Here is a 55774-nt window from a genome sequence, read left to right as displayed (position 1 = left end):
GCCCGATGATATGATCGTCGATCTGGGCATGGCAGGGGATGTTTTCAAGGCGATTGCGGAGGCATCCAGGATCTCCCCCAAGACGAAGATCATCGTGTTCACGGCCTCGGCCAGCACGGATGATGCGATCGGGGCCCTTGATGCCGGGGCGAAGGGCTATGTCCTGAAAGGCGGCCCGGGAGACGACCTCATTCAGGCCCTTCAATGCGCGCAGCGGAACGATGTCTATGTCAGTCCCTCGTTCGCGACCAAGCTGATCTGCGCCTTGAAGGACAAGGCGCTCGAACGACAGAAGCCGGCCTGCAACAGGCTCAGCGTCCGCGAGGAGCAGATCGTCAGGCTCCTGCTTTGCGGGATGATGAACAGCGAGATCGCGCGCGAGCTTTCGCTCAGCAACAAGACCGTAAAGAGCCACATGACCACGCTGATGGCCAAGCTGAACGCCCATAATCGCCTGGAGGCGCTCATCGCCGCGCAGAAGCTGGTTGCTGCGTCGAGCATCCCGGCCAGCCGATTCCGCCTGTGAAGGACGTCGGGTCCGACCGGCTTTACCAAGGCTGACCGGGTTGGGGCGTCGCGGAAACCCATACCTACCCATCGGTGGCCGATGTGAAGCCTGATGCCCTGCTGCCGATCCGAGGCGGCAGCGCATGGCGCAGGGCGGAGCGACGATTTCGGATCGGAATTCTGGCGACGCGGTTCGACCTGATCCCCGATCTGCCAGGGGCGGGCAATCACAGGCTGGCGCCTGATGAGACGTCAGCTTGCGAACCGGAATCGAAGAGGCAGGATCGCCCGTTGCGGGCCTGGCTCGTCGCCTTCATCATGCGCTCCGACAACGGGAGCAGCACTGAACATGGTCGATCGAGCGCTCTACGATGATCCTCTGGTCAGCGTTGCCTATGGCAAACTGCGATCCCGACCAGGGCGTCCCAATGAGGTTATCGAGCAGCCCGCGCTCCTATCGCTGATGCCTCCGCTTCAAGGAAAGGATGTCGTTGACCTGGGTTGCGGTACCGGCGGCTTGGCACGATTGGCTCTCGAACAAGACGTGCGTTCGGTGAAGGCCTTCGACGCTTCGGAGCAGATGATCCGAGAGGCGATCAAGCTCGGTGGCGACGCTCGTGCGTATTATGAGATACGCCGGATCGAGGATGTCGAGCTTCCCGATCGCAGCGCTGATGTCGTCGTTAGCGGACTTGCTCTGCACTACATCCATGATTCGTGACACTGTCGAGACGTGTCAGAGGGTGGTTGAGAGAAGGAGGAAGCTTCATTCTCTCTGTTGAGCACCCGATTATGACGTGCGCCTCCCGGCAATGGGCCGAGGCGGCTGACGGCACCCGGCAGCATTGCCGGTGGATTGCTATCTTGATGAGGGACCACGGCTTGTACGCTGGCTCGGTGCCGACACACCAAGGGAACATCGTACCGTCGCCAGCTACGTAAATGCCCTGATCGACGCTGGCTTGATCATCCACCGGCTCCTCAAACCCGGGCCCGATCCTGCTTCATTGCAGCAATGGCCGAAACTGGCTGACCATGCCCGGCGTCCATCGTTTCTGATCATTCGAGCTGATCATCCGGTGGCCTGACGCGGTCCGGCCTGCCGCAAAAATACCCTCTGCTGGTGCGGCCGAACCCGGGTTCAGGCGGGCCTGCGAGGAGCCGGTCGCTCCAGGAAGCAATGGGTCTCGGAACGCCCTGTCTCCGCAAAGCCATGCCTGAGATAGAGCGAGCGAACCGGGTTCCAGTGGAGGTGTTCCAGGCGCACGGGCAGGGCAAGCGCGTCCGCGAGCGCAAGGCAATGACGCAGAATGGCCGTGCCCGAGCCCTGTCCGTGGAGGGCCGGCAGGAGATAGAATTCGCCGAACCGGACATGGTCCGGCATCACCATCAGGGATAGCGTCCCGATCGACTGGCCGGCGCGCGTGATCAGGAAGAACGGCTTGTCCTCGACGCGGCGCTGGTGAAGGCCCCGTTGGAATGCCTCGTCCCAGGGCCAGCGGCGACGGATATGAGGCCCCATCGCTTCGCGCTTGGCCTCGAAGGCGAAGTCGCTGGCCTCCTGGGTCCGGGGCAGGCGCGGAAAGGCGTAGTCAGGCGGAAGATCGGGCAGGTCCATGAGGCTGAAGCCTAGCGCTATTTCAGGGTTGTCTGGAGTGGGTGATCCTGCCTTTTGCCGGGCGTCAGGGAGATCCATACTGACGCGTTGGTGGCCGATGTGAAGCCCGACGCCGTGTTGCCGATCCGAGGCGGCAGCGCATGATGCAGGGGTGAGCGACGGTTTCAGATCGGAATTCTGCCGCGAAGCTTTGCCTGAGGACGCTGCTCATCTGATCCTGGCGTAACTGAAACAGTCCCGTGGCTCGTCGCTGATGTTCGGATGAACGGTCCAAAGTCGGAGAAGGGCTTCGCGCTTGAGCCCTGCCTTCTCCATCACCCGGGCCGAGCCAAGGTTGGCGGCGCGCTCCCGGAAGCCAGGGGTCGACGCCGCGTCTAACGCTCCGGCTTGCGTTCCGGCGATCGCCATTCGCGACCGATGGTCCGCCGCCGTGTCGCAGAATTCGCCCAGTATTCGACACCCCGTCAGCTGGTGCGGACCTATAACATGGTATGGTTCACCCTATCCTCAGACCCAATCGACCGCTTGGACAGCTCAACCTAGCGTCGTCGATACCGTGAATGGAACGGTGGTCAGTAGGAGACAGACATGAGCCTGGACATCGCCTCACGCCCTGCCAAGCCGGGGCCCGAAGAGTTGGTGCCGTCGCGCTACGCCGTACGGATCGGCGAGATTGACGTGCTGGTGGTCAGCGACGGGGTGCTGCCGCTTCCCACCAAGATGCTGGGACACAACGCCGAGCCGGCCGCGCGGGCAGCCTGGCTGAACGACATGTTCCTGCCGCCCGACGCTTTCGACTGGTCGCTGAACGTGGTCGTGGTCCGCAGTGGCAGCCAGACTATCCTCATCGACGCCGGGCTGGGCCTGGACCCGAACCTGAACCTGCCGCGGGCCGGGCAGCTGGTCAGGCGACTGGAGGCGGCCGGCATCGATCTCGCGTCGGTCACCGACGTGGTGCTGACCCATATGCACATGGACCATATCGGCGGGCTCCTCGTCGACGGGGTGAAGGACCGGCTGCGTCCGGACCTGCGGATCCATGTGGCGGCCGCCGAGGTGAAGTTTTGGGAGGCGCCCGACTTCACACACGTCAACATGCCGGCGGGTTTCCCGGATGCGCTTCGGTCGGCCGCCAAGCGGTTCGCGGAAGATTACCGTGAGCAGTTGCGGCCGTTCGATGAGAAGCACGAGGTGGCGCCAGGCGTAGTCGTCCATCGCACCGGCGGCCACACGCCCGGGCACAGCGTCGTCCGCCTGGCATCCGGCGCAGATCGCCTGACATTCGCCGGAGATGCCGTTTTCGCGGTCGGGTTCGACCACCCCGACTGGCACAACGGTTTCGAACACGACCCCGAGGAGGCGGCCCGCGTTCGTGTCCGCCTTTTGACGGAGCTCGCCGCGACCGGCGAGCAGCTGGTGGCCACTCACCTGCCGTTCCCCTCTGTCGGCCGCGTGGCGGTCGAGGGCGATGCCTTCCGCTTCGTCCCGGTCTTCTGGGACTACTGACCACCTTTTGGGGTGGGGCCGAACCAGGGTGTGCAGCCTTCAAGCCCATGCCCGGTTTGGCCGACGAGCCCGGCCTCGATGAGGCCGTTCGCACTCAGGGTCTATCGAACGGCGTGCCGCATGGACGGCCGCGAAAGGAGACATCTCATGAAAATCATCATTATCGGTGGCACCGGACTGATCGGATCGAAGACCGCGGAGCGCCTGCGCAAGCAGGGGCATGAGGTCATTGCGGCTGCCCCCAATACCGGCGTCAATACGATCACCGGGGAAGGTCTGGCAGAGGCCCTCAAGGCGGCCGAGGTCGTGATCGACCTCGCGAACTCACCGTCCTTCGAGGACAAGGCCGTGCTCGAATTCTTCCAGGTTTCGGGCCGGAACCTGATGGCTGCGGCAAGGCAAGCCGGCGTGAAGCACCATGTCGCGCTTTCCATCGTCGGCGCCGACCGGCTGCCCGATAGCGGCTATCTCCGCGCCAAGGTCGCGCAGGAAAAGATCGTCAGGGAATCCGGCATTCCCTACACGATCCTGCGGTCCACGCAGTTCCTGGAATTCCTCGGCGGCATCGCCCAGGCCGGCACGGTCGGCGACACGACCCGTCTGTCGACGGGCAATCTGCAGCCGATCGCGTCCGACGATGTCGCCGATTTCGTGGCGGAGGCCGCTCTGGCCGCCCCAGCCAATGGCATCATCGAAATCGCCGGCCCGGAGCGCGCGCGGCTTTGCGATTTCGTCGCGCGCTACCTCAAGGCGATCGGAGACAGCCGCGCCGTCGTTGCAGATCCGGAAGCCCAGTATTTCGGGACCAGATTGGAGGACGGCTCACTCGTCTCCGACGATAAGCCCCGCCTCGGCCGCATCGAGTTCGATCGCTGGTTCGCGACAGCGCCGCGAAAGTAACCACCTGTGCATGGGCCGCATCTGAGACGGCCCGGTGCCTGAACCATGAAAGGACTCTGGATATGATCAAGCTGTTAGGGTCTGCGGTCGTGTTGACGGCCCTCCTGTCGGGGCCGGCCCTTGCGCATGACACGCCCGGTGGCGGAAAGGGCGCAAAGGTCACGTTGGTCTATGACCACGTCCTGCCGAACGTGCCCGGCAAGAGCATGAGGGGCGTTCTCGTGGAATACGCTCCGGGCGGCTTTTCGGAGGGCCACACCCATCCGACCTCCGCCTTCATCTACGCGACCGTCCTCGAAGGGGTGATCCGCAGTCAGGTCAATGATGGCCCCGTCAAAGACTATCGGGCCGGCGAAAGCTTTTCGGAGCTGCCGGGAGACCGCCACGGCGTCAGCGAGAATGCCAGCAAGACGCAACCCGCAAAGCTCCTCGCGGTCTTCGTGGTCGATACCGCCCAGCAGGAGCTGACATTCCCGCTCAAGAAATAGAGGGACAGGCCAGGTGGACGATCCGGTTTCCCGATCCGGTTGCACGATCCGGGCGCCCGATCCGGTGCCTGGCCGTCCTTCGACATGACCAACCGCTATCGGTGAATCCCCCATGTTCGGTGATGACCACTTCCTGTCGCTTGTCCTGATCAACGTGCTCGGTGCTGCCGGCATCGTCGTGTGGCACGTTCAGGGCTGCAACCGACCGACCGGTCGCCTGATCGTCCAGATCCTGTTCTTCACCGGCATGAGCCTGATGCTCGGCATTGGAGGCATCGCTCCACATCAGCCCGATCGCATCTACACCGAGGGTTTTGCCGCGTTGCTCGCCAAATCGGCGCTGATCCTCTGGTGGACCCATCTCGCTTGGACGATCATCGGCTTCATCCACATCTATGTCAGGCTCAATCGCAAGCCGCGGGAAGCCCACCTCATCTTGGACATGGCCATTGCCGTCATCTATCTCGGCGTGGCGCTGTCGGTCATGGGTTTCGTCTTCGGCATGCCGATCGCCACCCTGGCGACAACCTCGGGTGTCGTCGCCGTCATCCTGGGCCTGGCGTTGCAGAACACGCTCGGGGATGTCTTTTCCGGCATCGCCCTGACGCTCGGCAAGGCCTATGCGATCGGCGACTGGGTCCAGTTGAGCGACGGCACTGCGGGCCGTGTCACCGCAACCAACTGGCGCTCCACCAACCTGCTGACCGGGGTGAACAATGTCGTCGTGCTGCCGAACAGCGTGCTCGCCAAACAGAGCCTGACCAGCTTGAGCCGCCCTGACGAGTCGCATCTCATCACCTTGAGCCTGCGCTTTGCCGCGGGGCAAAGGCCACGCGTCGTCGAGGACGTCATGCGCTCCGTGCTCGAAACCAGCACCCGGATCGTCAAGGACCCGGCGCCGGCCGTTGTCCTGAAGGCCATCGATGCGGCTGCAATCGAGGTGGAGTTGCAGTTCCGTGTCGCGAGCCTCGCCATGGGGATATCCGCCAGGAACGAGATCATCGACCTGATCCATGACCAATGCGGTGCAAGCGGTCTTTCGCTGGCCATGCCCGCCTAGGCCACAACGGGCCCAGGCGGAAAGCGGCGGCGGGTATCCTGCGCCGGGTGCTGGCGCGCGCTCATCCCCGCCCGGTCCCGGACCCCTGCCTGGACCGGCACGCCCCGGTGGCGTTGCAACGGCAGGAGAGGCGGCTACCCGCTGCGACCGGCCGCTTGCACGGCGACGTGCAAGTCATGGATTTCCATAAGTGCGGCGCAGCCGTCCCAGCGTTAGGTTTCGCTGAGTTTGCCAGCCGTGTCTTCGAGGACTGGTGCTAGTGAAGCTGTGACGGTTTCCAGGCATTCCGTCTCCGGAGGGAGCAGCCGACCATGATCGCAGCGCTTCATCGAACGCCGTCGGCCCTGATCGTCGGGACGCTGGCTCTGGGTCTGTTAGCATGCTGGCTGACCGGCACTCCTTTCGGCCTCCTGGCTCCGCTCGGTGCAGTCTTTCTCCATGCGCGCGGCTATCTGCTTGTGGCGCTCTGGGCCGCGCTGCTCACCGCCTTTGCCGGTGCGACCGTCGCCGCCCTGCTATACCCGGGCGCCATACGGGAGGCCGCGCTGTCGCTCGGGGCATTCCTCCTGGTTGCCGCTTGCATCGCCGCCCTCGTCTTCCCCGAGCCCACCAGCCGCAGCGCTCGGATCGGGACAGCACCGCGGCAGGTGCCTGGCCGTCCGGACGGGATCGGAACCGCTCCGGGCGAGGCGATCGAGAGCGCCGTCCACCCGGAGGACAGGGCTGCGATCGCACAGGCGGCGGCCTACGCATTCTGGACCGGCGTGCCCCAGGTGACGAGCTATCGGCTGCGCCAGCTGGACGGCAGCTATCGCTGGACTGAGCTCCGTGCCGAGCCGGGCTATGGCGTCAGCGTGAATGTCGACGCCATGGTCTCCAGGCCGGGCGACCGCTGGACCATCGCGCAATCCCTCGGCGAGACCGTGGACGCGGTCAGCGCAGCCAAGGTGATCGAGAGCCTGCACGGCAAGGCCTGGGCTTTCGACGCGATGGGCAAGTTCACCTATGTGACCCCCGCCGCCCAGATCGCCATCGACATGGCCCTGGAGGATCTCAACCGCCGCCTCGGCGAGCGCGAATTCATCGATGGCGGCGAGGCTGGCTGGATGCGCGGTGTCCATCCCGAGGATGTCGACAGGGCCGCCTCGACCCTGCGCCATTGTCTGAAGACGGGAGAGCCGTGGAACATCGAGTACCGGATGCTGCGCGCGACCGGACATTATGTCTGGCACCGCATCTCGGCGCGGCCGACGCGGGATGGCGAGGGGCGCATCACGGGCTGGTTCGGCACCTCGATCGACATCGACGTCTACAAGAAGACCGAGGCCGCCCTGCGCGAGAGGGAGCAGCATCTCGCGCAGTTGATCGACACGGTCCCGGCCATGATCTGGAGCATGACGGCGGAAGGCCGGCCCGCCTATCTCAACAAGCGGATGATGGAGGTGACTGGCGCCACGCTCGAGACGGTCACGGCGCCGGATGGGGCCCTCTCGTTGAGGAAGATGATCCACCCCAATTTTCTGGAACTGGCAGAACAGACCTTCATCAAATCCGTCACGACGGCGACGCCCTACAATATCAAATACCTTCAGCATCGAGCCGACGGCAGCTATCGATGGACTGAAACGCGTGCGGAAGCCCTGCGTGACGACGCAGGCAAGATCGTCCGCTGGTACGGCGTATCCGTCGATATCCATGACCTGATCACCACGCAGACGGAGCTGCACCTCCGGAAGCAGGAACTGACGCGGCTGGTCGATCTGGTGCCGAGCTTCCTCTGGCGGTTGACGCCCGCCGGGGAGCCGAATTTCTTCAACCGCCGCTTCCTCGATTTCCTGGGTCTTGACGAAGGCGGTCTTGAACAGCCCCAGACGGAGCCTTACGCGGCAGCCCTGAAGGCCGCCATCCATCCCGACGACGCCGAGCGTCTATGGGCCGAACTGAAGCAATGCCTGCTCTGCGGCCAACCTTTCTCGATGCGCTACCGCCTGCGCCGCCATGACGGCGTCTATCGCTGGATGGACGGACGCGCGGAGCCGCTGTGCGATGAAGGCGGCAGCATCATCCAGTGGCACGGCCTGTCCCACGACATCGACGATCAGCTTCGGGTGGAGGAGGCGCTCAGGGAGAGCGAACGTTCGCTGCGTCAGTTGGTCGAGACGCTGCCGGCCCTCATCTACTGCGCCGCACCGAACGGCGAGCCGATCTATCGAAGCGAGAAGCTGCGCGAGTTTCTCGGCTTCGGGCTCGGGGACAAGGATGAGGAGGGCAAGACACGACTGGCCGGTACCCTGGAGACGATCATCCATCCCGACGACCTCCCCGACGTCAAAGAGAAATATGGGTTCTCGCTGGCGACGGGCTCCTCCTATGCGATGAAACACCGCCTCCGCCGGGCTGATGGCGCGTATCGCTGGGTCGAGACGCGAACCGCGGCGATGCGAAATGTCGAGGGGGAGATCGTCCAGTGGAACGGCATCTGCTTCGAGATCGAAGATCAGGTGCGCGCACAGGAAGCGCTGACATTCACGCAGGAACGCCTGGCGCGCGCAGCCCAGGCCGCAAGCCTTGCGGAGCTCTCCGCCTCGATTGCCCATGAGGTCAACCAGCCGCTCGCCGCCGTGGTCGCCAATTCCCATGCCTGCCAGCGCTGGCTCACCTCGGACCCGCCCAATCTGGAGCGGGCGCAGAAGACCGTCGAGCGCATCATCCGCGATGCGAATTCCGCGTCCGACGTCGTCGGTCGGGTCCGCGCCCTGTTCAGGCAGACGGGCGAGGCGCGAAACCCCTGCCAGCTCGGCACCATTCTCGAAGAGGCCCGGGGTTTGATGACGGAAGAGGCGGCCCGGCGCCGCATCCGCATCGAGATCGACGTCGAGGCCGGGCTTCCGCCGCTGGACCTGGACCGGGTCCAGATCCAGCAGGTTCTCGTCAACCTGATCCGCAACGGCCTGGAGGCGATGGAGCCAGCGCAGCGCGGGGTGCTTCGCATCCGCTGCCTGCGCGCCGACGATCTCATCCGCACCGAAGTCCGGGACACGGGCGAGGGCATCGGAGCGCCTGAAAAGGTGTTCGAGCCGTTCTTCTCAACGAAACCCAATGGAATGGGCATGGGCTTGGCCATCTCTAGAACAATCATCGAAACCCATGGCGGACGTCTCTGGGCCGAGAACAATCAGCCCGGCGGGGCGACGTTCATCTTCACGCTGCCCGTTGAAACGAAGGCGGATCATGACCGCTGACGATATAATCGTGTTCATCGTCGACGACGACGCCGCTCTCCGGGAGGCGCTGGGCGAGCTGCTGGCGGCAAACGGCGTCCCGTCCATCCCGTTCGAGACGGCTGGCGACTATATCGGTGCGGACAAGCCTGATCTCCCGGCCTGCCTGATCCTCGACGTCGAGCTTCCCGATATCAACGGGCTCGCGCTGCAAAGGCAGATCGCACAGGGAAATCATCCGCCGATCGTGTTCATCACGGGGCATGGCGACATTCCGTCCTCGGTCGCCGCCATCAAGCATGGCGCCGTCGATTTCCTGACCAAGCCCTTCAGCGATGTGGCGCTCATGAGCGCGATCCGCGCGGCGATCGCGCAGGATCTGGAAACCAGGGCGAAGCGCGGCGAACTCGCACTGCTGAGGCAGCGCTATCGCGAGCTCTCCCCTCGGGAGCGCGAAGTCCTGCCTCTCGTGGTGAGCGGGCTCCTCAACAAGCAGGCGGCGGCCGCGCTCGGCATCAGCGAAGTCACCCTTCAGATCCACAGAAGGAACGTCATGCAGAAAATGTCGGCGTCATCGCTCGCCGACCTGGTGCGAATTGCGGAGCGGTTGGAAATCCCGATCCAGCATTCGCGCCGGATGGGAGGAGCCTGAGCGTGAGCAAGCAGAGACATGTCGTGGCCGTGGTCGATGACGATCCGAGATTGCTCGAGTCGCTCGAGGACCTGCTCGAGTCGGCCGGCTATGCGGTTCGCAGCTTCCCCTCCGCGGCAGGGCTGATCGGGGCGGGCCTCTCCGGGTTGGATCTCCTCATCACGGATATCGGAATGCCGGGGATGGACGGCTTCGAGCTGCGTGACCTCGTAAACCGGGAACGCCCGAACCTGCCGGTCTTTCTCATCACCGGGCGCCACGAGATTGCCGGGCAGATCAGGGCGCGCGCCGTGGAGAGCTTCTTCTGCAAGCCCTTCGACGGCCAGGCCCTGCTCACGGCGATCGCCAGAGCCTTGCGTCAATAGAGAGGTGGAAGGTGGACATGATCGTTGACCGCTCGCTTGCCCGAAATTCCGTGCCGCGCTCGGCTCAGCGCCAGGCCGAGGCGGAGCAGCCCCTCGTCATCATCGTCGATGACGACGCTTCGGTGCGAGAAGCGTTGTCCGAGCTGATGCTGTCGGCCGGCTTCCAGGCGGTGTCGTTTGGATCGACACAGGCCTTGCTGGAGACCGGCGCACTCGACAAGCCGGGGTGCCTGATCCTCGACGTGCGCATGCCCGGCTCCAGCGGGCTCGACCTCCAGCGCCAGCTGACAGCGAATGGACATCCCAAGCCGATCATCTTCCTGACCGCGCATGGCGACATCCCCATGACCGTTCAGGCCATGAAGGCCGGCGCGGTCGACTTCCTGACGAAGCCGGTCCGCGACCAGACGCTACTGGACGCCGTCAGCGCCGCGATTGCGCTGGATGCGGCGCGACGGGCGGAAGCGGCGAGGGTCAAGGGCCATGCCGAGCGCCTGCGGACCCTGACGCCGCGGGAGCGCGAGATCATTCAGGAGGTCGCGCGCGGCCGTCTCAACAAGCAGATCGCCTTCGACCTCGGCATCAGCGAGGTAACGGTCAAGCTGCACAGGGGCAACCTGATGCGGAAGATGGAGGTCGCCTCCATCGGCGAACTGATCCGGGCCTGGGAGGCCTTGCCCGTCGGACTGCGCGAGGCGCAGGCGGCCTAGGTGACGCGGAGTTGGAGCGCCGCTCCCGGGGGAAAGGCGGGGATGCTCCAGCCTTGACGAAGGCGAGGGCGCGGCAATCCCGCCGCCGCGCCGCGATCCTCGGGATTTTCGGCGCGGGGGAGGGCGTAGGGCCTCTGCGGCGATCAGGTCAGCGAGATGCCGCCATCGACGGCGAGGTTGACGCCCGTGACGAATGCGCCCTCGGCGGAGCAGAGAAAGAGGGCTGCCTGCGCGAGTTCTTCGGCCTTGCCCATCCGGCCGAATGGGATCATCCGTGCGGCCTGCGCTTCGACCTGCGGCTGCGCTTGGGGAGCGACGCCGAGCTTTGCGAGGATCGGTGTGTCGGTCGGGCCGGGGCTGAGCACATTCACGCGGATGCGCCGATCCTTGAACTCCAGCGCCCAGTTGCGGGCGAACGCCTCGATCGCGGCCTTGCTGCCAGCGTAAACCGCGTGGCCCTCCAGCACCTTGCGGCTCGCGACCGAGCTCGTCAGCAGGATCGCGCCGCCATCACGCAGCAAGGGGGCCATCGTCTGCACACCGAAGAAGGTGCCGCGCGCGTTGGTGAAGAATTGCGCGTCATAGTCAGCCATCGTCACGGCGGAACTGGGCTGAATGCGGATGCCGCCCGCATTCGCCACATAGATATCGGCCTTTCCGAACCGCTCCGCGACCAGCGCGGCGACACGCTCATGCGTGACGACATCGGCAAGGCCGATGACCTGACGCCCCAGTGCCGTGACCGCTTCGTTGACTGCGGTTTCGCGCCGTCCGACGATCACGACCTTCGCGCCTTCGGCTGCGAAGAGACGCGCTGTCGCGAAGCCGATGCCGCTATTGCCGCCGGTGATCACGGCGATCTTGCTCGACAGTTTTCCCATGTGGACCTCCATTTGGATGATCCGAAGCTGGGCCGGTCTGCGCTGAAATCAAATCATGCGAAAGGTATTATATCCTATACCTCTGTATAGAGTGGATCGACCTGGGGCGTATTGATCGAAAACGACAATAATTTCAGGATCGAATTGCCTCGAAAACCGCTTGTTGCGTGAGTGTTTCTGCGGTTTCGGGGTCGACGGTTCGGGGCGTCTGCGATGAATTCGTCTTCCTGAAGTCTTCAGGCCGTCGCTGAATATTTTAGCCTTGGAGGCGTCGATGCCGAACAAAGCCTTTTCCTGCCCGCCCGACCTCACTCGGCGGGATCTCCTGCGCGGCACGGCCGGCATGGCGGCGGCCGGAGCGCTTCCGTTCCCTGCTTTCGCACAACCCGCCATCGCGCCCCCTCACAACAGCAGAAGGAGCCAACGCATGAACTACGTGACGACCAAGGATGGCGTCGAGATCTTCTACAAGGACTGGGGCCCGAAATCGGCCCAGCCGCTTGTCTTTCACCATGGCTGGCCGCTCAGTTCGGACGACTGGGACGCCCAGATGCTCTTCTTCCTGGCGCAGGGCTTCCGGGTCGTCGCTCACGACCGGCGTGGACATGGCCGCTCCAGCCAGGTCAGCGAGGGCCATGACATGGACCATTACGCCGCCGACGCCGCGGCCGTCATCGAGCATCTCGACCTGCGCAACGCCGTTCATATCGGCCACTCCACGGGTGGGGGCGAGGCGACGCGCTATGTCGCGCGCCATGGCCGGAGCCGCACCGCAAAGCTCGTCCTCATCGGCGCGGTCCCGCCGATCATGGTCAAGACGGACCGCAATCCCGGCGGCCTGCCGCTCGAGGTCTTCGACGGCTTTCGGCGGAGCCTCGCCGCCAATCGCAGCGCGTTCTACACCGATCTCGCGGCGGGTCCGTTCTACGGCTTCAATCGGGCCGGGGTCGAGGCGGATCCCAGCCTCGTCCAGAACTGGTGGCGCCAGGGCATGATGGGCGCTGCCAAGGCGCAGCATGACGGCATCAAGGCCTTTTCCGAAACCGATTTCACCGAGGACCTCAAGGTGATCGAGGCGCCGGCTCTTGTCATGCATGGCGATGACGATCAGGTCGTCCCGATCGGCGCCAGCGCACCGCTTTCGGCCAAGCTGCTGAAGCGGGCGACGTTGAATATCTACAACAAGTTGCCGCACGGCATGGCGACCACCCACGCCGATATTGTCAACAAGGACATCCTCGCATTCATCCGAGGTTGACGATCGAGGACGAGGCGGCGAACGAAACCGCCTCGTCCTCATTGCAGTCCCCGGGCGTCAGGCGTGGCTCTCCGAAGCCGGGCGCGACCTCGCTCGGAGGTCAGGCAGAGGAACGTGCCGGTGTGACCGCGGCCCCGCCGGCTGGCTCCTGGGACCGGGCCGGCGTCTCTGTTGCGGGAGCCTCTGCGTCGCCGTCCTCCTGCTGGTCGCCCGGCCGCCTGGTCCTGAGCAGCCTGAGCACGAACACGAAGAAGACCGGTACGAAGAATATCGCGAGCACGGTCGCCGAGATCATGCCGCCCAGCACGCCGGTGCCGAGCGCGTTCTGGCTGGCGGCGCTCGGGCCGGTCGCGATCGCCAGCGGCACGACACCGAGGGCGAAGGCAAGCGAGGTCATGATGATCGGCCTGAAGCGCACTTTCGCCGCATCCGCCGCCGAATCCAGCAGCGACCGGCCCTCGGCATAGTAGTCCTTGGCGAACTCGACGATCAGGATCGCGTTCTTGGCGGAGAGGCCGATGATCGCGATCAGCCCGACCTTGAAGTAGATGTCGTTGGGCATCCCCCTCAGCATGACGGCGAGCACGCAACCAATGATGCCCAGCGGCACGACCAGCATCACCGAGAGCGGGATCGACCAGCTTTCGTAGAGACCGGCGAGCAGCAGGAACACGAAGAGGATGCTGAGCGCAAACAGCATGGGCGCTTGCGAGCCGGACTTGATCTCCTCCAGCGATTGCCCGGTCCATTCGAACCCGAACCCGCCCGGCACTTCGGCAACGAGCCGCTCCATCTCGGCGATGGCCGCGCCCGAGGACTGGCCGGGAGCCGGCTCGCCGGTGATCCGGACGGTGGGATAGCCATTATAGCCCACGATCTGCGGAGCGCCCTTCTGCCACTGCGCGATCGCGAAGGACGACAGCGGAACCATCCCGCCTTGCGCGTTGCGAACGTTGAGCTTGAGCAGGTCCTCAGCCTGGAGACGGTCGCGGTCGCGCCCCTGGACGATCACCCGCTGCATGCGTCCGGCGTTGGGGTGGTCATTGACATAGGACGAGCCGAGATTGGCGGTGATCGTGGTGTTGATGTCGGTGAAGGTGACGCCGAACGTGTTGGCCTTCTCGCGGTCGATGACGAGCAGAAGCTGCGCGGCGTCCGGCATGCCCTCGATCCGCAGGCCCGTGACCACGTTGCTCTTGGCGGCGCGGGCCAGCAGGTCCGCGGCCGCTGTGGCGAGCGCCCGCTGGCCGGCGCCGGCGCGGTCCTGGAGGCGGAAGGCAAAGCCGTTCGTCGTGCCAAAACCCTCGATCGGCGGCGGCGACAGGGCAAAGGTCGTCGCGTCCTTCAGGCCAAACAGCTGGGCATTGGCGCGGTCCGCCACGGCCTGGGCCGTGCTGTCGGCGCCACGCTCGCTCCAGTCCTTCAGCGTCACGAAGGCAAGCGCGGCGTTCGCCCCGTTGCCGGAGAAGCTGAAGCCCTGGATCGCCACGACATTTGCGACGGCGGGGTCGGCCTGGAAGATGCCTTCGATCTGCTTGATCGAGGCGAGCGTGCGGTTGGCGCTGGCTTCCGGCGGGCCCTGGATATCGACGATGACATAGCCCTGGTCCTCGTTCGGCACGAAGGCGCTCGGCAGCTTGACGAACAGGTAGCCGAGCCCGACGACCAGCGCGAGATAGACCACCATGACCCGACCGGCCCGCTTCGCCAGGCTAACGACGCTGCGGGAATATCCCGCGGTCACCCGGTCGAAGCAGCGGTCGAACCAGCCGCCGAGCCCCTTCTTCTCGTGATGTCCCTTGGCGATCGGCTTCAGGAACGTCGCGCACAAAGCCGGCGTCAGCGACAAGGCGAGGAAGGCCGAGAACAGGATCGAGACGACCATGGTCAGGCTGAACTGGCGGTAGATGATGCCGGTCGATCCGGGGAAGAAGGCCATCGGGATGAAGACGCTGGCGAGCACGAGCGTGATGCCGAGGATCGCGCCGGTGATCTGGCCCATGGCCTTCTGCGTCGCCGCGCGCGGGGACAGGCCTTCCTCGGCCATGATGCGCTCGACATTCTCGACGACGACGATGGCGTCGTCGACGAGGATACCGATGGCGAGCACCATCGCAAACATCGTCAGCACGTTGATCGAGAACCCGGTCGCGAACATGACCGCGCAGGTGCCCAGCAGCGCGACCGGCACGACCAGTGTCGGGATCACGGTGTAGCGGATGTTCTGAAGGAAGATCAGCATCACGATGAAGACGAGCCCGACTGCTTCCAGCAGCGTGAAGAGCACCTTCTTGATCGAGGCCGAGACGAAGGGACTGGTATCGTAGGGAATCGACTGCTCGACGCCCTTGGGGAAGAACCGCGAAAGCTCGGCGAGCTTGTCGCGGATCGCCTGCGAGGTCGCGACCGCGTTGCCGGTGGACGAGAGCTGGATGCCGACCGCCGCGCTCGGCTTGCCGTTGAGACGGCTGCTGAAATTGTAGTTCTCCGCGCCGAGCTCGATGCGCGCGACGTCGCGCAGCCGAACGGTGCTGCCGTCGGCATTGGCGCGCAGTACGATCTCGCCGAACTCGGCCGTGTTTGCGAGCTGACCCTTGACGAGCACCGTCGCGGTCAGGTCCTGACCGACCGGGTTCGGCGCGGCGCCGATCTGGCCGGCCGCCACCTGGGCGTTCTGCGCGCTGATCGCGGCCGTGATGTCGTCGGCGGTCAGCTTCAGGCCGACCATCTTCACCGGGTCGATCCAGACGCGCATGGCGCGCTGGGCTGCGAAGAGCTGCGCCCGGCCGACACCCTCGATGCGCCGAAGCTCGCCGAGCACATTGCGGTTGAGGTAGTCGCCGAGCGCGACCTCGTCCATTTGTCCGTCCAGCGAGGTCAGCGAGACGATCATCAGGAAGCCCGCGGATGCCTCCTCGACGGAAACGCCCTGCGTGGTGACCGCCCGCGGAAGCCGGGACTCGACCCGCTTGATCGCGTTCTGGACCTTGACCGAAGCCTGATCGATATCGGTGCCGGGCTGGAAGGTCGCGTTGATCGAGACCGAACCGGAGGTATCCGAGGTCGACTCGAAATAGATCAGACCGGCGACGCCGTTCAGCTCCTCCTCGATCAGGCGGGTCACGCCCTGGTAGATCTCCTGGGGCGAGGCGCCGGGATAGGCGGTCGAGATCGTCAGCTGTGGCGGCGCGACCTTGGGGTACTGCGCGATCGGCAGGAAGGGCAGGGCCAGCGCGCCGGCGATGCAGATGAACAGCGCGAAGACCCAGGCGAGGATCGGCCGCCGAATGAAGAACTGTGCCATGTCAGGACCTATCGGCTCTTCGAGCCATCGGCATCGGTCGCAGACGACCAGGGCTCCGGCGCCAGCTTCGCGCCGGGCTGGAGTTTCTGGACGCCGTCGACGGCGACCTTATCGCCGGCCTTGAGGCCGGACAGGACGAGCCAGTCGGAGTCGATCGCCTCCCCGAGCTCGACGTCGCGCGCCTCGGCGGTATTCTCAGGCGTGATCACGTAGACTTGGGCTCGCCCCTCCTGCGTGCGGACGACGGCGCGCTGCGGCACGGTGATCGCGCCCTCCCGGACCGCCTGCTCGAGACGGACGCGGACATACATGCCGGGCAGCAGATCGCCCTTCGCGTTCGGGAACTCGGCACGCAGCGTCACCTGGCCGGTCGTCGCGTCGACGCTGGCACTGGCGAACAGCAGGGAACCGGCCTGCGCATAGGTCGCGCCATCGTCGAATACCAGCTCGACGCGGGCTTTGCCCGGCTCCGGGCTGGCGAGCTTGCCCGCGTCGACCGATCGCTTCAGCGCCAGGAGTTCCTGGGCCGACTGCGTGAAATCCGCGTAGACAGGGTCGATCTGCTGGATCAAGGCCAGGTGTTGGGTGGCGTCGGCGGTGACGAGCGCGCCCTCGGTGACCAGGGCTGCCCCGATGATGCCGGTGATGGGGGCCCGGACCTGGGTGTAATCCAGGTTGATCTTCGCCTCGGCCAGCGCGGCTTCGGCCAGCCCGACATCCGCGTTGGCCTGGGCGAGCGCCAGTTCCGCGTTCTCGAAATTGATCCCGCTCGCCACTTCGCGCTCGCGCAGCGTCTTCTGGCGCGCGAGCTGCTGCTCGGAATTGGCCTTGAGGGCCTTGGCCTTCTGAAGGGCGGCCTGCGCGCTCGCGACCCTGACCTCGAAGAGCTTGGGATCGATCCGGTAGAGCACGTCCCCCTGCCTGACGAGGGTGCCCTGCTGGAAGACGCGCTCCAGCAGAATGCCCGAGACCCGGGCGCGGACCTCGGCGACGCGCGTCGCGGCGATGCGGCCGGGCAGGTCGCGGACGACCGGAACCGCGCGCGGCTCGACCTGAAGGACKGCAACGGCAGGCGGCGGCATCTGGGACGGGTCCTGGGCGTTCGCTGCCGCCACCGTCATGGACAGGATGACCGCGACGGCGCCAAACCGGCGCAATAGGGATTGCTCCCCGACCTTCGACAGGCGGGAAGGACGCAAAACAGATTGGGAATTCATGGGGAAGCCGGAGTTTCTGGGATGAGTTCAAAAATGCTTTTGATGCCGTTCAGGATGGCGGCGCGTTCGGACGGATCGAACTCGCGGAACCCCTGATATTCGATGGAGGAAAGCCCAAAGAGGGCGAGATAGGCCATCAGGGACGCGAAGGGCTTGTCGGTCCCGGCCTGGATCGCATCGAGGTCGCGGGAGAGCCAATCGCGCATGCTGCGCTGAAAGGCATCTTGGTGGGACGCCGCCGCGCTGACCGCCATCGCAATGGCGCGTTCGTCCTCGGAGGGCTGCCCCGCGGCGGTGGCCTCGATCCTGCCGAAAAGTTCGGGATTAGGGGTCGCGACGGCTGCCGCTACGGCGGCGGCCACCTTCTTGTCGTCGGCCTTGATGATCCGCCCGATGAGGGCCTCGAGCACGGCGCCTTTGGACTTGTAGTCATAGAGGACGCTGGATTTTGCGATCCCAGCCTCCTTGGCGACGGCATCGATCGAGAGGCCAGCCGCGCCGCGGCTGAGCACGACCCGCTCCGCCGCGTTCAGGACCTCTTCTGGATCGTGCTTTCTGTGTCTGCCCATATCGATTTCCTGGCCAAGGCGGGAAACCGCCCGGCCTCATTGTGATATTTATATACGAACGTTCGTACGGAAAAACAATCCTTCTCCGCCGAGGAGGCGAGGGGCGGGAATAGGGTATCGCGCGGCCCGTTTTGACGCGCGAGAGGGACTGGTCCGTCCATCGCCCCTGCGGCGGGCCAGTCCCATTGATCAGAACACTTGGATTGCCCGATCGTTGCCGATTGGCTCGCGTGTCAGTTTGATCGCTGAATGGCACTGATCATCAGCGGCCAGTGGCCCGTGCCGATGGCTGCACGAAAGGTGGTTTCCGCCAACCCGCTTGCCGACCCGCCTGAGCGGCACCGAGTTGGAAAATCAACCCTTGTCGATTTCCGCCGCGGCGATCTCCGCGACGCGAAGGGTGGGCGCGATATGTTCGGTTTCCCCATCCTCGATGAGCCAGACCGCCGAAAGCCCCGCCCAGGCGAGAATCCAGCGAAGCAAGCGGCCGCGTTCCAGCTGTGCGGCATGAGCGACGACGTCCACCTGTCGGGCGAGGCGACCACGCGCCGTGGCGACCGGATGATCCGGATTGCAGAAGAGATTGGCGTAATCGAAGCCGCGTTCGCCTCGCAGGCCCTTGGGATCGATTGCGAGCCAGCCTCGTTCTGCGAAATCAAGGATGTTCGCGTGATGAATGTCGCCATGCAGCGGGACGACATCGCGCGGATCGGCCAGAAGCATGCGTGCGGCCTCGGCGCATCGGACGAAGATCCCGCCCTGAGGTGCAGCATGGAGCGCCCGAAACCAGTCGGAGAGCGGGACAAGATTCGATGGAGGCGCTGCACGCGGCTTGTGAAGCTCGGCAACGGCCCTGCAGAGCACGACGCTCGCTTCATCATCCCTTCCATGCTCCGCCATCGCAGCGAGCGAGCGGTTGCCGGTCGCGCGTTCGAGCAGGATCGCATCATCGTGGTGTTCAATGACGCGAGCAGCCCCGATCCCATTCCACCAGATCAGGAGGCCCGCACCCCGCTTTTCCTCAGGCACCGTCGCGATCTTCAGCATGGGCCGGCTCGCCGTTCCAACGAACCGGGAGGAGGCGGCTGGTCCGTGTCAGGATCGGCTCGCCGTCTTCAGCCAGCGCCCAACGACGAATGTAAGGGGTGAAGTCGCTCTCGATCGCCATGATCTTCTTCAGTGTCAAACGGAGGGTTGCGGGTGATGCAAGGCAGCCGCCTGGCCTGGAATGTCCTCGTTCAGGCAAGCGCATGATGTGACAAATCCCTGAAGCGGGGAACTTGTCTGCCGGGCCGTTCGTTGCCCCCCGTCCAGGCGTCGACAAGGTCCCTTCCGTGAGCAGCATCTTCCTCCCGCTTCTCAGGCGGATCAGGCCAAGCGAGACGTCGGCCCCGGCGATCGCGTCCGACCAGACGCTGAGCAGTTTTGTCTGGCGCGCCAGCGGCGCCCATCAGTTCTATGTCGGCCTGATCGCGATGGCGGTGGCGCTGCTCAACTTCGCGCCGATCGATCTCCAACGGCGGATCGTGGATGTGGCGATCGCCAACCGGGACGTCCGGACCTTGCTTTTCCTGGGGGCGCTCTATCTCGCCATCGTCCTGCTCCAGGCGGCGTTGAAATATGCGCTTCTGGTCTATCAGGGCTGGGTCAGCGAAAGCGTCGTGAAAAAGTCGCGCGACCACTTGACGGTCGTTGCCACCGAGAGGGCATCGTCCGACGGGAACACGAGCGGGCAGACGGTCAATGTCATCGGCCGGGAAATCGACGGTGTCGGCGGCTTCGTCGGGGTCGGCATCTCGGAATTCGTCGTCAACCTGACCTTCCTTTGCGTGATCCTCGGCTACATGCTGTACATCCAGCCGCTGATCGCGCTGATCAGCATGGTCTTCCTGTTGCCGCAGGTCTTCCTCGCACTTTACATGCAGGCCGACCTCAACACGCTCGTCGAGCGGCAGGTCGGGCTGGTGCGCAAGCTCGGCGACGAAACCGTCGCCCAGAGCGGGAGCGGGGCCCGGAGCGGTCCAGAATCCAAGCCGACTCCGACGGAGTCCGCCACGATCCATGCGATCTTCCGCAACCGAATCCGGTTCTATGTCCTCAAATACGGGCTGAAGACCTTGCTGAACGTCGCGAATGCCATCGGTCCGCTGATGGTTCTCATCGTCGGGGGCTGGATGGTGATCCAGGGGCAGACGACGATCGGCACCGTCGTCGCCTTCATCTCGGGCCTGGAGCGCCTTTCCAGTCCCTTGCGCGACCTGCTCAACTTCTACCGCGAGTACCAGCAGGCGAAAGTCCAGTACCAGATGATCGGACGCTGGGTCGAAGGCAAGACCTGAGCCGGATCGAGGCCGGGTTTTCCGCGCGGGGCAGGGGCGCTGCCACGGCTTCACCCGTTTCCCGGATCAGCGCCAGGGCTGTCGAATGGTCCGGCCTCAGTGTTGCAGGCGGGATCATCGCCGAAGCTTTTTTGGGAATGCTACGGTCGGGACCGAAGCATTTATCCGCCCGATGCTGCCATAAGCGCCTGAGCCGCGTCAGGAGCTTCATCATGTCCTCTCTTTCAGCGAAGCCACCGTTCTTCGGCTGGCATATCGTCGCTGCGACCTTTGTTCTGGCGGCATTCGGGTGGGGCGTCGGTTTCTACGGGCCGCCGATCTACCTGCAAACCGTCGTCGAACGGACCGGCTGGTCGGTGGCCTTGGTCTCAGCGGCTGTCACCCTGCACTTTCTGGTCGGAGCGGTCGTCATCGCCAATCTGCCGCGCCTCTATCGAAGCCTGAGTGTTCCCGTGGTGACGGCTCTCGGGGCGGCCTTGCTTGCTGCCGGGGTCGTCGGCTGGGCGATGGCCAGCGAGCCGTGGCAACTCTTCTGCGCAGCTCTGTTGAGCGGCGTGGGCTGGGTTGCGATGGGCGCCGCAGCCGTCAATGCGATCATCTCCCCCTGGTTCGTGAGTTCTCGCCCTGCGGCTCTCTCGATGGCCTATAACGGAGCCAGTATCGGCGGCGTGATTTTCTCACCTCTATGGGTCGCTCTCATCCTCGCCATCGGTTTTCTCAAGGCGGCGATCGTGGTCGGCGTGACGATGATCGCCGCTATTCTCTCCCTGTCGATTTTTGTGTTTTCAAAGACTCCCGAGCGACTGAGCCAGTTTCCTGACGGCATTCGGCCAGACGCAGGTCCGGCTGCGGTCAGCGCTTCGGCTGCGGCGGCCATGCCAAAGGGATCGCTGTGGCGGGACCGTCGTTTCCTGACGCTGGCGGCAGGGATGGCGTTGGGTCTGTTCGCCCAGATCGGCCTTCTCGCCCATCTGTTCTCCCTGCTCGTCCCGGCGATCGGGCCTCAAAATGCCGGGCTGGCCATGGGCGGCGCAACGATCGCCGCGATCGCAGGCAGGACGGTGGTCGGCCTCGTCATGCCTGCCTCGGCGGACCGCCGCCTCGTCGCCTGCGCGAGCTATGCGGTCCAGATCGGCGGGTCATTGACCTTCCTGATCGCGGGCGATGCCAACGCAACGCTGATGATCATGGGCGTCATTCTGTTCGGTGCGGGGATTGGCAATGCCACATCCCTGCCACCGCTCATCGCACAGGTCGAATTCGGCAAGGCAGACGTTGCCCGCGTCGTTCCACTGATCGTTGCCATCGGACAGGCAAGTTATTCCTTTGCKCCGGCCGTGTTCGGCGCTCTGCGGACGCTGTCGCCAACCGGACTGTCGAGCTTCGATGGGGCAGCGCTGTCTGCGGTCGCTGCCGTGGTGCAAGCAGCCGCCATTGCCTGTTTCCTATGGGGGCGCCAAAGGCGCTCGCTGCCAGGCGCGACCGCATGACGGAGACAGGCCCCTTGGACCTGGCAGGGGCGAACCCTGTGCGGCTAGCCCTCGCCACCTGCGTCGGACAGCACCCTTGCCGGCACGGGGAGGACGGTCGCCCTCTGGCCGTTTTGCGTGGCCAGCCATTTCAGATAGCGCAGGCGTGCCGCCACCGTGTTGCTGCGATGGGTGTTTTGCAGCCACTCAAGATACTCGGCGAGGCGAACGGTGATGATCTGGACGGTCTTGCCCTTGGCCAGAAGCAGCTCCGTCGCGGCAGCGAACTGGCGCTTCCATTCGGGATAGGAGCGGGGGATCCTGGGGTCCTTGCCGACCATGTCCAGCAAGGCAGGAAAGTCATCTTCCGAATACCACGGTACCAGCACGGTGTCGTAGTAATCGAACTTCCGCATGGCTGTGTCCGCCCAGCAATCGGAAAGCGTCGCCCACCTGCGATCCTACCAGTTCTCCAGCTGGTTTACGAGTTGCGCGCAGTGCCTCACCGGTTTGCGCGCGGGCGAGTTGCAGATCTCGGGATATCCGGTCGGCGCCATCACGAAGGATGCAAGCCCTCCGTCGGGCACGGAAAGCCCGTTTCAAGCCCGTTTCCTGGGCTCTGCCCCGATCCCGCCCCGGCGCGGGGATCGGCCGTTTCCTTCGCGCCCATTCGGTCAGGCGCGCCTAGGCGCTGGCCGGCAAGGATTTCAGCGTCCTGATGATCTCGCTCTCGGTATAGGGTTTTCGAAAGAACCGGGCCCGCTCAGGCAATTTCTGAGGGTCGACCCGGACATGGCCCGAGGTCACCATCAGCCCGATCGGCGGCCATTTCTCGCGCACGACCTCGACCAGCTGCAGGCCGTTCAGCGAGCCCGGCATCTCGACATCGGTGAAGAGGATGCGGACATCGTCGCGTTGCTCGAGAATGGCCAGGGCCTCGTCGGCGGTCGCTGCCTCGACGGCGAGGTAACCGGCCTCCTCGACGAGCAAGGCCGCATACATCCTGATGATCGGCTCGTCGTCGACAACGAGAACAACCGGCTTTTCCGCGTCTGTAGGCACTGGGCTTCTCCTGAACCGCCTTCTTGTCGCGGCGGTAGAGGTCCAACGGCTCATGGACCGCAACGTTCCGCCGTCGCGCCTGCTTTGGGCGCTACGGACAATGCAGGCTGTTGGCATGGCCGGCGGAGCGCTCCCTCGTGAAGCTGCCCGCCTGGCCGCGCGTGCCGGCAGCGGAAGCGGAGCGCGGGTGAATGGCGGCAGGCGAGGTGCCTCAGCAGCGCCTTGGACCGGCGAAGATTCCCGGCCCCTGGCCCGCCAGCCGGGGTCCTCCCGGCGTTCGTGTCTGATTGGCCTTGACCTCGCTGCCGCCCCGGCTCCAGACTGCGCGGATCCAAGGAGATCCCCGGCAAGGGGCTGAGAAACCGCTGGCAGACCGGGTGTTCCCCGGAGAGGCGCGCGGAAATCCTTCGAACCTGATCCGGCTCATACCGGCGGAGGGATGGAGCGTCGCGGCACTTGCCGGCAGCCGAAGGGCTGCCAGATCTCCTTCCCCGAGCGGGCGAGGAGTTTGCCTATGCGAGGCCCGCCACACACCACCCTTCGCCGATCTGGCGACGCTTCCGGGCCCGTCGCCTGCGAGGCGCCGGCCGCCACCGATATCGCCATCATTGGCGGCGGCCTGATCGGTTTGTCCATCGGCTGGCGGCTGGCCCGGCGCGGGCTCGATGTGACCGTTTTCGAGCGTGGCACGATCGGGCAAGGGGCAAGCCTTGCCGCGACCGGCATGCTGGCCGCGGCCGCCGAGCTGGAGCCGGGCGGCGAGGAGCAGCTGCCACTGGCGCTCGAAAGCCAAAGGCTCTGGCCGGGTTTTGCGCGCGAGCTCGAAGCCGAGAGCGGGCTCGGCGTCGACTATCGCCGGGACGGTGTCCTGCTGGTCGCGCTGGGGCGTGAGGAGGTCGAGCGCCTGCGTTTCCGCCATGACATGCAGCGGCGCGCCGAGGTCGAGGCTGCATGGCTTAGCGGGGCGCAATGCCGCGAACGCGAGCCCGGGCTGAGGCCCTCGGTCGTTGCCGGCATTCTCTGCCCGGCCGACCATCAGGTCGATCCGCCGCGCGTCATGGCGGCGCTACGACGCTCCTGTCTCGCGGCCGGAGGGCACCTGGTCGAAGCCTGCGAGGCCGAGCCGGAGCTGGCCGGCGGCCGCGCTCTCGGCGTCTCGACGCCGCGCGGGCTCTGCAAGGCCCCGATCGTGATTGCGGCCGCCGGCGCCTGGACCCGATTTCAGGGGCTCGACATCCCCGTCCGCCCGCTCAAGGGTCAGTCACTCGCCCTGCGCAGCACGCCCGAGACCGGCACGCTCGCGCGTGTCGTCTGGACCGAGCAGGTGCATCTCGCTCCCAAGAGCGACGGCACTCTCCTCGTCGGCGCCACCATGGAAGAACGCGGCTTCGACGACAGCGTGACCGCTGGCGGCGTCTATGCCCTGCTCGACGGCGCCCGGCGCGCACTGCCCTCGATCGAGGAGATGCCGGTCGAGGCGATCTGGTCCGGCTTCCGCCCGACCTCGATCGACGATGCGCCGATCCTTGGTGAGACGGGGATAGCGGGCCTGCTCGTTGCGACCGGCCATCACCGCAACGGCTATCTGCTCGCCCCCGTCACGGCAGCCGCGATCGAGCAACTCCTCGTCGAGAATCGCATCACGGGTCCGGCCGCGTCATTCGGCCAGGCGCGCTTCACCCCCTGTCTGGAGGCAACCTCATGAAACTCATCATCAATGGCAAGGACCGCGATAGCGCAGCGGAGAATTTGGCGGCGCTTTGGCAGGAGGAGACGGCCGAGATGGACTTGCCGGGTCCGCAGGGCTTCGCGATCGCGCTCAATGGCACCGTGGTCCGGCAGGTCGACTGGGCGCAGACGCCTCTGTCGCGCAACGACCGCGTCGAAATCATCCGTGCCTTCGCAGGGGGCTGACATGAGCACTCCGATCGAGGCCCTCACCATGGCGGGCACGGCATTGTCGTCGCGGCTCCTCATTGGCACGGCCGGCTATCCGAGCCAGCGCATCATGGTCGATGCCATCGAGGCCAGCGGTTCGGATCTTGTCACGCTCTCCCTGCGTCGCATTTCGCTGCAGGGCCATGGCTCCGACACGGTGCGCCTGCTTGCCGGCCGCCGCTTCCTGCCCAACACGGCAGGCTGCGAAACCGCGCGCGACGCCATCCTCACCGCCGAGCTTGCACGCGAGGCGCTTGGCACCAACTGGATCAAGCTCGAGGTGATCGGCGATCGCGAGACGCTCTATCCCGATGTCGGTGAGCTGCTGGAGGCGACGCGCCAGCTCGTCGACAAGGGCTTCGTCGTCCTGCCCTGTTGCAACGACGATCCGGTGATTTGCGCTCGCCTGGCTGATCTCGGGGCCGCCGCCGTGATGCCGATGGGGTCGCTGATCGGCTCGGGCATGGGCGTCGCCAATCCGGCCAATCTCGAGCTGATCTGTGCCCGCTCGCCCGTGCCCGTGATCGTTGATGCCGGCATCGGCACGGCCTCCGACGCGGTGATCGCCATGGAATGCGGCGCGAGCGGGGTTCTGCTCAACACCGCCGTCGCCAAGGCCGATGATCCGGTGCGAATGGCACTCGCCATGCGTCACGCCGTCGAGGCCGGCTGGAACGCCCGCTTGGCGGGGCGCATTCCGCGGCGTGGGCGGGCTCAGCCGTCCAGCCCGCAGCTCGGGCTTGTGGGGTCGTGAACAGGCTGCCCGACCGGCTGCTCGTCGTCACCGACCGGCATCAGGCCGTGAAGCCTTTGCCGCAGCTTGTCTCTGCGGCGCTCGCCGGCGGGGCACGCTGGATCTGGCTGCGCGATCGCGATCTCGATCAGCCGGAACGCCGCAGCCTGGCGCAGCAGCTGCATGAGCTCGTGAGCATGGCGGATGCGGTTCTGACGATCGGCGGTGATGTTGATCTCGCCGCCCGGGTCGGGGCACGGGGCGTCCATCTGCAATCGGCTGGGGCGATCTCCGCGGCCCGCGCCGTGCTCGGCGTCTCCGCGCTGATCGGCGTTTCCGCGCATGACGAGGCCGATGTCCGGGCGGCACCAGCGGCAGGCGCCGATTATGTCACGGTAAGCCCGATCTTCACGACGGCGAGCAAGCCCGGCTATGGCCCGGCCCTGGGCCTGACCGTGCTGCGGCGCTGGGCAGCGATCGGGCTGCCGGTCGTGGCCCTTGGCGGCATCACCTGCGACCGCGCGCCACTCTGCATCGAGGCTGGTGCTGTGGGCGTTGCAGTGATGGGGGAGGTGATGCGAGCCGTGGATACGGCCACGACCATTCGCAGCCTTCGCGCCTGCGCGCTGATGAGTCCACGCGCTGGTGTATGAGCAGGTCGAAACGAGAGGAATGGCCTGCGCCGATGCGACGGATCGTGATCCTGGGGAATGCCGGCAGCGGCAAGTCGACGCTCGCGCGAGCACTGGGCAAGCGCCTTGCGCTGCCGGTCGTGCATCTCGACCGCCTGTTCTGGGAAGCCGGCTGGACAAAGGCCGAGCCCGGGCTCTTTCGGGATCGCGTGCGGGACGCCGTGTCCGGCGATGCCTGGATCTGCGAGGGCAACTACTCCCGCCAGACCTTCGAACTGAGGCTGCCGCGCGCCGATATCGTCATCTGGCTCGACACCCCGCGGACGACCTGCCTGGCCCGCGTCCTCTGGCGCTGCATCCTGAACCGGCCGCGGCCGGATCTCCCCGATGGCTGCACCGAAAAGCTGGATGCGGAATTCCTCGGCTTCCTCCGATATGTCTGGGCCTTCGATAGGGACAAGCGACCGCATATCGAGCGCGAGCGGGTCGCGACGGCCGCCAATGTCCCGGTGGTCTATCTCCGCGACGCCGGACAGATCTCGGCATTCGTGAATGCGACATCGGTCGGGCAGGGCGGCGCGGGGAGGGCACGGTGAAACAGGATCTCGACCTGATCAGGGGGCTGGAGGAAGAGCTGTTCAAGCCGTCGGTTCGAACCTCTCCGGAAGCCCTTGATCGGCTTCTGGCGGATGGTTTTGTCGAATTCTGCCGCTCCGGCGGCGTCCATGACAAGACCGAGGTGATCCGAAGTCTTGCCGAGGGCAATGCCCAGACGGTCGAGGTGCCGGCAGCCAGGGATTTCGTTCTCCGATCCCTGGCCGACGACGTGGTCCTGCTGACCTATCTGAGCTTTCGTGTCGCCCATGGCCGGGAAGAGCGGCACACGCTGCGAAGCTCGATCTGGCGGTTCATCGACGGCCGCTGGCAGATGGTCTTTCACCAGGGAACGCCTGCTGGCCAGCCGTCCTGACGGGGGCTTCGTGGGGGGCTTGAGCCGCCCCGGCGGTGTTGACCCAGATCCGCGATCGTCCCTCCCGCTGCGCCCGGGCGGGACAATCGCAATCGCCATCACCACGCCGAGCCCGGCCTCAAGCCCGGCGCCGTTCGAGTGCGTGCTCGATCCGGGCCGTCATCCGGCGCAAGGCACGGTGCAGATGGTCGCGCATGAAACCCCGGCAGTTTCGCCGCGCCGAGGACCGTCGTAGCAACGCTGACGAAGTCCAATGTGGGACATTTCGGTGTACTTGACGCCGCGTCTGCAATCTCTTGATACTGCGTGCGGCGAAGCAGATCCGGCGACGCAAAAAGCGGGCAAGGGCGGCTGATGACTGTCGATGAGGCGGCCGCGTTCGTCGCGCAGAGCGAGGAGATGCTTGCGGGTGCGGAAGCGGTACGCCGGCTGCAGCGTTGCTACGAGGCGATCAACGGCGACGATCGCGCCGGCGAGACGCTGGGCGCCATCGCATTTTCCTTCGGCTTCCGCAGCGAGGCGCAGTTCAGCCGCACCTTCAAGGAGCGTTTCGGCATGGCGCCGCGCGAGTTGAGATCAGTCGCCCGCGAGCGCGGCGTCAACATGCTGCCGCCGACCACGGTCGGCGTCGCCCCGGATTTGGTGCAACGACTTGAGCGCTGACATCCTGCCGCAATATAGGCCCGTGCCGATCCCGTCCGGCCGGGGCGAAGCGCTGTCGGTGCCGGAGGCAATCGCCTACACAACGCGATGGATCGACATCCGCCTTTCGCCCGGGGAGGACTTCGACGCGCATCAGATGCGCTGGCTCATGACACAGCTCGCCATCCGGCGCTTGCCGAAACGATCAAGACAGGCGGCGACGGCTCGGCATACTCGGACCGTCTCCATCAGTCATACACAGTCCTCAGGAGGGCGCAGGCGGCGCTGAGCGACGGCAAACATCAGTGGTGGGGCAGCCCGGCTGAACACCAGGCCCGGAAGGCTGCCGAGCGTGTGATGTGGCAGCGGCGCGATCCGGGCCGCGGATACGTGGAGGGCTACGAAAGCCGCTATCAGACCTGGCTCCGCGAGGACCAGTTCAACAGCTGCGTCGCAGACTATCTGGCGCAACCGTGGATGCGGCACCCTGTCCTCGATTGGATGCTCGTCGATGCGATCGTGACGCACGAACTGTCTAGGTTCGGGGAAGCGGTGAAGAAAGCAGAAGAACCGGGGGATCCATGGCGCCGGGGTCGCTATTTGAGGGCCCGCGGCAACCTCGAGAAGCTCCGGAAGCTCGAATGGAAGGCCGACTTCCAGCTGCAATTGGCGTCTGCCGCCTTTTTTATCGTTGTGCCTCTGTTGGGGATAGGGGCGGCCTTCCACTTTGATTGGACAACAACCGGCATATGGCTGTTGGGCATCTACACCCTCGTCGTGATCAACGAACTATGGTCGCTGGTGGTCAAGCTGATCCGTCGCAGCGTACCAGGTCCCGAGAGCAGTTCTCAAACGCTGTGGCGCGAGATGTACGAGGTCTGGCGACTGCTTGAAGGGCCGGTCGTCAACCCGATGCTCGTGGGCGCCGAGTTGGCCAGAACGACGAGGAGGGGAGCTGGATGGAACAGCGCTGCCTGGTCGATCGTCGTGCGCGCGATGGAGCATGATCCACTGGAGTGAGTCGTCGTGCCGGCCGAGCGGGACGCGGCACGCAGCGATGCCGGTCGCCAGGACGGAGCCAGATCGGCGCCGTCTCAATCGTTGAATCCCACATCGTCCGCTTCGGCATCGTAAGGCAGCTTGATGCCGCGCTGCTGGCGCTCTTCTTGGATGGCGCTGTGACGGCTTCGTCTGCTGGCCGATCGGCTGGCGCGGGTTCGGAAGGGGAGAGACCCGCCGCCGAACCCGTCTCTCGCTGATCGCTCAGAGGCCGAGCACCTTGCGCAGCTCCGCCTTGGCGGCGGCGAACTCGGTCTGGAAGTCCTGCTGCTCCATGATGCGCGCAGCGATAACCGAGCCTGCGATGCGGCCGGCGTCGATATCGGAGCGATAATGGATTCCGCCGATCACGCGGTTCCAGCCATAGATCCAGGCCCTGGCCATGATCTCGGTGCGCTTTTCCGGAACCATGTTCGACAGCACGATGCCCATCAAGGTCCCGACGGTGGTGTGGCCGGAGGGATAGGCGCCGGAATTCGAGACCTTCACCACAGGCTTGACCAGCGGGCTCGCCTGATGCGGCCGCGGCCGCTTCCAGCTGTCCTTGGCCGGATCGACCACCGCGCCCTCGGTCGCGACGATCCGATCGAAGAAGGCCGAAAAGACGGGCAGCGCCTCAGTCTTGAAGGCCGGGCCCATCACGTCGGCGAAGCGCCAGACATCCTCGACGGCATCGGCCTGGGCCAGCGCTTCCATCTGCGGCGTGCGCGTAACCTGAATGGTGAGGACCTCGCCGATCTCGGCCTTCGTCTGGACGGAGTCCGGCGCCGGGGGCGGCTTCAGGACGGCTGTGAGGTCGATCGTCTTGCCGGTCGCGAAGGGTTTCGCATCCTCGGCATGGGCGGGAGAGAAAGCCAGCGTGGCGGCTGTCAGAAGAGCGAATGCTATATGGCGCATGGTTGTGGTCCCTGTTGGCCAGGGATCGACGCTCCCCACATATGACAGTGTGATGTAGGTCAATCTCCCGCCGCGCGGTCCTTCTCGCCTTCGGTCGGCGCCCCGGCGGCGACGTCTCGAGCGATTCGCGCCAGGGACATGCCGCGCGCGCCCAGGGAGGTATTTCGCCTCCAGCGTCCTTAGCGTCTCAATTGTAGGATTCCACCTCGTCCGCTTCGTCATCGTAAAGCAGCTTCATCAGCATGACGTAGCGATTGAGCGAGGCCATGCTGAGATCGCGCAGGCATCTCTCGCGAAGCTTGAGGGCTTCTGCGCGAATGCTCAGGCGCAGTTCAGGCGTGTGGATGCTGAACGCCTCGCTCCAGTCGAGCAGATGATGCAGGTCCTTGTCCCAGACCGGGCAGGTCCGCGATTGAAATGTCCTGTGCTGCGGGGCGTCCGCCGCGATCGCAGAGGTCGCCGCCACCAAGGCGACGCATGCAAACGAGAACAAGGGCAAGAGCAGAGGCCTTTGGAGCGACCGGCCTGACATTGCAATCTCTCCCGCTCGAGGATGTAGCCAGGATTCCAGGCAGGCTCAGCCGCTCAGTCTCACCCGTCCGTGTCACCTGAAAAACCCGAGCTCGTATGTGATCTTCATCACATACGAGCTCGGACAGTTCGACAATGGTGCTGGGCGGCAATTTCAAATGGGGGGGGCAAAACGGGGGCAGAAAGAATAGATCTTCATATAGTACATATTACTTACAGCCTATATTGATAGAAACATAAACTATTGTGATTATATTATCATATTGTTGATATTCAACGTGATTCAGTAGAGTGTATTTCGTCGCCCGATATCGATCATTCATTTCCAATTTCGATTTGATCATGCCCCGATCGTTCCGGGGCCATCCAGAAGGCGCGCGCGGCTGCCACCAGCGGCCTCGCGCGCCAGTTTTCAGCGTGACCCGGTTCGGACGCGGAGGCTGTGGTTTCCGTCCGCGCGGCGTGAAGACGGTCGATCCGGGGTAGGATGGTGTCGCGCCAGTCCCGCGCCTCGCTGGGATCGCCGACGGCCTGGGCCATGCGCCGCATCCCGAAGCGTCCGAGGCCGATGATCGCGAACCGGTCGGTTTCAGCACAGGGCTCCTCCGCCGTGCAATGAGGGGAGAGGTCAGTGAACTGCCGGTCCAGGAGGGCACTCCGACCACTGGAAGGACGCTATGTCCGCGCCCCACGGATTTTGCATGGCAGCCGGCCGGTCATTGCCATGGCCAGTTGCGCTTCGCATGGCTCAATATCATGACGGCCTGTTGACAATCCCCGACGGCCGATCTCATCATTCCGGTATAGTGGAATCTTGGGAGGGATTCGATGGGGACTCGGTGGATGGCAGCGGTCCCTGGATCACGGCTTAGCCGTGCATCCGCGGCATGAATTACCGCTGGAACTGGTCCATCCTCCTGCAGGAGCCCTATTGGGAGTGGCTGTGGAGCGGCGTGCAATGGACGCTGGCCATCAGCTTGGTCAGCTGGGTCCTGGCGCTGACGATCGGTCTTGGCGTTGGCATTGCGCGCAGCCTGCCGGCTCGTGGCGCTCGCCTGGTCGCGGGCATCTATATCGATGTCTTCCGCAATATCCCGCCGCTGGTCCAGCTCTTCCTCTGGTTCTTCGTTCTGCCCGAGATCGTGCCCGAAACCATCGGGCTCTGGCTGAAGCGCGATCTGCCTTACCCTGAGTTCGTCACGGCGGTCGTCGCGATCGCCCTGTTCGCCGGATCGCGCGTCGCCGAGCAGGTCCGGGCCGGGATCGAGGCGGTCGGAAATCCGCTGCTGCCGGCCGCGCTGGCAACGGGGCTTCGTCCTGTCCAGGCCTTCCGGCTGGTCGTGCTGCCGCTCGGTCTTCGCGCCATCGTCGGGCCGCTGACCTCCGAATTCCTGATCACGATCAAGCTGTCATCGCTGAGCTTGACGATCGGTGTCCTCGAACTGACGGCGCAGAGCCGCCATGTCGAGAACTATACCTTCCAGGGGCTCGAGGCCTTCACCTTCGCCACTGTCGGCTATCTCGTCATCGGCTTGTGCGTGACGGCGCTGATGCGCCTCATCGACGACCGCATCGGCGGCTCGGCCCTGCGGAAGGCCGCGACATGAACGATTTCGACTGGGGCGTCATCGCCCGCTCCTGGAGCTTTCTCGCCGAGGGCATGGCGCTGAGCGCGCTGCTCGTGCTGGTCGCGACCGTGGGCGGGCTGGTGCTCGGCTTCGGCCTCGCCCTGATGCGGCTGTCGACCCATCGCTTCATCGCGGTGCCGGCTGCGGCCTATGTCACCGTCATGCGCTCCCTGCCGCTCGTGCTGGTGCTGTTCTGGTTCTATTTCCTGATCCCGCTGGCGATCGGACGGCCGATCGGCTCGCTGATGTCGGCGCTGATCGCCTTCGTGATGTTCGAGGCCGCCTTCTACTGCGAGATCATCCGCGCGGGCATCGCCAATGTCCGCAAGGGGCAGGCTGAAGCCGGCCTCGCCACCGGCCTGCGTCGCAGCCAGGTGATGCGCCATATCGTCATGCCGCAGGCGCTGCGGGCGATGATGCCGCTGGTCCTGAACCAGATCGTCATCGTCTTCCAGGACACGTCCCTGGTCTATGTCGTGGCGCTGCATGATTTCCTGACGACAGCCAGCATCGTCGCCTCGCGCGATGGGCGGCCGACCGAAATGTATACGCTGGTCGCCGTCGTCTATCTCATCATCTGCCTGTCGGCGACGAAGGCGGTCGAGTTCTACAGGAAGGGCCGCACGACATGATCGCCGTCGAGGACGTGCACAAATCCTATGGCAAGCTGCAGATCCTGCGCGGCTGCTCGGCAACCGTTCGCCAGGGCGAGGTCGTGGTGATCTGCGGCCCGTCGGGCTCGGGCAAGAGCACGCTGATCAAATGCGTCAATGGCCTCGTGCCGTTCGAGCGCGGCACGATCACCGTCAACGGCGTCTCGGTGTCCGATCCCAGGACCGACCTGCCGGCCCTGCGCTCGCGCATCGGCATGGTCTTCCAGAGCTTCGAGCTCTATCCGCACATGACCGCGCTGGAGAATGTCAGCCTGGCGCAGATCCATGTCCTGAAGCGCTCCCGGGCCGAAGCCGATGAGCGCTCGGAGAAGATCCTGATGCGGGTCGGGCTCGGCAACAAGCTGACGAGCCGACCGAGCCAGCTCTCCGGAGGCCAGCAGCAGCGCGTCGGCATCGCACGCGCGCTCGCCATGGACCCGGCCGCCATGCTGTTCGACGAGCCGACCTCGGCGCTCGATCCCGAAATGATCAACGAGGTGCTGGAGGTGATGCAGGAACTGGCGCTAGAAGGCATGACCATGATGGTCGTGACGCATGAGATGGGCTTCGCGCAGCGCGTGGCCGACCGGGTGCTGTTCATGGATGGCGGCGAGATCCTCGAGGACACGCCCAAGGCGCAGTTCTTCACCGCCCCTGCGACAGAGCGCGCCAAGCAGTTCCTGACCAAGGTCCTGACACACTAGGCCGCCGGCATGACAGAGCTGAGCGCCCCCCAGATCGGACCGATCCTCCAGCGCCAGCGCAAGGCGCGGGGGTTGACGTTGCAGCAGCTCGCAGCCGTCTCCGGCGTGTCGAAATCGATGCTGTCGCAGATCGAGCGGGGCGAGGCCAATCCAACCTTCGCGGTGCTCTGGAGCCTGACGCGTGGGCTGCAGATCGAGATTTCCGCACTCCTCCAAGGCAGCGAATCCTCGCCCGGCGGCAGCGCGATCGAGATCGTCCCGCCGGAGCATACGCCGGAGATCCGCAGTGCCGACGGTTCCTGCCAGCTGCGCATCCTCAGCCCGCCGAGCCTGGCCGGCACGGTCGAATGGTATGATGTCGAGATCGCCGGCCATGGCCKGCTCGACAGCGCCGCGCATGCGCCGGGCGCGGTCGAGCATTTCACGGTCCTGTCGGGCCAGTTCGTCATTGCGAGCGGGTCCTCGCGCTATCCGGTCAAGGCCGGCGAGACGGCGCGCTATCCCGTGGATGTGCCCCACTCGATCTGCAACGAGCTTGATCAGCCGGCCCGCGGCCTGATGGTTCTGCTCTACCAGAAGGTCCGGCAGGAGCGAGGTTCTACTTGAGCGTGTTCCGTTATAGTGGATTCAACCGGGCCGCCGTGAGGCCTGGACCCCCGCAGGTCCCGGCTCCCGCGCCGGCTCGCCGCCGCCCCTTATCGTCCCCCGATCCAAAGGCCCAAATCCCATGCGCGTGAGTATCCTTGGAGCAGGCGCCGCCGCCTATGGCGCTGCCGCCCAGCTTTCGGTCAGTGGGCATGATCCCATGCTCTGGTCGCCCTCCGGCCAGGGCACGACCGAGCTGGCGGCGGGGGCCCCCTTGCGGGCCAGCGGCGCGATCGAGGCGAGTTTCCATCCCCGCATCGCCCATGGCGCGAAGGAGGCCGTGACCGGTTCCGACGTGGTGATGCTGGCCATGCCGGGCAACGCGCACAAGATGGCGCTGGAGGCGACCGCCGAGCATCTGCGCGAGGGGCAGCCGGTCATCATCAGCTCGCACGCCTCCTTCGGGGCGCTCTATCTCTCGCGGCTCCTGGCCGCGCGCGGCATCCGCGCGCCGATCATCGCCTGGGGCACGACGCTGACGACCGGGCGCAAGGCCTCGCCGACCGAGGCCGCGGTCAATTCGCTGCGCTCGAAGATCGACATCGCGACCGTGCCGGAAACCGGGCTCGACGAGGGCCACGCGCTCTGTACCGCCCTGTTCGGCGATCGCTTCGTCAAGCGCGACGGGCTGCTCGCGATCGCGCTCAGCAATCTCAACCCGCAGAACCATCTTGCGATCGCGTTGTTCAACCTCACGCGGATGGAGCGCGGCGAGCGTTGGGGGCAGGCGGAGAACGTCACGCCGGCGGTTGGGCGTGTCATGGAGCTGCTCGACGCGGAGCGCCTGGCGATCGCGCAGGCTTTTGACGTCTCGGTGCGGACGATCAAGGAGCACTACGCCTTTTCCTACCAGCTGCCGGTCGCAAGCATCGCCGAGATGAATGCGGAGCTGCACCAGCGCGGCAATGGCGGCTTCGGCCCGGCGACCTTGACCAGTCGCTATGTGCTCGAGGACGCGCCCTTCGGCCTGCTGCCGACGGTCCTGCTCGGGCGGCTCGCCGGGCAGCCCGCGACGCTGCACGAGGCTGGACTGACCATGCTGTCTGCCGCCTATGGTCGCGACTTTGTCGGGGATAACGACCTGCTGCCCGCGCTCGGCTTCGAGCAGATGAGCAGCGCACAGCTGCGGGAACGGGCCCGCACTGGATTCTAGAACTCCCGAGCACCGGCCGGTGCTCGGGCAATCGCTACAAAGGGGAGAAGAACATGAGACGGAACCTTGTCGCTGCGATCGGCGGCCTCTTGGCCTTCGGCCTGGCCGCCACGGCCCAGGCCCAGGAGGTGGACGCGATCGTCAAGAAATTGCGCGACACCAACACCATCACCATGGGGATTCGCGAAACGCTCTACCCCTATGGCTTCCTCGACAACGACAAGAAGCCGTCCGGCTACTCCGTCGAGTTCTGCCAGCGCATCATCGAGGACATCAAGGCGGAGCTGAAGCTGCCCGACCTCAAGGTCAAATACGTGCCGGTCAGCATCCAGAACCGCCAGGCGCTCGTCGCCAACGGCACGGTCGATCTCGAATGCGGCGGTACGGTCAACACCTTCGGCCGCAACAAGCAGGTTGATTTCTCCTCGGTCTCCTATGTCTCGTCGAGCCAGCTGCTCGTCCTGAAGAATTCGGGCATCACCAAATACGAGGATCTGAACGGCAAGATCGTCGCAGTCGCCACCGGCGGCAGCAGCGAGCCTGACCTGAAGAAGCTCATCGCCGAGAAGGGCCTCAACATCCGCATCCAGAATGTCGACGACCACGCTGCCGCGCTGATCTCTGTCGAGACGCGGCGTGCCGACGCCTATTTCAGTGACAACGGCGCCTTCTACAGCTTGATCCGGCAGTCGAAGAACCCGGACGCCCTGACCATCGTCGGTACCGAATACGGCTATGCGCCGCAGGGCTTCATGGTGCCCAAGCTCAACCCGACGGTTCTCTGGATCGTCAATCACGCCATGGCGAAGATGTTCAAGTCGGGCGAGGCCGAAACCCTGTTCAACAAGTGGTTCGGCCCCTTCGGCGCCCAGGTCTCACCGAAGCTCAAGGCCGCCTGGGCGACGCAATCCTACGCGGAGTAAGCAGCCTCAGGCGTTCCGTTCGGCCTCTTCAGGAAGCCGGACGGAACATCTGCGCGGCCGGGGAGCCGTCTCTTGAACGGGGGCAGCCGCTGGAATGACAGGCTCGTCCCCGGCAAGCTCGGGGCAGTGGATGATCGCGGCGCGCCGGCAGGCTCTCCAGGGCGCTGCACAGCACTGAACAGCGACGTCCCGGCCTTGAACGATCCGGGAAGCCGGAGACAGGTCGGGGACCGCAGCGCAATTTAAACCAACTCCGCCTGCCGTGCTGGTGTCGCGCCCGGCGGTCCACTAGCATCGGCCGGGATCACTCCGCGAGGGCGGGGCAATCCCTGGGGGCGGCCGTGAACCATTTTGGCGTGGAGATCGGCCAGCAGCCCCTCGAAAAATCCTGGTTCAACCTCGCGTTGAAGCTGAAACTCACCGCGCTCGCCCTGGGTTGCCCAACCAACAAGGAACTCTGCGCGCGCTTTGCGGCGGTCAATCCGGCCACCCTGTTCGTCACCCAGAACGCCTACAAATGGCTCTCGGGCAAGGCGATGCCGCGCACCTCCAGCGTCTATGAGGATTGGGCGAGGGTGCTCGGCGGTGCGCTGACGGCGCCCTTCCTGGCCTCGTCCTCGTTCGAGGAGTTCCAGCACGCGATCTGCGCCCGCTTCGGCGTGCCGGAAACCGTGCTTGCGACGCTCCGGGGCGAGGCCGGTCTGCGGCCGGTGCCGGCGCCGGGCCCGGTCACCCCATCTCCCACCCGGGCGGGGGCACGACAGCCCGGCGAGCATTGGCTGGCCGGAACCTATCTCGCGATTTCGCCGGCCTGGTCGCGTGTCGAGGCGGGCCGGCTGATCATCGGCGCGATGCGGGTCTACGCCGATGCGATGCAGCAATTGCAGATCAGCTACTGCGAAAGCCTGTTCAACCGCCCGGTCGCGATGGAGGGGCAGCTGCTCAGCGACGGGCGAACCGCGCAAAGCGCCCTGACATGTTCCTATACGCACCGCCTGTTTTTCCTGGCGCTGAACGTGCCCACTCCGCCCGCCAATCTGATCGGCGGCATTCTCAGCGGCGCGGCAGTCCATGATCCCAATGCCCGCGCTGTCGCCTGCCGCATCCTGTTCGTGCGGGCGCATGGCCGCAGCATCGAAGATCTGGCCGCGCGCATGGGCTATCTCGATGCGGACGCGGACGGAATCGAGCAGGAGCTGGCCGGCCTGGGTTACCGCGCCGATGCCGCCAGGCGGGACCTCGCGGCGAGCATCCTCACCGCGCTCGGCATGCATTCGACCTCCGCGCTTTGCGAAGCCGCCCCCAGGGATTTCACCGATATCGAGCTGACGCTCGACCGGTTGGCGCCCGCCTGAGCCCCCGAAATCCGCAACAGGACGCTGCCATGTACCCATTGACCGGAATGATGCGTCTTGCGGCAATCGCTGCCGTGGTCCCGCTGTCCTTGTCGGGCACGGCCCGGGCGCAATCCGCGGCCCCCCCGCAGCAGGGCGTGACGTTGACGGGGCTCATCGGCAAGGTCCTGTTCGCGCCGCAGCCCGTGCTCGGCTCCGATGGTCGTCAGCATATCGTCTACGAGTTGCAGCTCTCGAATGTGACCGGCGAGCGCGTCGTGATGAAGCGGTTCACGCTCTATGGCGACGACGACAAGGAGCCGCTCTCGACGCTAGACGAGGCCGAGATCGCGCGGCGTTTCTCCCCCGGTGGCCGGCGCGGCAATGAGTCGGCGGAGCTGGGCGGCTATCAATACGGGGTCGCCTTTCTCCACATCGCGCTGCCGCAGGGGCGCGCGGCACCGCAGCGGCTGACGCATAAGGTCGATGCCTGGTTCGATCAGTTCAAGGCGGATGCCGCGATCCAGCTTGGCGCGACCGCAGTCACGACAGCGGCGCCCCCGGTTCTGGGGCCGCCGCTTCGGGGCGAAAACTATATCGCGGGCGACGGCTGCTGCGATTCCACCCGGCATGTCCGGGCCCTTTTGCCGCTGAACGGCGCCTTTCGTCTCGCCCAGCGCTTTGCCATCGATTGGGAGAAGCTTGGCGGGGATGGCCGACTCTTCGCGGGCGATAGGAAGCAGGTCGCGAGCTATCACATCTATGGCCAGCCTATCCTGGCGGTGAGCGACGGCACCATCGTCGATATGCGTGCCGATCTTGCCGATCAGGTCCCCGGAGCGCTTCCCGACGGGCTGCCGATCGGCGAGGCCGACGGCAATTTCGCAGTGCTGGATATCGGCGGTGGCGCCTTCGTGCTATACGCCCATATGCAACCCGGCAGCGTCCGCGTCAGGACCGGCGACAGGGTGCGCCGCGGCGATGTCATCGGCGCAGTCGGCAATACCGGCAACAGTTCGGAGCCGCATCTGCACCTGCATGTCATGGACGGGCCCTCGCCACTTCTCGCCAATGGCCTGCCCTATGTCTTCGAGGCCGCCACGGTGAAGGCGGTCGATCTGGCGGGCACTGCGGATTTCGACCGGGCGGCGGAAACCGGCTCGCCTGTCAGCCTGACGCCGCTCGTGCCCCCTCTGGCGATCCGGCGCGCGCTTCCGCTTGATCTCACTATTGTCGACTGGGGCAACTGAAAGGCCGCGGCGAGGGGATAGCGGGCTCCGGTCGGGCGCCTGGCAGTCCCTCTCGGCTGTCACGCCACTCGGCGCAACGGAGGAGACAAACCTGCGCCGGCTGGGGCGACCGGATGATCGCGGCAGACCGGCATGCTATCCAAGGCGCCAAAGAGATCATCGCGATTCCGGAGTGAGGTGTTCACATGGCTGAGACGAGCAAAGCGCCTCCCGTTGAAGTCCTGTTCGCCAGCGATTTTTCGGCCAGGGCCGATCGCCCGCTCGAACGCGCCTTGCGCCTTGCCGAGGCATGGCGGGCGAGGCTCGCCATCGCCCATGTCCTCGAGGACGCGGTTCCGAACCTGGCGGAAACGACGGCGCGGCTGCGCGCCGAGCTGCCGCCGACGGCGGCGCAGGCTGAGTTCGTCGTCCGGGTCGGCTCGGCTCCGAGCGTGCTGGCAAATCTGGCGGTGGAGCGCGGCAGCGGCGTCATCATCACCGGTGTCGCGCGCTTCAACAGCCTCGGCGACTATGTCACCGGGACGGCGGTCGACCATATCGTGCGCCATGCCTCCGTGCCGGTGCTGGTCGTCCGCAAGCGGGCGGAGCGCCCCTATGACCGCATCCTCGTCGCCACCGATTTCTCCGAGTGCTCGCGCGCGGCCTTGCTGACCGCCGCCGCGCTCTTTCCGACGGCACGTCTCGTGCTGCTCCACGTCAACCCGCAGGCGACGACCGGTCGCTACAAGGTCGAAGGTGCGGCGGAACATCTGCACTCCGAGGCTGCCGAGGACATGGCGGAGTTCCTGGCGGCGGCAGAGCTTCCGCAGGCCGTGCGGGATCGCATCGAGCTGGTCCTGGACGATGGGGCCGTGGTCAATGTGATCAAGCGGCAGGTGCAGGAGACCGGCGTCAGTCTCGTCGTCGTCGGCGCGCATCGCAGTCGGGGGCTGGTGCAGGATGCGATCGGCAGCCATGCCGAAGGCGTGCTCCGGGGCGTCGATGCGGACGTGCTCCTGGTCCGGGAGGCCTGATCCGCGCACCCGCGCCCAGGCCGGAACCGCCGCCGCCAGCCAATCTACAGCCGGCCTCAGCCCGACTGGAGATTGCGTGCGAGCATCACCGCTGCAGCATCGCGGGAACCACCCCGCGTTGTCGGCATGAGGCTCCCTGCTTTGAGCATGAATTCGGTCATGACGCGTAGAATCTGCTCGTCCGATTGGGCCACGCCTGCGGCGTCAAAGTCCTTGCGGATCTTGCTGAACACGTCACTGCGCTCGGGATCGACCGTGCTTCTGGCGAGGTCATCCGAATAGGCATCGGCGTCCCGGCCCGTGAGTGCCAATTTCTCGGCGGCCCACCTGCCGAGGAGCTTGTTGCGGATGATTGTCCTCTGCACATCGTTGGAACTGGTCATTCGAAATTCTCCGATTGCGGGCCGTTGAATGCGCCTTCCTCAGTATGCTCGTGGCCCGATGGATTGCATCGCTGGAGCAGATGCAGGCTCGGGATCGTATGTCGACAAAGCCGATTGGACATCGGCCTCTCACGCTTTTGGGTCAGGAACCAATCCGGCAGCGTTTGCCGATAGCGCGTTCAACGCCGTGTAGCGTTCGATGGCGGCGCGTGCGTTGAAGAGCAACCGGTCCGGGCCGAGCAGCGTGTCCAAACCTGCACGGCGAATGACCTCAAGCGCGCCAGGATTGAGGCCCACGAACCAGACGATGACACCCCGTTCCGTCATGCCCTTCTCGCCTTCCTGCAGCATCTGGAGGGCCGAGTACTCGATGTCAGGAACGCGGCTGAAGTCGAGCGCGAGGACCCGCGGCTTATGCTGACCAACAAGAGCGGTGATTTGGTCAGCCACATCCTGGGCATTGATGAAGAAGAGCCGCCCTTCCGGCCGCAGGATCAACAACCCCTCGAAGGTTTCGTCATCAGGGTTTTCAGGATCGAGAGGGCGGAGCACGTCGGCTCCGCGCTTGCGGCCGATGACCGTAATCCGGGGATGGAATGTCTGGCTGGCCAGGCCGATCAGCGAAAGGATGACCGCGATGACGATACCCTGAAGGGTTCCAAAGATCAGGACGCCAATGGTTGCGACGATCGCCCAGCCGAACTCCATCCTGCGCACCTTGCGAATGGCGTTGAACTCCGCCGGCTGGATAAGCGGAATTGAGTAGACGATGACGATGGCTGCCAGCGTGGCATTCGGAAGGAGCCCGAGCAAAGGTGCGAACAGGAGCATGGTTGCAAGGGCCGCCGCCGCTGTCACCAGCGAGGCAGCCTGGGTTCGCCCGCCCGCCGCGCGAACAACGCCCGTTTGCGATGTGCCGCCGCCGCCCGGCATCGCGCCGAGCAAGGAGCCGGCAATGTTGGCTGCGCCTGTCGCCACCAGCTCGCGATTGGCATTGATCGGAGGATCGCGAGGTCGAACGAAAGCCCGGCCTGCAGCAATGGTTTCGGTGAAACTCATCAGGGCAATCCCGAGCGCTCCCGGCAGCAGTTGCTGCACCAACGCAAGATCGGGGAGCGTCACTGAGGGAAGGCCCTGCGGGATATGCCCTACGGTCGAGACACCCTGAGCGCCCAGGTGAAAGATCCATGACGCTGCGATGGCGGTGGCCACTGCGATGAGTGGGGCGGGTGAATGCGGCTTCAGACGCTCCATCCCGATCAGAACGATCGCGGTCGCCGCCGCCACTGCGGCAGTGAGCAGCGACGTCTCCGGAAGCGCGCGCACGACGCTTAGAATGTCGGCAAAGAAGGACTGCTTGGTGATGTGCACTCCGAAGAGCTTGGGGGCCTGGTCCAGCAGGATGACGAGGCCGATGCCGGCCTTGAAGCCGGTGAGGACCGGTGCCGAGATGAAATTGGCGAGGAAGCCCAGGCGCACGAGCCTGGCGAGCAGCAACAAGGCGCCAACCAGGGCGGTCAGCGTCGCCGTCGCGGTGAGCAGCTTGGCCGGGTCGCCGTCCGGGACGACTGCACCGAGCTGGGCGCCAGTCAGGATCGCGAGCGTGGTGGTGGAACTGACGCTGAGCACGCGGGAGGAGCCGAGCCATCCGTAGACGGCCATTGGCACAAGGGATGTGTAGAGGCCAACCTGCACCGGCAGGCCCGCCACAGTAGCGTATGCCATGGCCTTGGGCAGCACGACGGCAGCCGCCGTAAGCCCCGCGACGACGTCAAAGCGGAGCCCACCGGCATTCTGGTCGTTCTCGTGCATTGAACCAGCCTGCATTGACACAGCCACTGAACGTAAGCTCGAAAGCTCGGAATATGCAAAGGAGACCGAACGTCTCCTCTGGCGCGATCCGGCCCGGCCGTGCCGATGCGCTCGACGTCCGGAAGCCACCCTCCTGCGGCATTCCGGCAGCCCGCTAACCGGTTGGACCGCGTCGGTCTTCCCTGCCAGTAGGACGCCCGTGCGGGAGCCAGACGTCCGATTCAATCCACTCGCTCCGGCCTCCCTCCGACCCCGGTCTTGCCCAGCCCCGCCTCTTGCCCAGGCCCTCGTCTTGCCTAAGCCCGCGTCTTGGCCATCGCGGCGAGCGCCTTTTCGTCCCTGAGCAGGCGGATGACGGGCAGGGCGGTGTCGTCGCCCACGGGCAGGCCGAGCGCCTCGGCAATGGTGTTGCGCCACTCCTCCGCCTCGCTGGGATCGCTGACGACCCAGACCGTGCGCCGCGTCCGGAAGCGTTGGATGCCGACGATCGCGAGCTGGTTGAAGACGATCCTGCGCAGCGCGCTCTGGTCGACCGGGCGCTTTGCCGTGGCTTCGGCCGCAGTCGCCGTGGTCGGCTTCGGCAGCGGCGGCTCGACCAGGAGCGCATCGACATCGTCGACGATGAGCAGGTCGACATTGCGCCAGGGCCAGAGGATGCGGCCATCCTGTTCCTCGAGCGGCGGGTGGCCGGAATCGGCGTCTTCCTTGCGCTCGACCGCGGCCTCGAACAGCTTCACCAGGGTGGTGTAGCGCGCAATCCCGAGCCGGAAGGCGTATTCGGTGCCGATGCCGCAGGCGAGGCAGGTCTTGCCCGAGCCGACCGTGCCGGTGAGCAGCACATGCGGAAAACGCGGCGCGTTCGCGCCCTTCGTCGGCGGCTCCGACAGGGCGATCAGCGCGTCGCGGTAGCCGGGATCCGGCCTTTCTATGGTCGAGCAGAGATTGGTCAGGCGGAACAGGAAGGGCAGGCCGACCTGCTGGAAGGTCATCTTGCGCTTCACCCACCAGAGCACCAGCAGCGTGGCGGGCACGAGCATGACCAGCAGCGCGACGATGGCCTGGACGCCGCCGAGCCCCGAGGCGCCGGCGACGATCGCGCCCGCGCCGATGAAGAACAGCGCGGTCGCGACATTCCACCAGAGCTCGCGGCGGTTGAACGGAAAGAGCGGGCCCTGGCGCCGGCGCTCGCGGACGATGTCGAGCACCTCCTTGACGATCCAGAGCAGCATATTGAGCAGGGCAGCGATGATCGCAGTCTTCCAGGCCGGAAGATCGGTGAAGAGGGCGGCGAGTATCCAGCTGAACAGGAAGGTGATCTGGAAGCCGAGGCCGAAATGACCGAATTGATCGGCGGTCCAAACATAGCTGACGGTCGGAGTCTGCTGCACATCCTTGCCGAACCAGTCATATCGCAATTGCGATACGATTTCCTTGAGCGAAGGTGGCGTAAGCTTCTTGTCCATTGGGCCGCATCTCGCTCAGGGAACGCAGAAACGTCGGATTCACTGGAATGTCGGGGGAAGGTAGGCGCAGGAAGAGCTTACGCGGATGCTAGCAGCTTCATGCGAGCCGGCAAGAGCGCCGTTACGTCAGGGCGTGATCCGGCGAGAGATGTTGTGCGTGCCGCGTTGCCGCCGCTGGACGCCTGGCATGGGCGCAGCATGGACTATCGGCTTTTCAGGGGTTCCGTTTCGCGGACAGCCACTCAGCGCTTGAACAAGGGCGTGCGGACATGCCCCGAGGCGGCATAGGACAGGCCGGCCTCCAGGCGCTCCAGCGGCACGCCGCGCGTCAGCAGATGCCCGACCGCGATCTCGACGATCAGAGCTGCGACCTTGTCCGCGGGGCAGACATGGCGACCGGCGCCGAACTCCAGGGATCTGCGGTCCCTGCGCGCGATATCGAAGCGATCCGGCTCGGGATTGAGCGCGGGATCGCGGTTCGCGGCCGCCAGAAGCACGATGATCAGATCGCCCTGACGAAGCTTATGTCCGGCAATCCTGCCGTCGCGCGCCATGAAACGGAAGGTGCTGCTGGTGACGGTATCGCAGCGCGCCACCTCCTGGATGAGCGGCCGCAGGCATGTCCGATCGGCCTCGACCTGCCGGAGGAGTTCCGGCCGCCGGGCCAGTGCGAGCAGCGTCAACCCGATCAGCGAGGCCATTCCGGCGAAACCCTGGACCATGTAGCCAAGGGCGTTGGCGATCACATCCCTTTCGTCGTCGCAGCCGAAACGCGTCGCTTCGCGCAGCAGCGCCTGGAATAACGGGCCCCGCTGCGCGTCGGCCTTCCCGACGGCACTGGCGAGGTCAAACAGCGCCTGCGCGCCTTGATGTCCTGATGTCAGCAAGTCGGGCGTCAGCGCGGGAATTCCGGTTCCAGCAGCTGCGGCTGCGGTCCCATAGGCGCCAAGCCACCCCATGACGTCGCCGAAGCGTTCGCGGGGAATGCCGAGCAGCAGCGCGATGACCTGCACGGGCAGTGCGAACATGAACTGCGTCGTGGTCGCTTCATCGAGCCTCGGCCCGAGTTCGTCGTCGAGCTCGGCCGCACGCCTGTGTGCCAGGGCCGCGACCTCGCCGAGATCGAGGCCGCGCACGGCGTTCGTGACCGCCTCCTTCAGCCTGCCCCGCGCCTCGTCATCCCGCAGGCGCACGAGCCGGCCAAAGATCTCCGCTGCTGCGCCGCCCTGCAGCGCCGCAGGGATGGGCTCGCTCAAGGGGCGGGTCAGACAGATCGCGCTGGTCAGGACTTCGGTGACCGCGGCAGCGCTCGCCGCCACCCACCAGCCATTGGCCTCGTCCCGGGAGAAGGGACGTTCGCGGGCGAGCCGGCCGTAATAGGGGTATGGATCGGGATGCGATGGCGCAGCGCGAACATGGGCCGGGGAGTGGTACTGAGATAACGCGGGAGCAGGGGCTGCAGGCGCCGAAATCCTCGCCGTCATGGTGCTGCTCCGTCCGGTTCGCGCCGCGGCGCCATCTTTGCTTCCTCTTCGATAGCGCTTGCCCAGGCATCCGTCGAAATCATAGTTTCTCTAAGGCCGATCAGTTTTTTGCATGGGCGTGTCTTTCATGGGCCTGGACAACGAAGCGCTTCTGACTTTCGTCACCATCCATCAGGCCAATGGTTTTTCCAGCGCCGCGGAGGTACTCGGCCGTTCGCAGCCGGCGATCAGCCGGCGCATCGCCTTGCTCGAGGACGAACTCGGCGTGCCGGTCTTCGAGCGCGCGTCCGGGGGCGTGGTGCTCAGCGAAGCCGGCCGCGCGCTGCTGCCGCACGCCGAACGCGTGCTTGCGGCGCTGCGCGACGCGGAAAGCGCGATCAAGGCGCTGCGCACGGAGGTCGCCGGCCGTGTCGCGATCGTGGCAGTGGGCACGCTAGCCGGGACGAACCTCACCGCGGTTCTCAAGCGCTTCGCTGCCGATCATCCCAAGGTCGATCTCTCGATCAGCACCGCGACCAGCGCTGAGGTGAGCGACCGGGTCCGGCGCGGCGAAGCGATGATCGGGCTGCGCTATCTCCTCGACATCGCACCAGATCTCGTCTGCGAGCACATCGCCTCCGAGACAATGGTCGTGGCCTGTTCCGCCCAGCATCGTTTCGCGGGCAAACGGCTCGGATCGCTCGCGGCGCTGTGCCATGAACCCTGGTTTGCGTTCCGCAATGCCTATGATCAGCGCGAGACCTTCGCGGACAACATCTTCGCGCAGTTTCAGGCGCGTGGCATCGGCGAGGTCCGCTGGACATCGATCGACAGCCTGAACGCGATGAAGCGGCTGGTCGAGGCCGGTCTCGGCATCGCGTTGCTGCCAGAAAGCGCGATCGACGAGGAGCGGCGGCTTGGCTCGCTCGCGACGATTCCGGTCGCGGACCTGCACGTCGCCAATCCGATTTATGCGGTCCTGCGCCGAGGCGGCTATCTCAGCCCCGCCACGCTCCATTTGCTGGCACTGCTGCGCTCCGCGCCTGGCCTCGCGAATGGCCGTTTCGTCGCACGGCAGGACGAAGAGGAGCCGCTACCGACAGACAGGGGCTGACAGGGATGAGGGGCAGTTCACGGAGAGGCTGAGGCGGCTGCGTGTTCGGAGGACAGGGGGAGAACGCGTCACCGTGCAGCTCGGTGGCGAGCAGGGCGATCAGGACGGACGCCCGAACAGAGCGCGCCGATCCCGCACCGGCAATGGAACCCGGGCCCGCGGCGCCCGTTCAACTCCGGAATGCGATTGCACGGAGGCCGTGATGGCGAAATCCAGCAAGGTTCAGACCAAGACCAAGCCACAAGCGGAACCCAGGAGCCCGGCAAAGCCGAACAGCGCGACAAATTCCGCGATCCAGCAGCAGCGCCGGATCCAGAGGCAGGTGGCGCGGTCGGATGCGAAGCCGGCAGAGGCGAAATCCGGCGCGATGCAGGCTGGGGCGCGACGTTATCCCGAGCCGCCCTTCAGGAAGCAGCATCAGGCCAAGCCGGGTTCGGAGGCCGTGCTCGATCCGGCCCCGATGTATGATGCGCCCTATTACAAGGGCTCGGGCAAACTCGAGGGCAAGGTCGCCATCATCACGGGCGGCGATTCCGGGATCGGACGCTCGGTCGCCGTGCTCTTCGCGCGCGAGGGTGCCGATGTCGCGATCCTGCATCTCGGCGAGGCCGGGGACGCGAAGGTGACCGGGCAGGCGATCGAGGCCGAGGGGCGGCGCTGCCTCGTCATCCCCGGCGATGTCCGGGATTCAGGCTTCTGCCGGAAGGCGGTGGCCAAGGTCGTCAAGACCTTCGGCAAGCTGTGCTCGTCAACAACGCCGCCTTCCAGGTCCATTCCCCACGTTTCGAGGATCTGAGCGAAGAGCATTTCGACACGACGCTGAAGACCAATCTCTACGGCTATTTCCACATGTCGCAGGCGGCCCTCGACCATATGAAAGTCGGCGGCGCCATCGTGAATTCCGGCTCCGTCACCGGGCTGATGGGCAGTGAGGCGCTGATCGACTATTCCATGACGAAGGGCGGCATCCATGCTTTTACCCGCTCGCTCGCCGCCCATCTCGTGCCGCGCGGGATCAGGGTCAATGCGGTCGCGCCCGGTCCCGTCTGGACGCCGCTCAATCCATCCGACAAGACGGCCGAGGATGTCGCGACATTCGGGGCGCAGACACCGATGAAGCGCCCGGCCCAGCCGGAGGAAATCGCCCCGGCCTATGTCTTCCTCGCCTCGCCGCACTGCTCCAGCTACATCACCGGGGAGATCCTCCCGATCATCGGCGGCTACTAGCATCGGCCCGAAAAGCCGATGCTTCAGGGAGTCGGTTTTCGGGAAATCCGAGCTTCAGCAACACCTCACCGGGTATGCCTGTCGAGGACACGATCGTATCACCTTTTCTGCAACGTCGCGCGGAACCGGATGGCGCCGGCCCGGGTTGCAGTTGCAGTCCTCATCGATGCCGGGCGAAACCTGTCATGCGCTCGCGCTTTCTCGACATCCTGATCTGGCTCACCGTACTGGCGCTTGTGGCCGGCTTCGGGGTCAGGATGTTCCGAACCGTGCCCAGCGTCCAGGACGCGCCACGCATCTATCGGGACTGAGCCCTGGGCCCAGCCCCGCCATGGCCCAGGCCAGGCCTCAGCCCGGCTTCTTCGGCTCAGGCTGGCCCCCATGTCTGATCGTGGCGGCGCTGTCGTGCTCATCGGCCTCGAACGGGGCATGCGGCCCGGTCTGATGCTTCGACAAGGGGCTCGGGCCCGGGCGACGCTGTTCCGGTGCGCCCGATTGTCCCGGCCGTTGCGCCGTCCGATAGGGCACCGGCGCGTCGGTATGCTTCTCGGCTGTCATCGTCATCACCTCAGGTTTCGCAAATGCCGGGAGGAGGGCGCTCGGCTGCCTTCTCGGGGCTCTGCCCGGAGGGGGCGCGATCGCGCATGCGCTCGCCCCGGTTGTCCTGGTTCTTGCCCTGCTCGCCCCGTCCGTGGGGGAGGATGGCTGCCGCATCCGTCGTGGGGATCTTCCGTCCGTAACCGTCTCGCATGGTGGCCTCCGTGTTGTCGGGCCCGGCTGCGCAGGAAACGTCGGGCCCTAAGCGAGGTTCCACGACAACGGCGGTCCGGTCATCATTCAGATGAGCGAATGGCCGGCACCTCCCAGAAGCACGCGCGCCCTGTCCCTGGCGGCCTGCTTCACCAGCCGTCGAATGTCGCATCGACCAGCAGCCTCGCGGCTGACGCCGCCCCGTCGGTGCGGATCGCGCCCGCCAGGGTGGCTGCTCTGGCACCGGTTTCAGGCCTCAGGGCTGTACCGAGCCCCGCCGACAGCGACGCGAAGGTCGGAGTCGGGCCATCGTGCGCAGCTCCGATGCCGAGTTCGGTCACCCTGGCAGCCCAGTGAAACTGGTCCACCGCTTGGGGGACAACGACCTGAGGCGTGCCGGCCCGGGACGCCGTCGTCGTCGTACCCGCCCCGCCATGATGGACAATGGCGGCCACGCGACCGAACAGGGCCTGCTGGTTCACCTCGCCGATGGCAAGGCAGTCGGCGCCGTCGTCGATCAAGCCCAGGTCGGCCCAGCCCCGGGCGACGAGAGCACGGCGGCCCTGCGCGCGGATCGCCTCTATGGCGACACGGGCGCTGTCGTTGGGGACGCGCATGCTGCCAAAGCCGACATAGACGGGCGCTGCGCCGGCATCCAGGAACGCCACCAGATTCGCCGGGAGTGGTCTTTCGTCCGGCAATATCCATGCCGCGGTTCGGATGACAGGAAGCGCTCCGGGCGTCACTTCGGGACACAGGGTCGGGTCCGCTGCCACCAAGGGCCGACCGGTGAACAGGAAGGCCGGGAGGTCCTCCACCGGCGGCAGGCCGATCGACGCCCGATGGGCGTTGATCGGCGCGCCGACCTGCGCGTGCCAGCCCTGGGCGTCCAGCAAACTCGGACAGAAGATCGCGAACCGGTGAGGGACGGCGACCGTCTCGGACACCGACCGCGCGACGAAATGCAACATGCCGCTCGCGACGAGCATGTCACAGCCCTCGGCTGCCTCGGCGAGGGTGTCATAGGTCGCTGCGATGAACCCGGCCACGAAGGCGTCGACGCTCACGACCCGCTCCTCCGCGGTCGAGGGTTGCTCCGCCCATGCGCGCCACGATTTGCGGAAGGGTACCAACGGGATGCCGGCACGGGCCAGCAGCGTTGCGAACTCCGCGTCCGGCGGCGCGCATAACCGCACCTCGAGGCCGAGTGCCCGCAACTCCACCGCCAGGGCCACGATCGGTTCAACGTCGCCGCGCGACCCGTAAGTCGATAATAGGATACGCATTTCGCTATTCCCTTTCCCCATGGTTCAGGTCGAGGGCAGCGTTCATAGGGGGTGACCGGCGTCTTGCCGCAAGCCCCCAGGCACGCTATAGCGTTGGAATGGCAAGGAGCGGCGACGCTCCTTTTTTGTTGCCTTCTCCATGAATGAACGAGGTTTTCGCGACGCGGCGAGGCGCTGCTCCGCAGCGGCGGAGCGGCCACAACGTCCCGTCGCAGGACGGCTTCCCCCCAATCGCTGACAACCTGTCGAAGCGGCATGGCTGGCGAGCAGCTCAGCCAAGACCCTGACAGCCGGGTTCCTTCGCCATGGCCAAAAGCCCCGGCGGCGTGGAACAGGCCGGCGGCCAATACGTTGGTCAGGCAGCAAGCGCGCCCGATCAACCGGCGTCGGCGGGGATCAGAACTAGGAGGACGGAATGGGACTTTTTTCTAAGGACATCAAGACGATGGACGATCTCTTTGTCCACACGCTTCAAGATATCTATTACGCGGAGAAGCAGATCCACAAGTCGCTGCCGAAGATGATCGACAAGGCCACGGACCCGCAGCTGAAGCAGGGGCTGACCGCGCATCGCGGCGAAACCGAAGGTCATATCAAGCGGCTGGAACAGGTCTTCAAGCAACATGGCGCGGAGGCGAAGGGCGTGGATTGCCCGGCGATCGACGGCATCCTCGAGGAAGCCGACGAGGTTCTGGGTGAGGTCGCCGACAAGCAGGTGGTCGATGCCGCGATCATCGCCTGCGCGCAAGCCGTCGAACACTACGAGATCACGCGCTACGGCACCTTGACGGCCTGGGCCAAGCAGCTTGGCCGCAACGACTGCGCCACCCTGCTACAGCAGAATCTCGACGAGGAATTCGCGGCCGACAAGAAGCTCAGCAAGCTCGCCGAATCCGGGATCAACCGCAAGGCAGCGTAGCCGATCCCGCGCCCTGACCGGTCCCGCCGGGTCACCCGATCCGGCGGAGCTGGGGCGTCCTCCCTGCAGACGGCACCTCGCGACGAGCGCGATCGGCAATCCCGCTATTTATAGGCGATCGCGGCGCTCGACGGGCCGGCCAGCGCCATGGTCTCGAACCTCCGGAAACCGACCTCGCGGCACCAGCCCTCGAAGTCGGCAGCGGAATAGTCGAAGGCATCGCCGAACTCGATCAGCATGTTGAGGGACATCGTCAGGCCGAAGGCATTTTCGCGCCTCGCATTGTCGATGAGGGCCTCGATCACCACGAAGGCGCCGCCCGGCGGCAGGGCGTCATAGGCTTTGCGGATCAGCGCCTTCTTCTTCTCCAGGTTCCAGTCATGCAGGATCATCCCCATGGTGATGACATCGGCCCTGGGCAGAGCATCGGCGAAGAAGTCGCCCCCCACCGCCGCGACCCGGTCGCTCAGGCCCGCCTGTTCGATCCGGCGCAGGGCGATCGGCACGACCTTCGGGAGATCGAAGCTGGTGCAGCGCATATGCGGATGCGCGGCCGCGACCATGCAGGAGAGCTGCCCGGTCGCGCCGCCGACATCGCAAAGGCTGCTGAATCTTGAGAAGTCGAAAGCCTCCGCAAACAGTTTGAAATTGCCGGCCGAGATCCCGGACATCGCGTTCATGAACTGCTCGAGCCGCGCCGGGTCGGCATAGAGCGTGGCGAAGACGGATTCTCCGGAATGCCTGGTCTCGTTCTGCGGCTTGCCGGTTTTCAGAGCCTCGGTGAGGTCTCCCCAGAAGCGGAAGAGGCGCGCATTCGCCATTTCCAGGATGCCGCCGATATAGGCCGGGCTGTTCCGGTCCAGGAAGAAGGCGCTGTCGGGCGTATTCGCATAGCGCGCCCCGGGGCCGTCGCCGTCACGGTCGAGAAATCGGAGCGCGACCAGCGCATCGGGAAAATCCGGGATGGCGCGCGGACTGAGCTGCAAGGAAGCGGCGATCTCGCCAGCCGTCATCGGCTGTTTGGCGAGCGTCGTGAAAAGCCCCAGCTCGACGGCGGAAAGCAGCGTCTTCGAGGCAAAGAACCCCATCCCGACCTGCATGATATGCGACGGATCAAGCCCGGACATGATGGCCCTCGTGCTCGTCGGTATCGCCCCCGGGGAAACCACGGCCCCTGGCGATGCCGATCCTAGCACAGGTGGCCGCAAACCCCGCCGCATCAACCCCCTCGTCGGAAAGGCGCGCGGCTCGCCTTTGGTCGATATTGCAACCCATGGGCGCATTCTGCAGGAATGAGCTGCAGCTTGCGATTCAGCGTCCAGGCCGAAGCATTATGCGGGCAGGAGGCTCGGGTCATGGCAGGCAAGGGGCGCAGAAGACTGCGCCGGGTCATGCGGGGTGAGCCGATCCGCGGATGCCGCCAAGGCCATCTCCGTAATGCCCGGCGAAATCGTCCGGCTGATCAGCCGGGCCCGCCAAGTCGCGCGATGCGACAGATCAGATGCAACCCCTCGATATCACCAATGGAGCGCTCGGAGCGTTCTGCGGACAGGAAATGGGGGCATCGTGAATTTTGCTAAGTTACGAGCGCTTGTCCTGGCTTATGGGAGCAGGTTTAGAGAACTTGCCATAGCTCATGAGAAGAGTTTCAGGGTGCTGTTTGGTTCCGCATTTATGATGGCTTTGGCCTTGCCGTATCTCATTATGTTCCATGTCGAATCTTGGGGTGATACTTTACAGTTTTCGACCTTTATGGGTGTGAGCGCGGGGGTGGGATCGCATCTGGCGGATAAGGTCGTCTCCTGATCGTTGCGGCTACTGGTGGCCCTTGGCGGGCGGGGCCAGTTTGCGTTGGAAGGGCCCAGGGGAGGTCGCCCCGAGGCTGCCCAGGGACCGTTGGGTCGTGACACCGGTTCTGACCCGGCTTCCCTGAAGCCCGCCGCCAGCCGTCTGGCTGTCATTCCAGTATTCGCGGCGCGCGCTGGCATTCGGGGTAGGGAGCGTCAAGAAATCGACCTACGATTGCATTTCGGTGCCGCGTTTCGGGTGTGGCGCTTAAGCAACTGCTGCCGAATACTTGCGCCTCAAAAGGTCGAATTCATGCGTTTCTGCTTGTCCTTTGCCGGCAACGGCGCGAGCCTCCGCCCCGTCGTTGAGTGCGTGAGGGAGTTTGCCCATGAATGCGCAATCAAGATCTGACCTGACGATGACCCGTTGTCACTGGGTTCTGTTCCGGACAGCGATCGTCGTGATCCTCGCAGCAGCCGTGTTGGCGCCGCTGACCCGGTGACGGGACAGCGCCGGCACAGTCCTGGATAAGATGCCCCGATCCGGCAGGCATATCTGGATCGGGGCCATGATCGCGATCATTCTCGTGTTCTACGCGTTCACGCATCCGTTCCGGATCGTCCTGCTCCGCGCGCTGGGCTATTGAGCGGCGCGGTGCTGACGGACGGCAGGATTGCGAGAACCGACATCGGCCCTCCGCGCCGCGCAGTCATGCGGCGCGCGGATTTGCAGCGCGGAGCCGGGCAGAGGAGCCCAGGCCCGACGCGACGTTGATCACACTTCGGGCGCTCTCATCAGCCGCGGCCTTCCTGTCTCGGCGAAGGGATCGGCCGCCAGGGCGGCGGCGAGCGCGTCAGGCGGAACGAGCTCGCCGCCAAGCGTCTCATGGAAGGCGTGGGCGAGGCTCGCCTCACGAAAGCAGACCCGTATGGCGCCCTTGTCCCGCTTCACCGAGACGGCGCGGTACGTGATCTTCCAGCGCTCGAGCCAAGCGTCCATCTCCTCGAGCCTGCAGAGGAAATCGTCACCCTCGGCAACGACCAGGACCTGATGTCGCCAGGGCCTTATGGCCGGTTCACCACCCTCAACCATCGCGTCATCCTCAACCCGGTCGCAATTCGGCCATACCCGCCGTTCTTCGCGGTCAATGGTCCATCCTACATCCGCCAAACTGACATTTCGCTGACAGGACCTGTCAGCTTCGCGCGCGAGGGCTGCTGATAGACAGCGCCACTCCCAAGCGGGGCCGAACCTCGCCCGCTTGATCGTGACGAGACGGCGGAGGACGGACTCGCCCAGATCCGAGCATCAGCGTCCGCCCGCCAAGAAAAGTCCGTGGGCTCCTAGGGGCATTTCCACCAATTCGGAGCAGGATCATGGCCAATATCGACGGCACAACGGGAGACGACACGCTCTTCGGAACGGAAGACGCCGACCTCATCCGTGGTTTGGCGGGCGCCGATTTCATCCTCGGCTTCGGCGGCAATGATACGCTCGACGGCGGCGGCGGTGACGATCAGCTGGCCGGCGGAGGCGGCGCCGACGTGCTGCAGGGCGGCGCCGGCAATGACACGCTGGCGGGCGACTCCAATTTCGAGATCGCAGGCGCCGACATGCTGACCGGAGGCGGCGGCAATGACCGGTTCGAATGGGACCCGTTCGGCGGAACCTCGACCGCGGCCCTGACCGATATCGTCACCGATTTCCAGGGCGCCGGAAACGCCATTGGCGACACGCTGGAGTTCGACGCCTTCAGCCCCGCGACGCGTTTCAGCTTCGGCGGGCAGCTCAACGCCATGCCCACGCTCGGCAGCGCGATCGGGACCAGCGGCGATGGGCTGGCGGCCATCTCCTATGCGTTCAACGGCGGCAACACCTTTGTGCTCGCCGACAGCAACGACAATGGCAGCTATGACGAGGGCGATCTCACGATCCGCCTCAACGGCCAGCTCAATCTCGTCCAGTCGGATTTCGGCAGCACGCATTTTGTGATCGCCGGCGGCAATGGCGCGGATACGCTGAACGGCACCCAGGGGAACGACACGATCCTGGGGCTTGGCGGCAACGACACGATTAATGGCCGCGGCGGCGACGATAACATCGAAGGTGGCAACGGCGCTGACACGCTGACGGGCGGGGACGGCAACGATTTCATCCAGGGCGGCAATGGCGCCGACACGATCAATGGCGGCGAAGGCCGCGACTTCCTGACAGGCGATGCCGGCAATGACACGATCGATGGCGGCGCGGGTGATGACGGCGGGCTGGCGGGTGGCGACGGCAACGATACGGTGTCCGGCGGTGCCGGCGACGACAATGTCGACGGCGATGATGGGGCCGACACGCTTTCGGGCGGCATCGGCGACGACGACATGTTCGGCGGCGACGGCGCCGATGCGATGTTCGGGGACGCCGGCGCCGACGAATTGTTCGGTGGCCGGGGCAGCGATCAGTTGAGCGGTGGCGCGGGCGCCGACGAGCTGGAAGGCGAAGAAGGCGCCGACCGGATCGAGGGCGGCGGCGGCAACGACCAGTTCAACTTCAACGCCGGCGCCTTCCAGCCGGATTCGAGCTTCTCGGTGCGCGATTTCGTTGCCGATTTCCAGCGTGCCGGACTGGCCGACGGCGATGTGCTCCAGCTCTCCGGCGGCGATTTCGCCTGGGTCGGCCAGATCGAGGCCAATCCACGGATCGGAGCGGCCCTGCCGGGCGGCGGCGATGAGCTGACGCAGCTGGGTTATATCCAGCGTGCCGGCAATACGTTCCTGGTGGCCGACACCAATGATGACGGCCTGCTCGATGCCGATGATTTCACGGTCGAGTTTGCCGGCCTGCAGAGCTTCACGACCGGCGATTTCACCAACACCGACTTCGTCATCGCCGGCACGAATGGCGATGATGTCATTACTGGCACGCGGGACGATGACCGGATCTTCGCCGCTGGCGGCAATGACCAGGTCACCGGGCTTGGCGGCAGCGACGAGATCCATGGCGGCGCCGGCGACGATATCCTCGATGGCGGCCCGGGCGGCTTCGACAATCTGTTCGGCGAGGCGGGCAACGACCGGTTGACGCTCGCGACCAGTGACGGCGGCGGCGTCGCCTCGGGCGGCGAGGGCGACGACGTCCTCTTCGGCAGCGACAGCTCCTTCAGCAATTTCGACAACAGCCTGCAGGGCGATGCCGGCAATGACGAACTGCATGCCGGCGCGGTCGGCTCGGGCATGAACGGGGGAGGTGGCTCCGATCGGCTGGTCAGCGGTGTGGCCGACGACCAGATGGAGGCCGGCCGCGACGAGTTCGGCTTCGATCTCGACAATGCACAGGACCTCTTCGTCTACAGCGGAACCGGGCGCTGGAGCACGGAGGGCAGTTTCTTCGGCGACACGGTCTCCGGCTTCCAGGACGGCTCGGACCTGTTCGACCTGCGCGGCAGCGGCCTGCAATTCGCCGACCTCTCGATCGTCACCGAGGACTTCCAGACGACGATCACCTCGGAGCGCGGGCAGATCACGCTCTTCGAGAGCTTTGGGCAGGAGGTTTTTCTCAACCAGGATGATTTTCTGTTCGGCCCGGCGCCCGCGCCGTTCTCGACCGATCCGCTGTTTATCTAAGGCATCGGCCCGAAAAGTGGTTTCCGGTTTTCGGGCCAGCCGATGCCGGCAGCAAAGGTTCATCGGCCCGAAAAGTGGTTTCCGGTTTTCGGGCCAGCCGATGCCGGCAGCAAAGGTTCATCGG

General features: G+C 65.4%; 54 protein-coding genes, 2 pseudogenes and 1 riboswitch (1 of these 57 cut by a window edge). Of the genes and pseudogenes, 36 read left to right on the top strand and 20 right to left on the bottom strand.

Features of this window, described 5'->3' with window-relative positions; translation table 11 throughout:
* Both AC1DGP_RS29705 and AC1DGP_RS29700 read left to right on the top strand, forming a co-directional pair.
* Positions 1-526: the 3' portion of a LuxR C-terminal-related transcriptional regulator gene (locus AC1DGP_RS29705; protein WP_441506934.1), read on the top strand. The gene continues 152 nt to the left of window position 1, outside the view; the window shows 526 of its 678 coding nt (coding positions 153-678); its start codon lies off the left edge, out of view; its stop codon occupies positions 524-526.
* 225 nt (positions 527-751) lie between these two features.
* A complete protein-coding gene (locus AC1DGP_RS29700; protein ID WP_476832873.1) occupies positions 752-1228 on the top strand; it encodes a class I SAM-dependent methyltransferase in 477 nt (158 codons plus the stop codon).
* 420 nt (positions 1229-1648) lie between these two features.
* Here AC1DGP_RS29700 and AC1DGP_RS29695 read toward each other — a convergent pair whose 3' ends face one another.
* On the bottom strand, positions 1649-2125 hold the full coding sequence (locus tag AC1DGP_RS29695) for a GNAT family N-acetyltransferase (protein WP_441506932.1): 477 nt from the start codon (positions 2123-2125) through the stop codon (positions 1649-1651).
* Positions 2126-2713: 588 nt separating this feature from the next.
* Here AC1DGP_RS29695 and AC1DGP_RS29690 point away from each other — a divergent pair.
* The 8 genes from AC1DGP_RS29690 (at position 2714) to AC1DGP_RS29655 (ending at position 11027) form a co-directional block, all read left to right on the top strand.
* Positions 2714-3631 (top strand): MBL fold metallo-hydrolase, encoded by a 918-nt coding sequence (locus AC1DGP_RS29690; RefSeq protein ID WP_441506931.1) that lies wholly within the window; start codon positions 2714-2716, stop codon positions 3629-3631.
* A 147-nt stretch (positions 3632-3778) separates the two neighbouring features.
* A complete protein-coding gene (locus tag AC1DGP_RS29685) occupies positions 3779-4531 on the top strand; it encodes an SDR family oxidoreductase (protein ID WP_476832872.1) in 753 nt (250 codons plus the stop codon).
* 62 nt (positions 4532-4593) lie between these two features.
* Positions 4594-5019, top strand: coding sequence for a cupin domain-containing protein (locus AC1DGP_RS29680; RefSeq protein ID WP_441506929.1), 426 nt, complete (start codon positions 4594-4596; stop codon positions 5017-5019).
* Between the two features lie 112 nt (positions 5020-5131).
* Positions 5132-6079 carry a mechanosensitive ion channel family protein gene (locus AC1DGP_RS29675; RefSeq protein ID WP_476832871.1) on the top strand — a complete coding sequence of 316 codons (948 nt, stop codon included), beginning with the start codon at positions 5132-5134 and terminating at the stop codon, positions 6077-6079.
* 311 nt (positions 6080-6390) lie between these two features.
* The gene (locus AC1DGP_RS29670; protein ID WP_441506928.1) at positions 6391-9321 is read left to right on the top strand and encodes a PAS domain-containing sensor histidine kinase; all 2931 of its coding nucleotides are present in this window, start codon (positions 6391-6393) and stop codon (positions 9319-9321) included.
* Positions 9311-9952, top strand: a complete 642-nt coding sequence (locus tag AC1DGP_RS29665; protein WP_441506927.1) for a response regulator transcription factor — start codon at positions 9311-9313, stop codon at positions 9950-9952. The genes AC1DGP_RS29670 and AC1DGP_RS29665 overlap by 11 nt, the downstream gene beginning before the upstream one ends.
* A 2-nt stretch (positions 9953-9954) precedes the next feature.
* A complete protein-coding gene (locus tag AC1DGP_RS29660) occupies positions 9955-10317 on the top strand; it encodes a response regulator (protein ID WP_069881415.1) in 363 nt (120 codons plus the stop codon).
* Between the two features lie 17 nt (positions 10318-10334).
* Positions 10335-11027, top strand: a complete 693-nt coding sequence (locus tag AC1DGP_RS29655; RefSeq protein WP_441506926.1) for a response regulator transcription factor — start codon at positions 10335-10337, stop codon at positions 11025-11027.
* Positions 11028-11170: 143 nt separating this feature from the next.
* On the opposite strand, the gene AC1DGP_RS29650 is transcribed toward AC1DGP_RS29655, so the two are convergent.
* Complete coding sequence (locus AC1DGP_RS29650; protein WP_476832870.1) at positions 11171-11908, bottom strand: SDR family NAD(P)-dependent oxidoreductase; 738 nt, start codon at positions 11906-11908, stop codon at positions 11171-11173.
* A gap of 427 nt (positions 11909-12335) precedes the next feature.
* On the opposite strand from AC1DGP_RS29650, the gene AC1DGP_RS29645 reads away from it, so the two are divergent.
* A complete protein-coding gene (locus AC1DGP_RS29645; protein ID WP_476777185.1) occupies positions 12336-13166 on the top strand; it encodes an alpha/beta fold hydrolase in 831 nt (276 codons plus the stop codon).
* A gap of 100 nt (positions 13167-13266) precedes the next feature.
* Here the strand turns inward: AC1DGP_RS29645 and AC1DGP_RS29640 are convergent, their stop codons facing one another.
* From AC1DGP_RS29640 to AC1DGP_RS29625, 4 genes and pseudogenes are all read right to left on the bottom strand, one after another.
* Entirely contained in the window at positions 13267-16470 is a 3204-nt protein-coding gene (locus tag AC1DGP_RS29640; protein ID WP_476832869.1) for a multidrug efflux RND transporter permease subunit, read from the bottom strand.
* An 8-nt stretch (positions 16471-16478) separates the two neighbouring features.
* Positions 16479-17591 (bottom strand): efflux RND transporter periplasmic adaptor subunit, encoded by a 1113-nt coding sequence (locus AC1DGP_RS29635; protein WP_476832874.1) that lies wholly within the window; start codon positions 17589-17591, stop codon positions 16479-16481.
* 92 nt (positions 17592-17683) lie between these two features.
* Positions 17684-18256 carry a TetR/AcrR family transcriptional regulator gene (locus tag AC1DGP_RS29630; protein ID WP_476769707.1) on the bottom strand — a complete coding sequence of 191 codons (573 nt, stop codon included), beginning with the start codon at positions 18254-18256 and terminating at the stop codon, positions 17684-17686.
* A gap of 354 nt (positions 18257-18610) precedes the next feature.
* A pseudogene (locus AC1DGP_RS29625) lies at positions 18611-19424 on the bottom strand (aminoglycoside phosphotransferase family protein).
* 166 nt (positions 19425-19590) lie between these two features.
* Between AC1DGP_RS29625 and AC1DGP_RS29620 the strand changes: the two are divergent.
* Complete coding sequence (locus AC1DGP_RS29620; RefSeq protein WP_441506921.1) at positions 19591-20595, top strand: ABC transporter transmembrane domain-containing protein; 1005 nt, start codon at positions 19591-19593, stop codon at positions 20593-20595.
* Between the two features lie 212 nt (positions 20596-20807).
* A complete protein-coding gene (locus tag AC1DGP_RS29615; RefSeq protein ID WP_476832868.1) occupies positions 20808-22085 on the top strand; it encodes an MFS transporter in 1278 nt (425 codons plus the stop codon).
* A gap of 44 nt (positions 22086-22129) precedes the next feature.
* On the opposite strand, the gene AC1DGP_RS29610 is transcribed toward AC1DGP_RS29615, so the two are convergent.
* A complete protein-coding gene (locus tag AC1DGP_RS29610; RefSeq protein WP_441506919.1) occupies positions 22130-22480 on the bottom strand; it encodes a hypothetical protein in 351 nt (116 codons plus the stop codon).
* A gap of 268 nt (positions 22481-22748) precedes the next feature.
* The gene (locus AC1DGP_RS29605; RefSeq protein ID WP_476769705.1) at positions 22749-23126 is read right to left on the bottom strand and encodes a response regulator; all 378 of its coding nucleotides are present in this window, start codon (positions 23124-23126) and stop codon (positions 22749-22751) included.
* A 324-nt stretch (positions 23127-23450) separates the two neighbouring features.
* A riboswitch (TPP riboswitch) is annotated at positions 23451-23583 on the top strand.
* Between the two features lie 57 nt (positions 23584-23640).
* Between AC1DGP_RS29605 and thiO the strand changes: the two genes are divergently transcribed.
* The 8 genes from thiO (at position 23641) to AC1DGP_RS29565 (ending at position 29061) form a co-directional block, all read left to right on the top strand.
* The gene (thiO, locus tag AC1DGP_RS29600) at positions 23641-24831 is read left to right on the top strand and encodes a glycine oxidase ThiO (RefSeq protein ID WP_476769704.1); all 1191 of its coding nucleotides are present in this window, start codon (positions 23641-23643) and stop codon (positions 24829-24831) included.
* Positions 24828-25040, top strand: a complete 213-nt coding sequence (thiS, locus tag AC1DGP_RS29595) for a sulfur carrier protein ThiS (RefSeq protein WP_441492903.1) — start codon at positions 24828-24830, stop codon at positions 25038-25040. The genes thiO and thiS overlap by 4 nt, the downstream gene beginning before the upstream one ends.
* Position 25041: 1 nt before the next feature.
* Entirely contained in the window at positions 25042-25818 is a 777-nt protein-coding gene (gene thiG / locus AC1DGP_RS29590) for a thiazole synthase (RefSeq protein WP_476832867.1), read from the top strand.
* A complete protein-coding gene (locus AC1DGP_RS29585; RefSeq protein ID WP_476832866.1) occupies positions 25815-26450 on the top strand; it encodes a thiamine phosphate synthase in 636 nt (211 codons plus the stop codon). The genes thiG and AC1DGP_RS29585 overlap by 4 nt, the downstream gene beginning before the upstream one ends.
* Before the next feature lie 32 nt (positions 26451-26482).
* Complete coding sequence (locus AC1DGP_RS29580) at positions 26483-27025, top strand: P-loop NTPase family protein (protein ID WP_441506914.1); 543 nt, start codon at positions 26483-26485, stop codon at positions 27023-27025.
* Positions 27022-27399 carry a nuclear transport factor 2 family protein gene (locus AC1DGP_RS29575; RefSeq protein ID WP_441492907.1) on the top strand — a complete coding sequence of 126 codons (378 nt, stop codon included), beginning with the start codon at positions 27022-27024 and terminating at the stop codon, positions 27397-27399. The genes AC1DGP_RS29580 and AC1DGP_RS29575 overlap by 4 nt, the downstream gene beginning before the upstream one ends.
* Positions 27400-27753: 354 nt before the next feature.
* Positions 27754-28062 (top strand): helix-turn-helix domain-containing protein, encoded by a 309-nt coding sequence (locus tag AC1DGP_RS29570; RefSeq protein ID WP_441506913.1) that lies wholly within the window; start codon positions 27754-27756, stop codon positions 28060-28062.
* 87 nt (positions 28063-28149) lie between these two features.
* Positions 28150-29061: a hypothetical protein gene (locus AC1DGP_RS29565; RefSeq protein ID WP_476832865.1), complete on the top strand. Its 912-nt coding sequence runs from the start codon at positions 28150-28152 to the stop codon at positions 29059-29061.
* A 243-nt stretch (positions 29062-29304) separates the two neighbouring features.
* On the opposite strand, the gene AC1DGP_RS29560 is transcribed toward AC1DGP_RS29565, so the two are convergent.
* The 3 genes from AC1DGP_RS29560 to AC1DGP_RS29550 all read right to left on the bottom strand — a co-directional run bounded on the left by AC1DGP_RS29560 (position 29305) and on the right by AC1DGP_RS29550 (position 31068).
* Positions 29305-29997 (bottom strand): acid phosphatase, encoded by a 693-nt coding sequence (locus AC1DGP_RS29560; RefSeq protein WP_476832864.1) that lies wholly within the window; start codon positions 29995-29997, stop codon positions 29305-29307.
* A 187-nt stretch (positions 29998-30184) separates the two neighbouring features.
* Positions 30185-30463 (bottom strand): hypothetical protein, encoded by a 279-nt coding sequence (locus tag AC1DGP_RS29555; RefSeq protein ID WP_441492911.1) that lies wholly within the window; start codon positions 30461-30463, stop codon positions 30185-30187.
* A 380-nt stretch (positions 30464-30843) separates the two neighbouring features.
* On the bottom strand, positions 30844-31068 hold the full coding sequence (locus AC1DGP_RS29550; RefSeq protein WP_441506910.1) for a hypothetical protein: 225 nt from the start codon (positions 31066-31068) through the stop codon (positions 30844-30846).
* Positions 31069-31415: 347 nt separating this feature from the next.
* Here AC1DGP_RS29550 and AC1DGP_RS29545 point away from each other — a divergent pair, with 347 nt between their 5' ends.
* From AC1DGP_RS29545 to AC1DGP_RS29505, 9 genes are all read left to right on the top strand, one after another.
* Positions 31416-32135 carry an amino acid ABC transporter permease gene (locus tag AC1DGP_RS29545; RefSeq protein WP_476770816.1) on the top strand — a complete coding sequence of 240 codons (720 nt, stop codon included), beginning with the start codon at positions 31416-31418 and terminating at the stop codon, positions 32133-32135.
* Positions 32132-32788: an amino acid ABC transporter permease gene (locus tag AC1DGP_RS29540; RefSeq protein WP_441492914.1), complete on the top strand. Its 657-nt coding sequence runs from the start codon at positions 32132-32134 to the stop codon at positions 32786-32788. Before AC1DGP_RS29545 ends, AC1DGP_RS29540 begins: the two co-directional genes overlap by 4 nt.
* Positions 32785-33513, top strand: coding sequence for an amino acid ABC transporter ATP-binding protein (locus AC1DGP_RS29535; RefSeq protein WP_441492915.1), 729 nt, complete (start codon positions 32785-32787; stop codon positions 33511-33513). Before AC1DGP_RS29540 ends, AC1DGP_RS29535 begins: the two co-directional genes overlap by 4 nt.
* A gap of 9 nt (positions 33514-33522) precedes the next feature.
* On the top strand, positions 33523-34119 hold the full coding sequence (locus AC1DGP_RS29530; protein ID WP_476832863.1) for a helix-turn-helix domain-containing protein: 597 nt from the start codon (positions 33523-33525) through the stop codon (positions 34117-34119).
* 121 nt (positions 34120-34240) lie between these two features.
* The gene (locus AC1DGP_RS29525; RefSeq protein WP_476832862.1) at positions 34241-35311 is read left to right on the top strand and encodes an NAD/NADP octopine/nopaline dehydrogenase family protein; all 1071 of its coding nucleotides are present in this window, start codon (positions 34241-34243) and stop codon (positions 35309-35311) included.
* A gap of 53 nt (positions 35312-35364) precedes the next feature.
* Entirely contained in the window at positions 35365-36234 is an 870-nt protein-coding gene (locus AC1DGP_RS29520) for an amino acid ABC transporter substrate-binding protein (RefSeq protein WP_441492918.1), read from the top strand.
* A gap of 341 nt (positions 36235-36575) precedes the next feature.
* On the top strand, positions 36576-37589 hold the full coding sequence (locus tag AC1DGP_RS29515; protein WP_441506905.1) for a hypothetical protein: 1014 nt from the start codon (positions 36576-36578) through the stop codon (positions 37587-37589).
* Between the two features lie 29 nt (positions 37590-37618).
* Positions 37619-38818 (top strand): M23 family metallopeptidase, encoded by a 1200-nt coding sequence (locus tag AC1DGP_RS29510; protein ID WP_476832861.1) that lies wholly within the window; start codon positions 37619-37621, stop codon positions 38816-38818.
* A 185-nt stretch (positions 38819-39003) separates the two neighbouring features.
* Positions 39004-39831 (top strand): universal stress protein, encoded by an 828-nt coding sequence (locus tag AC1DGP_RS29505; protein WP_441506903.1) that lies wholly within the window; start codon positions 39004-39006, stop codon positions 39829-39831.
* A 56-nt stretch (positions 39832-39887) separates the two neighbouring features.
* On the opposite strand, the gene AC1DGP_RS29500 is transcribed toward AC1DGP_RS29505, so the two are convergent.
* The 4 genes from AC1DGP_RS29500 to AC1DGP_RS29485 all read right to left on the bottom strand — a co-directional run bounded on the left by AC1DGP_RS29500 (position 39888) and on the right by AC1DGP_RS29485 (position 44973).
* Positions 39888-40214: an ATPase inhibitor subunit zeta gene (locus AC1DGP_RS29500; protein ID WP_441506902.1), complete on the bottom strand. Its 327-nt coding sequence runs from the start codon at positions 40212-40214 to the stop codon at positions 39888-39890.
* 129 nt (positions 40215-40343) lie between these two features.
* A complete protein-coding gene (locus AC1DGP_RS29495; RefSeq protein WP_476770415.1) occupies positions 40344-42026 on the bottom strand; it encodes a SulP family inorganic anion transporter in 1683 nt (560 codons plus the stop codon).
* Between the two features lie 296 nt (positions 42027-42322).
* Positions 42323-43489 carry a hypothetical protein gene (locus AC1DGP_RS29490; RefSeq protein ID WP_441506900.1) on the bottom strand — a complete coding sequence of 389 codons (1167 nt, stop codon included), beginning with the start codon at positions 43487-43489 and terminating at the stop codon, positions 42323-42325.
* 242 nt (positions 43490-43731) lie between these two features.
* Entirely contained in the window at positions 43732-44973 is a 1242-nt protein-coding gene (locus AC1DGP_RS29485; protein WP_476832860.1) for a cytochrome P450, read from the bottom strand.
* Positions 44974-45100: 127 nt separating this feature from the next.
* On the opposite strand from AC1DGP_RS29485, the gene AC1DGP_RS29480 reads away from it, so the two are divergent.
* From AC1DGP_RS29480 to AC1DGP_RS29470, 3 genes and pseudogenes are all read left to right on the top strand, one after another.
* Positions 45101-46066: a LysR family transcriptional regulator gene (locus AC1DGP_RS29480; protein ID WP_476777295.1), complete on the top strand. Its 966-nt coding sequence runs from the start codon at positions 45101-45103 to the stop codon at positions 46064-46066.
* A 202-nt stretch (positions 46067-46268) separates the two neighbouring features.
* Positions 46269-47293, top strand: a pseudogene (locus AC1DGP_RS29475) (SDR family oxidoreductase).
* A 185-nt stretch (positions 47294-47478) separates the two neighbouring features.
* Positions 47479-47604 (top strand): hypothetical protein, encoded by a 126-nt coding sequence (locus AC1DGP_RS29470; RefSeq protein WP_441492928.1) that lies wholly within the window; start codon positions 47479-47481, stop codon positions 47602-47604.
* Positions 47605-47641: 37 nt separating this feature from the next.
* Here the strand turns inward: AC1DGP_RS29470 and AC1DGP_RS29465 are convergent, their stop codons facing one another.
* The 3 genes from AC1DGP_RS29465 to AC1DGP_RS29455 form a co-directional block, all read right to left on the bottom strand.
* Positions 47642-47851 carry a hypothetical protein gene (locus AC1DGP_RS29465; protein ID WP_441492929.1) on the bottom strand — a complete coding sequence of 70 codons (210 nt, stop codon included), beginning with the start codon at positions 47849-47851 and terminating at the stop codon, positions 47642-47644.
* A 10-nt stretch (positions 47852-47861) separates the two neighbouring features.
* Entirely contained in the window at positions 47862-48044 is a 183-nt protein-coding gene (locus AC1DGP_RS29460; RefSeq protein WP_441506896.1) for a hypothetical protein, read from the bottom strand.
* 148 nt (positions 48045-48192) lie between these two features.
* A complete protein-coding gene (locus AC1DGP_RS29455; protein WP_441506895.1) occupies positions 48193-49329 on the bottom strand; it encodes a glycosyltransferase in 1137 nt (378 codons plus the stop codon).
* Between the two features lie 415 nt (positions 49330-49744).
* Here AC1DGP_RS29455 and AC1DGP_RS29450 point away from each other — a divergent pair, with 415 nt between their 5' ends.
* Positions 49745-50248, top strand: coding sequence for a YciE/YciF ferroxidase family protein (locus AC1DGP_RS29450; protein WP_441492931.1), 504 nt, complete (start codon positions 49745-49747; stop codon positions 50246-50248).
* A gap of 104 nt (positions 50249-50352) precedes the next feature.
* On the opposite strand, the gene AC1DGP_RS29445 is transcribed toward AC1DGP_RS29450, so the two are convergent.
* Positions 50353-51375 (bottom strand): methyltransferase, encoded by a 1023-nt coding sequence (locus AC1DGP_RS29445; protein ID WP_476832859.1) that lies wholly within the window; start codon positions 51373-51375, stop codon positions 50353-50355.
* Between the two features lie 439 nt (positions 51376-51814).
* Here AC1DGP_RS29445 and AC1DGP_RS29440 point away from each other — a divergent pair, with 439 nt between their 5' ends.
* A complete protein-coding gene (locus AC1DGP_RS29440; protein ID WP_441506892.1) occupies positions 51815-52054 on the top strand; it encodes a hypothetical protein in 240 nt (79 codons plus the stop codon).
* 756 nt (positions 52055-52810) lie between these two features.
* On the opposite strand, the gene AC1DGP_RS29435 is transcribed toward AC1DGP_RS29440, so the two are convergent.
* Positions 52811-53128 carry a hypothetical protein gene (locus tag AC1DGP_RS29435; RefSeq protein WP_476832858.1) on the bottom strand — a complete coding sequence of 106 codons (318 nt, stop codon included), beginning with the start codon at positions 53126-53128 and terminating at the stop codon, positions 52811-52813.
* 284 nt (positions 53129-53412) lie between these two features.
* Between AC1DGP_RS29435 and AC1DGP_RS29430 the strand changes: the two genes are divergently transcribed.
* Entirely contained in the window at positions 53413-55650 is a 2238-nt protein-coding gene (locus AC1DGP_RS29430; RefSeq protein WP_476832857.1) for a calcium-binding protein, read from the top strand.
* The last annotated feature ends 124 nt before the right edge of the window (positions 55651-55774 follow it).

The sequence above is a fragment of the Allobosea sp. 05T433 genome, assembly GCF_056396065.1.
This window is presented reverse-complemented; position numbering and strand designations above follow the sequence as displayed.

Excerpts from the sequence above, each read along its gene's own strand:
- AC1DGP_RS29540 (WP_441492914.1), top strand. The coding sequence starts at position 32,132 with ATGAACGATTTCGACTGGGGCGTCATCGCCCGCTCCTGGAGCTTTCTC.
- AC1DGP_RS29510 (WP_476832861.1), top strand. The coding sequence starts at position 37,619 with ATGTACCCATTGACCGGAATGATGCGTCTTGCGGCAATCGCTGCCGTG.
- AC1DGP_RS29490 (WP_441506900.1), bottom strand. The coding sequence starts at position 43,489 with ATGGACAAGAAGCTTACGCCACCTTCGCTCAAGGAAATCGTATCGCAA.
- AC1DGP_RS29630 (WP_476769707.1), bottom strand. The coding sequence starts at position 18,256 with ATGGGCAGACACAGAAAGCACGATCCAGAAGAGGTCCTGAACGCGGCG.
- AC1DGP_RS29525 (WP_476832862.1), top strand. The coding sequence starts at position 34,241 with ATGCGCGTGAGTATCCTTGGAGCAGGCGCCGCCGCCTATGGCGCTGCC.
- AC1DGP_RS29565 (WP_476832865.1), top strand. The coding sequence starts at position 28,150 with ATGGATCGACATCCGCCTTTCGCCCGGGGAGGACTTCGACGCGCATCA.
- AC1DGP_RS29430 (WP_476832857.1), top strand. The coding sequence starts at position 53,413 with ATGGCCAATATCGACGGCACAACGGGAGACGACACGCTCTTCGGAACG.
- thiG (WP_476832867.1), top strand. The coding sequence starts at position 25,042 with ATGAGCACTCCGATCGAGGCCCTCACCATGGCGGGCACGGCATTGTCG.
- AC1DGP_RS29675 (WP_476832871.1), top strand. The coding sequence starts at position 5,132 with ATGTTCGGTGATGACCACTTCCTGTCGCTTGTCCTGATCAACGTGCTC.
- AC1DGP_RS29570 (WP_441506913.1), top strand. The coding sequence starts at position 27,754 with ATGACTGTCGATGAGGCGGCCGCGTTCGTCGCGCAGAGCGAGGAGATG.
- AC1DGP_RS29560 (WP_476832864.1), bottom strand. The coding sequence starts at position 29,997 with ATGCGCCATATAGCATTCGCTCTTCTGACAGCCGCCACGCTGGCTTTC.
- AC1DGP_RS29520 (WP_441492918.1), top strand. The coding sequence starts at position 35,365 with ATGAGACGGAACCTTGTCGCTGCGATCGGCGGCCTCTTGGCCTTCGGC.
- AC1DGP_RS29640 (WP_476832869.1), bottom strand. The coding sequence starts at position 16,470 with ATGGCACAGTTCTTCATTCGGCGGCCGATCCTCGCCTGGGTCTTCGCG.
- AC1DGP_RS29610 (WP_441506919.1), bottom strand. The coding sequence starts at position 22,480 with ATGCGGAAGTTCGATTACTACGACACCGTGCTGGTACCGTGGTATTCG.
- AC1DGP_RS29480 (WP_476777295.1), top strand. The coding sequence starts at position 45,101 with ATGGGCCTGGACAACGAAGCGCTTCTGACTTTCGTCACCATCCATCAG.
- AC1DGP_RS29450 (WP_441492931.1), top strand. The coding sequence starts at position 49,745 with ATGGGACTTTTTTCTAAGGACATCAAGACGATGGACGATCTCTTTGTC.
- AC1DGP_RS29535 (WP_441492915.1), top strand. The coding sequence starts at position 32,785 with ATGATCGCCGTCGAGGACGTGCACAAATCCTATGGCAAGCTGCAGATC.
- AC1DGP_RS29500 (WP_441506902.1), bottom strand. The coding sequence starts at position 40,214 with ATGACCAGTTCCAACGATGTGCAGAGGACAATCATCCGCAACAAGCTC.
- thiO (WP_476769704.1), top strand. The coding sequence starts at position 23,641 with ATGCGAGGCCCGCCACACACCACCCTTCGCCGATCTGGCGACGCTTCC.
- AC1DGP_RS29695 (WP_441506932.1), bottom strand. The coding sequence starts at position 2,125 with ATGGACCTGCCCGATCTTCCGCCTGACTACGCCTTTCCGCGCCTGCCC.
- AC1DGP_RS29670 (WP_441506928.1), top strand. The coding sequence starts at position 6,391 with ATGATCGCAGCGCTTCATCGAACGCCGTCGGCCCTGATCGTCGGGACG.
- AC1DGP_RS29650 (WP_476832870.1), bottom strand. The coding sequence starts at position 11,908 with ATGGGAAAACTGTCGAGCAAGATCGCCGTGATCACCGGCGGCAATAGC.
- AC1DGP_RS29685 (WP_476832872.1), top strand. The coding sequence starts at position 3,779 with ATGAAAATCATCATTATCGGTGGCACCGGACTGATCGGATCGAAGACC.
- AC1DGP_RS29700 (WP_476832873.1), top strand. The coding sequence starts at position 752 with ATGAGACGTCAGCTTGCGAACCGGAATCGAAGAGGCAGGATCGCCCGT.
- AC1DGP_RS29680 (WP_441506929.1), top strand. The coding sequence starts at position 4,594 with ATGATCAAGCTGTTAGGGTCTGCGGTCGTGTTGACGGCCCTCCTGTCG.
- AC1DGP_RS29460 (WP_441506896.1), bottom strand. The coding sequence starts at position 48,044 with ATGCGAGACGGTTACGGACGGAAGATCCCCACGACGGATGCGGCAGCC.
- AC1DGP_RS29550 (WP_441506910.1), bottom strand. The coding sequence starts at position 31,068 with ATGGCCCAGGCCGTCGGCGATCCCAGCGAGGCGCGGGACTGGCGCGAC.
- AC1DGP_RS29690 (WP_441506931.1), top strand. The coding sequence starts at position 2,714 with ATGAGCCTGGACATCGCCTCACGCCCTGCCAAGCCGGGGCCCGAAGAG.
- AC1DGP_RS29665 (WP_441506927.1), top strand. The coding sequence starts at position 9,311 with ATGACCGCTGACGATATAATCGTGTTCATCGTCGACGACGACGCCGCT.
- AC1DGP_RS29470 (WP_441492928.1), top strand. The coding sequence starts at position 47,479 with ATGCGCTCGCGCTTTCTCGACATCCTGATCTGGCTCACCGTACTGGCG.
- AC1DGP_RS29455 (WP_441506895.1), bottom strand. The coding sequence starts at position 49,329 with ATGCGTATCCTATTATCGACTTACGGGTCGCGCGGCGACGTTGAACCG.
- AC1DGP_RS29655 (WP_441506926.1), top strand. The coding sequence starts at position 10,335 with ATGATCGTTGACCGCTCGCTTGCCCGAAATTCCGTGCCGCGCTCGGCT.
- AC1DGP_RS29545 (WP_476770816.1), top strand. The coding sequence starts at position 31,416 with ATGAATTACCGCTGGAACTGGTCCATCCTCCTGCAGGAGCCCTATTGG.
- AC1DGP_RS29485 (WP_476832860.1), bottom strand. The coding sequence starts at position 44,973 with ATGACGGCGAGGATTTCGGCGCCTGCAGCCCCTGCTCCCGCGTTATCT.
- AC1DGP_RS29495 (WP_476770415.1), bottom strand. The coding sequence starts at position 42,026 with ATGCACGAGAACGACCAGAATGCCGGTGGGCTCCGCTTTGACGTCGTC.
- thiS (WP_441492903.1), top strand. The coding sequence starts at position 24,828 with ATGAAACTCATCATCAATGGCAAGGACCGCGATAGCGCAGCGGAGAAT.
- AC1DGP_RS29465 (WP_441492929.1), bottom strand. The coding sequence starts at position 47,851 with ATGACAGCCGAGAAGCATACCGACGCGCCGGTGCCCTATCGGACGGCG.
- AC1DGP_RS29645 (WP_476777185.1), top strand. The coding sequence starts at position 12,336 with ATGAACTACGTGACGACCAAGGATGGCGTCGAGATCTTCTACAAGGAC.
- AC1DGP_RS29445 (WP_476832859.1), bottom strand. The coding sequence starts at position 51,375 with ATGTCCGGGCTTGATCCGTCGCATATCATGCAGGTCGGGATGGGGTTC.
- AC1DGP_RS29435 (WP_476832858.1), bottom strand. The coding sequence starts at position 53,128 with ATGGTTGAGGGTGGTGAACCGGCCATAAGGCCCTGGCGACATCAGGTC.
- AC1DGP_RS29580 (WP_441506914.1), top strand. The coding sequence starts at position 26,483 with ATGCGACGGATCGTGATCCTGGGGAATGCCGGCAGCGGCAAGTCGACG.
- AC1DGP_RS29505 (WP_441506903.1), top strand. The coding sequence starts at position 39,004 with ATGGCTGAGACGAGCAAAGCGCCTCCCGTTGAAGTCCTGTTCGCCAGC.